This window comes from Streptomyces viridochromogenes, assembly GCF_001270495.1.
GTDB classification, from domain to species: Bacteria; Actinomycetota; Actinomycetes; order Streptomycetales; family Streptomycetaceae; genus Streptomyces; species Streptomyces viridochromogenes_A.
On the sequence record NZ_LGUR01000230.1, the window covers coordinates 229,698 to 286,251 of the forward strand.

Annotated in this window: 56 protein-coding genes and 3 pseudogenes (2 of these 59 only partly in view); 31 read left to right on the forward strand and 28 right to left on the reverse strand. The window is 67.0% G+C overall.

The features are described from left to right. From dapF to miaA, 3 genes are all read right to left on the reverse strand, one after another. A protein-coding gene (gene dapF / locus ADK36_RS34525) for a diaminopimelate epimerase (RefSeq protein WP_048580306.1) crosses the window boundary here: on the reverse strand, positions 1-744 show its 5' portion. The gene continues 150 nt to the left of window position 1, outside the view; only the first 744 of its 894 coding nucleotides appear in the window; it begins with the start codon at positions 742-744; the stop codon falls past the left edge of the window. A 46-nt stretch (positions 745-790) separates the two neighbouring features. After that, complete coding sequence (locus tag ADK36_RS34530) at positions 791-1,321, reverse strand: hypothetical protein (RefSeq protein WP_048580307.1); 531 nt, start codon at positions 1,319-1,321, stop codon at positions 791-793. 108 nt (positions 1,322-1,429) lie between these two features. After that, positions 1,430-2,368, reverse strand: coding sequence for a tRNA (adenosine(37)-N6)-dimethylallyltransferase MiaA (miaA, locus tag ADK36_RS34535; protein WP_048580359.1), 939 nt, complete (start codon positions 2,366-2,368; stop codon positions 1,430-1,432). Between the two features lie 182 nt (positions 2,369-2,550). Between miaA and ADK36_RS34540 the strand changes: the two genes are divergently transcribed. Together ADK36_RS34540 and ADK36_RS34545 are read left to right on the forward strand one after the other, a co-directional pair. Beyond that, complete coding sequence (locus tag ADK36_RS34540) at positions 2,551-2,826, forward strand: hypothetical protein (protein WP_053200269.1); 276 nt, start codon at positions 2,551-2,553, stop codon at positions 2,824-2,826. Positions 2,827-2,850: 24 nt separating this feature from the next. Beyond that, on the forward strand, positions 2,851-3,117 hold the full coding sequence (locus tag ADK36_RS34545; protein WP_048580309.1) for an antitoxin: 267 nt from the start codon (positions 2,851-2,853) through the stop codon (positions 3,115-3,117). A 161-nt stretch (positions 3,118-3,278) separates the two neighbouring features. On the opposite strand, the gene ADK36_RS34550 is transcribed toward ADK36_RS34545, so the two are convergent. The 3 genes from ADK36_RS34550 to ADK36_RS34560 form a co-directional block, all read right to left on the reverse strand. Further along, complete coding sequence (locus tag ADK36_RS34550) at positions 3,279-4,007, reverse strand: class III extradiol dioxygenase subunit B-like domain-containing protein (RefSeq protein WP_078916095.1); 729 nt, start codon at positions 4,005-4,007, stop codon at positions 3,279-3,281. A gap of 63 nt (positions 4,008-4,070) precedes the next feature. After that, complete coding sequence (gene miaB / locus ADK36_RS34555; RefSeq protein WP_048580311.1) at positions 4,071-5,585, reverse strand: tRNA (N6-isopentenyl adenosine(37)-C2)-methylthiotransferase MiaB; 1,515 nt, start codon at positions 5,583-5,585, stop codon at positions 4,071-4,073. Positions 5,586-5,644: 59 nt separating this feature from the next. Beyond that, entirely contained in the window at positions 5,645-6,049 is a 405-nt protein-coding gene (locus ADK36_RS34560; RefSeq protein ID WP_053200271.1) for a MazG nucleotide pyrophosphohydrolase domain-containing protein, read from the reverse strand. A 210-nt stretch (positions 6,050-6,259) separates the two neighbouring features. On the opposite strand from ADK36_RS34560, the gene ADK36_RS34565 reads away from it, so the two are divergent. Next, positions 6,260-7,255, forward strand: coding sequence for a TAXI family TRAP transporter solute-binding subunit (locus tag ADK36_RS34565; RefSeq protein ID WP_053200273.1), 996 nt, complete (start codon positions 6,260-6,262; stop codon positions 7,253-7,255). A gap of 147 nt (positions 7,256-7,402) precedes the next feature. On the opposite strand, the gene ADK36_RS34570 is transcribed toward ADK36_RS34565, so the two are convergent. After that, positions 7,403-8,794 carry a HAMP domain-containing sensor histidine kinase gene (locus tag ADK36_RS34570; RefSeq protein WP_048580314.1) on the reverse strand — a complete coding sequence of 464 codons (1,392 nt, stop codon included), beginning with the start codon at positions 8,792-8,794 and terminating at the stop codon, positions 7,403-7,405. Between the two features lie 9 nt (positions 8,795-8,803). Continuing rightward, a complete protein-coding gene (locus tag ADK36_RS34575) occupies positions 8,804-9,490 on the reverse strand; it encodes a response regulator transcription factor (RefSeq protein WP_048580315.1) in 687 nt (228 codons plus the stop codon). A 287-nt stretch (positions 9,491-9,777) separates the two neighbouring features. On the opposite strand from ADK36_RS34575, the gene ADK36_RS34580 reads away from it, so the two are divergent. The 8 genes from ADK36_RS34580 to ADK36_RS34610 all read left to right on the forward strand — a co-directional run bounded on the left by ADK36_RS34580 (position 9,778) and on the right by ADK36_RS34610 (position 16,464). After that, positions 9,778-10,554 (forward strand): amino acid ABC transporter ATP-binding protein, encoded by a 777-nt coding sequence (locus tag ADK36_RS34580; RefSeq protein ID WP_048580316.1) that lies wholly within the window; start codon positions 9,778-9,780, stop codon positions 10,552-10,554. A gap of 157 nt (positions 10,555-10,711) precedes the next feature. Continuing rightward, on the forward strand, positions 10,712-11,551 hold the full coding sequence (locus ADK36_RS34585) for a glutamate ABC transporter substrate-binding protein (protein ID WP_199830305.1): 840 nt from the start codon (positions 10,712-10,714) through the stop codon (positions 11,549-11,551). Positions 11,552-11,647: 96 nt separating this feature from the next. After that, the gene (locus tag ADK36_RS34590; RefSeq protein WP_048580318.1) at positions 11,648-12,313 is read left to right on the forward strand and encodes an amino acid ABC transporter permease; all 666 of its coding nucleotides are present in this window, start codon (positions 11,648-11,650) and stop codon (positions 12,311-12,313) included. Further along, positions 12,310-13,242 (forward strand): amino acid ABC transporter permease, encoded by a 933-nt coding sequence (locus tag ADK36_RS34595; RefSeq protein ID WP_048580319.1) that lies wholly within the window; start codon positions 12,310-12,312, stop codon positions 13,240-13,242. Before ADK36_RS34590 ends, ADK36_RS34595 begins: the two co-directional genes overlap by 4 nt. 176 nt (positions 13,243-13,418) lie before the next feature. Further along, complete coding sequence (locus ADK36_RS34600) at positions 13,419-15,086, forward strand: FAD-dependent monooxygenase (RefSeq protein ID WP_053200275.1); 1,668 nt, start codon at positions 13,419-13,421, stop codon at positions 15,084-15,086. A gap of 150 nt (positions 15,087-15,236) precedes the next feature. Beyond that, positions 15,237-15,308, forward strand: a complete 72-nt coding sequence (locus ADK36_RS51315; RefSeq protein ID WP_309544753.1) for a putative leader peptide — start codon at positions 15,237-15,239, stop codon at positions 15,306-15,308. 101 nt (positions 15,309-15,409) lie between these two features. Then, positions 15,410-15,979: a cysteine dioxygenase gene (locus ADK36_RS34605; protein WP_053200277.1), complete on the forward strand. Its 570-nt coding sequence runs from the start codon at positions 15,410-15,412 to the stop codon at positions 15,977-15,979. 53 nt (positions 15,980-16,032) lie between these two features. After that, on the forward strand, positions 16,033-16,464 hold the full coding sequence (locus ADK36_RS34610; protein ID WP_053200416.1) for a rhodanese-like domain-containing protein: 432 nt from the start codon (positions 16,033-16,035) through the stop codon (positions 16,462-16,464). A 120-nt stretch (positions 16,465-16,584) separates the two neighbouring features. Here the strand turns inward: ADK36_RS34610 and recX are convergent, their stop codons facing one another. The 5 genes from recX to ADK36_RS34635 form a co-directional block, all read right to left on the reverse strand. Then, entirely contained in the window at positions 16,585-17,493 is a 909-nt protein-coding gene (gene recX / locus ADK36_RS47020) for a recombination regulator RecX (RefSeq protein ID WP_078942862.1), read from the reverse strand. 3 nt (positions 17,494-17,496) lie between these two features. Beyond that, positions 17,497-18,621 (reverse strand): recombinase RecA, encoded by a 1,125-nt coding sequence (gene recA / locus ADK36_RS34620; protein WP_048580323.1) that lies wholly within the window; start codon positions 18,619-18,621, stop codon positions 17,497-17,499. Between the two features lie 476 nt (positions 18,622-19,097). Then, entirely contained in the window at positions 19,098-20,387 is a 1,290-nt protein-coding gene (locus ADK36_RS34625; protein ID WP_078942878.1) for an AI-2E family transporter, read from the reverse strand. Between the two features lie 60 nt (positions 20,388-20,447). Further along, complete coding sequence (locus ADK36_RS34630) at positions 20,448-20,642, reverse strand: DUF3046 domain-containing protein (protein WP_048580324.1); 195 nt, start codon at positions 20,640-20,642, stop codon at positions 20,448-20,450. 63 nt (positions 20,643-20,705) lie between these two features. Continuing rightward, positions 20,706-21,959, reverse strand: coding sequence for a tyrosine-type recombinase/integrase (locus ADK36_RS34635; RefSeq protein WP_078942863.1), 1,254 nt, complete (start codon positions 21,957-21,959; stop codon positions 20,706-20,708). Between the two features lie 271 nt (positions 21,960-22,230). On the opposite strand from ADK36_RS34635, the gene ADK36_RS47025 reads away from it, so the two are divergent. Both ADK36_RS47025 and ADK36_RS49155 read left to right on the forward strand, forming a co-directional pair. Beyond that, complete coding sequence (locus ADK36_RS47025) at positions 22,231-22,515, forward strand: helix-turn-helix transcriptional regulator (RefSeq protein ID WP_199830306.1); 285 nt, start codon at positions 22,231-22,233, stop codon at positions 22,513-22,515. A gap of 1,239 nt (positions 22,516-23,754) precedes the next feature. Further along, entirely contained in the window at positions 23,755-24,003 is a 249-nt protein-coding gene (locus tag ADK36_RS49155) for a hypothetical protein (protein WP_159391228.1), read from the forward strand. Between the two features lie 13 nt (positions 24,004-24,016). Here ADK36_RS49155 and ADK36_RS34640 read toward each other — a convergent pair whose 3' ends face one another. The 3 genes from ADK36_RS34640 to ADK36_RS34650 all read right to left on the reverse strand — a co-directional run bounded on the left by ADK36_RS34640 (position 24,017) and on the right by ADK36_RS34650 (position 28,368). Then, positions 24,017-24,631, reverse strand: coding sequence for a hypothetical protein (locus tag ADK36_RS34640; protein WP_053200280.1), 615 nt, complete (start codon positions 24,629-24,631; stop codon positions 24,017-24,019). Between the two features lie 244 nt (positions 24,632-24,875). Next, positions 24,876-27,641 (reverse strand): P-loop NTPase fold protein, encoded by a 2,766-nt coding sequence (locus ADK36_RS34645; protein ID WP_053200282.1) that lies wholly within the window; start codon positions 27,639-27,641, stop codon positions 24,876-24,878. A 310-nt stretch (positions 27,642-27,951) separates the two neighbouring features. Then, complete coding sequence (locus tag ADK36_RS34650) at positions 27,952-28,368, reverse strand: ATP-binding protein (protein WP_053200284.1); 417 nt, start codon at positions 28,366-28,368, stop codon at positions 27,952-27,954. A 510-nt stretch (positions 28,369-28,878) separates the two neighbouring features. On the opposite strand from ADK36_RS34650, the pseudogene ADK36_RS50645 reads away from it, so the two are divergent. Beyond that, positions 28,879-29,013 (forward strand): annotated as a pseudogene (locus ADK36_RS50645) (MerR family transcriptional regulator); the annotation flags it as partial. 72 nt (positions 29,014-29,085) lie between these two features. Here ADK36_RS50645 and ADK36_RS34655 read toward each other — a convergent pair. From ADK36_RS34655 to ADK36_RS47040, 6 genes and pseudogenes are all read right to left on the reverse strand, one after another. Beyond that, on the reverse strand, positions 29,086-29,922 hold the full coding sequence (locus tag ADK36_RS34655) for an RNA polymerase sigma factor SigF (RefSeq protein ID WP_053200422.1): 837 nt from the start codon (positions 29,920-29,922) through the stop codon (positions 29,086-29,088). An 860-nt stretch (positions 29,923-30,782) separates the two neighbouring features. Continuing rightward, the gene (locus tag ADK36_RS34660; RefSeq protein WP_234329980.1) at positions 30,783-32,246 is read right to left on the reverse strand and encodes an MFS transporter; all 1,464 of its coding nucleotides are present in this window, start codon (positions 32,244-32,246) and stop codon (positions 30,783-30,785) included. Between the two features lie 244 nt (positions 32,247-32,490). Then, positions 32,491-32,778, reverse strand: a complete 288-nt coding sequence (locus ADK36_RS51075) for a transposase family protein (RefSeq protein WP_053200288.1) — start codon at positions 32,776-32,778, stop codon at positions 32,491-32,493. A gap of 55 nt (positions 32,779-32,833) precedes the next feature. Continuing rightward, a pseudogene (locus ADK36_RS51320) lies at positions 32,834-33,118 on the reverse strand (transposase family protein); the annotation flags it as partial. Positions 33,119-33,396: 278 nt separating this feature from the next. Continuing rightward, positions 33,397-33,711, reverse strand: coding sequence for a hypothetical protein (locus ADK36_RS49700; RefSeq protein ID WP_234329981.1), 315 nt, complete (start codon positions 33,709-33,711; stop codon positions 33,397-33,399). A 782-nt stretch (positions 33,712-34,493) separates the two neighbouring features. Next, positions 34,494-35,027, reverse strand: a complete 534-nt coding sequence (locus ADK36_RS47040; protein WP_159391230.1) for an RNA polymerase sigma factor — start codon at positions 35,025-35,027, stop codon at positions 34,494-34,496. Positions 35,028-35,800: 773 nt separating this feature from the next. Here ADK36_RS47040 and ADK36_RS50650 point away from each other — a divergent pair. From ADK36_RS50650 to ADK36_RS34695, 4 genes are all read left to right on the forward strand, one after another. Continuing rightward, positions 35,801-35,929 carry a hypothetical protein gene (locus ADK36_RS50650; RefSeq protein ID WP_425315494.1) on the forward strand — a complete coding sequence of 43 codons (129 nt, stop codon included), beginning with the start codon at positions 35,801-35,803 and terminating at the stop codon, positions 35,927-35,929. Positions 35,930-36,099: 170 nt separating this feature from the next. Further along, positions 36,100-37,365 carry a hypothetical protein gene (locus tag ADK36_RS34685; RefSeq protein WP_053200294.1) on the forward strand — a complete coding sequence of 422 codons (1,266 nt, stop codon included), beginning with the start codon at positions 36,100-36,102 and terminating at the stop codon, positions 37,363-37,365. 660 nt (positions 37,366-38,025) lie between these two features. After that, complete coding sequence (locus ADK36_RS34690) at positions 38,026-38,451, forward strand: DUF6003 family protein (protein WP_053200296.1); 426 nt, start codon at positions 38,026-38,028, stop codon at positions 38,449-38,451. 106 nt (positions 38,452-38,557) lie between these two features. Next, a complete protein-coding gene (locus tag ADK36_RS34695; protein WP_053200298.1) occupies positions 38,558-40,081 on the forward strand; it encodes a bifunctional phosphatase PAP2/diacylglycerol kinase family protein in 1,524 nt (507 codons plus the stop codon). A 150-nt stretch (positions 40,082-40,231) separates the two neighbouring features. Here the strand turns inward: ADK36_RS34695 and ADK36_RS34700 are convergent, their stop codons facing one another. Both ADK36_RS34700 and ADK36_RS34705 read right to left on the reverse strand, forming a co-directional pair. Beyond that, positions 40,232-40,729 carry a hemerythrin domain-containing protein gene (locus ADK36_RS34700; protein ID WP_053200300.1) on the reverse strand — a complete coding sequence of 166 codons (498 nt, stop codon included), beginning with the start codon at positions 40,727-40,729 and terminating at the stop codon, positions 40,232-40,234. Positions 40,730-41,321: 592 nt separating this feature from the next. Further along, positions 41,322-42,617 carry a hypothetical protein gene (locus tag ADK36_RS34705; RefSeq protein ID WP_053200301.1) on the reverse strand — a complete coding sequence of 432 codons (1,296 nt, stop codon included), beginning with the start codon at positions 42,615-42,617 and terminating at the stop codon, positions 41,322-41,324. Positions 42,618-42,949: 332 nt separating this feature from the next. Between ADK36_RS34705 and ADK36_RS50655 the strand changes: the two are divergent. Continuing rightward, positions 42,950-43,261, forward strand: a pseudogene (locus tag ADK36_RS50655) (sigma-70 family RNA polymerase sigma factor); the annotation flags it as partial. Here ADK36_RS50655 and ADK36_RS34710 read toward each other — a convergent pair. The 3 genes from ADK36_RS34710 to ADK36_RS47050 form a co-directional block, all read right to left on the reverse strand. Next, positions 43,197-43,589, reverse strand: coding sequence for a response regulator (locus ADK36_RS34710; protein ID WP_078942867.1), 393 nt, complete (start codon positions 43,587-43,589; stop codon positions 43,197-43,199). The pseudogene ADK36_RS50655 and the gene ADK36_RS34710 overlap by 65 nt on opposite strands. Positions 43,590-43,714: 125 nt before the next feature. After that, on the reverse strand, positions 43,715-44,128 hold the full coding sequence (locus ADK36_RS34715) for a hypothetical protein (protein WP_053200303.1): 414 nt from the start codon (positions 44,126-44,128) through the stop codon (positions 43,715-43,717). A 228-nt stretch (positions 44,129-44,356) separates the two neighbouring features. Continuing rightward, the gene (locus ADK36_RS47050) at positions 44,357-44,821 is read right to left on the reverse strand and encodes a PPOX class F420-dependent oxidoreductase (RefSeq protein ID WP_338060811.1); all 465 of its coding nucleotides are present in this window, start codon (positions 44,819-44,821) and stop codon (positions 44,357-44,359) included. A 513-nt stretch (positions 44,822-45,334) separates the two neighbouring features. Between ADK36_RS47050 and ADK36_RS34720 the strand changes: the two genes are divergently transcribed. The 6 genes from ADK36_RS34720 to ADK36_RS34745 all read left to right on the forward strand — a co-directional run bounded on the left by ADK36_RS34720 (position 45,335) and on the right by ADK36_RS34745 (position 51,829). Beyond that, positions 45,335-46,033 carry a ribonuclease E inhibitor RraB gene (locus ADK36_RS34720; protein ID WP_234329982.1) on the forward strand — a complete coding sequence of 233 codons (699 nt, stop codon included), beginning with the start codon at positions 45,335-45,337 and terminating at the stop codon, positions 46,031-46,033. Positions 46,034-46,036: 3 nt separating this feature from the next. After that, entirely contained in the window at positions 46,037-47,152 is a 1,116-nt protein-coding gene (locus ADK36_RS34725; RefSeq protein WP_053200307.1) for an MAB_1171c family putative transporter, read from the forward strand. 23 nt (positions 47,153-47,175) lie between these two features. Next, a complete protein-coding gene (locus ADK36_RS34730) occupies positions 47,176-48,357 on the forward strand; it encodes an amidohydrolase family protein (RefSeq protein ID WP_053200309.1) in 1,182 nt (393 codons plus the stop codon). 254 nt (positions 48,358-48,611) lie between these two features. Further along, entirely contained in the window at positions 48,612-49,928 is a 1,317-nt protein-coding gene (locus tag ADK36_RS34735; RefSeq protein ID WP_234329983.1) for a hypothetical protein, read from the forward strand. Between the two features lie 64 nt (positions 49,929-49,992). Further along, complete coding sequence (locus ADK36_RS34740) at positions 49,993-51,282, forward strand: NucA/NucB deoxyribonuclease domain-containing protein (RefSeq protein ID WP_053200311.1); 1,290 nt, start codon at positions 49,993-49,995, stop codon at positions 51,280-51,282. A 19-nt stretch (positions 51,283-51,301) separates the two neighbouring features. Continuing rightward, positions 51,302-51,829 (forward strand): hypothetical protein, encoded by a 528-nt coding sequence (locus tag ADK36_RS34745; protein ID WP_053200313.1) that lies wholly within the window; start codon positions 51,302-51,304, stop codon positions 51,827-51,829. A 117-nt stretch (positions 51,830-51,946) separates the two neighbouring features. Here ADK36_RS34745 and ADK36_RS34750 read toward each other — a convergent pair whose 3' ends face one another. After that, the gene (locus tag ADK36_RS34750; RefSeq protein ID WP_053200315.1) at positions 51,947-52,825 is read right to left on the reverse strand and encodes a helix-turn-helix transcriptional regulator; all 879 of its coding nucleotides are present in this window, start codon (positions 52,823-52,825) and stop codon (positions 51,947-51,949) included. A gap of 658 nt (positions 52,826-53,483) precedes the next feature. Between ADK36_RS34750 and ADK36_RS34755 the strand changes: the two genes are divergently transcribed. The 6 genes from ADK36_RS34755 to ADK36_RS47065 form a co-directional block, all read left to right on the forward strand. Beyond that, positions 53,484-53,870 (forward strand): helix-turn-helix domain-containing protein, encoded by a 387-nt coding sequence (locus ADK36_RS34755; RefSeq protein WP_234329984.1) that lies wholly within the window; start codon positions 53,484-53,486, stop codon positions 53,868-53,870. Positions 53,871-53,928: 58 nt separating this feature from the next. Further along, on the forward strand, positions 53,929-54,519 hold the full coding sequence (locus ADK36_RS51645) for a WhiB family transcriptional regulator (protein WP_159391231.1): 591 nt from the start codon (positions 53,929-53,931) through the stop codon (positions 54,517-54,519). A gap of 64 nt (positions 54,520-54,583) precedes the next feature. After that, positions 54,584-54,940, forward strand: coding sequence for a hypothetical protein (locus tag ADK36_RS49160; RefSeq protein WP_159391232.1), 357 nt, complete (start codon positions 54,584-54,586; stop codon positions 54,938-54,940). Further along, a complete protein-coding gene (locus ADK36_RS49165; protein ID WP_159391233.1) occupies positions 54,940-55,806 on the forward strand; it encodes a hypothetical protein in 867 nt (288 codons plus the stop codon). Before ADK36_RS49160 ends, ADK36_RS49165 begins: the two co-directional genes overlap by 1 nt. Before the next feature lie 2 nt (positions 55,807-55,808). Beyond that, on the forward strand, positions 55,809-56,534 hold the full coding sequence (locus tag ADK36_RS34760) for an ATP-binding protein (protein WP_425315495.1): 726 nt from the start codon (positions 55,809-55,811) through the stop codon (positions 56,532-56,534). Then, positions 56,534-56,554, forward strand: partial view of a DUF4326 domain-containing protein gene (locus tag ADK36_RS47065; protein ID WP_078942870.1) — the 5' portion only. The gene runs 336 nt beyond the window's last position; 21 of the gene's 357 nt are visible here — the first part of the coding sequence; it begins with the start codon at positions 56,534-56,536; its stop codon lies off the right edge, out of view. Before ADK36_RS34760 ends, ADK36_RS47065 begins: the two co-directional genes overlap by 1 nt.

Here is a 56,554-nt window from a genome sequence, read left to right on the forward strand (position 1 = left end):
GGTGACCGCCGGATCTGCCCCGTCTCGCCGCGCGGTGGCCACGGCGACGGCGCACGCGCCCGTGCCGCACGACCGGGTCTCGCCGGCCCCGCGCTCGTGCACGCGCAGCGCCACGTGCCGGGGCCCCCGGTCGACCACGAACTCGACGTTGACCCCGTCCGGGTAGGCCGAGGCCGGGCTGAAGGGCGGTGCGGAGGACAGGTCGCCGGCGTGCGCGAGGTCGTCCACGAAGGCGACCGCGTGCGGGTTGCCCATGTTCACGTTCCGCGCGGGCCAGCTGCGCTCACCGACGCCGACCGTGACGTCCCCCTCGGGGAGCAGCGCCTTGCCCATGCCGACCGTGACGTCACCCGCGGCCGAGCCGCTGTCGGATGCCGTCTTGGCGATATGCACGGTCTTCACGCCGCCGCGCGTGGCGACCGCGAGATCGCCCTCGGTGACGTGTCCCGCGCGCTGGAGGTAGCGCGCGAACACGCGCACGCCGTTGCCGCACATCTCCGCGATCGAGCCGTCGCCGTTGCGGTAGTCCATGAACCACTCGGCCTCGGCCGCCATGTCCTTGGCCTCGGGATGCGCCGCGGACCGCACCACGTGCAGCAGTCCGTCACCACCGATGCCCGCGCGGCGGTCGCACAGGGCGGCGACGGCGGCCGGGGGCAGGTCGATGACATTCTCGGGGTCCGGGACGATCACGAAGTCGTTCTCGGTGCCGTGACCCTTGAGGAAGGCGATCCGCGTGCTCATTCCTCGATCGTACGGTGCCCCTACGACGGACCCGTAAAGAGAGCCCTCACCGCAGGCGAGCGACCCGCCACACGGCCAGGACGACAATCGCGGCGACGACCAGGACGTACGCCGTCACTACCCGCCAGTCCGGTCTGCTGCCGGAGCCCCGCTGGGGCAGCCCGGGCCAGGTGTAGCCGACCCGGCGGGCGGCCATCATGCCCCAGCCGGCCGCGCAGGAGCAGATCAGCAGCCCCAGCATGGCGATCACGGCCCCGCTGTCGCCGAAGTCGAAGGCCAGCGGGAACGCGAACATCAGGGAGCCGACCGCGGCCAGGGACACGATGGGTGCGAGCTGCCAGATGCGCAGTCGGCGCTGCGGACGCAGCTCGACCTCGACCTCCGGGCCGCTCGCGTACATCTCCTCGGGCTCGGGTCCGTCGTCAGTGACGCCACCCTCGGTCTCGTCGATCCCGTCGGTCTCGTCGATCCGGTCCGGCCCGTCGGGGCTCAGGCGGTCGCCGTCCCGCTCCGGTTCGTCCCGGTCAGCGGTGACGTTCTCGGTGCCTTGTGCGGTGTCGCGAGGGCCGGCCTCCATCGCCACGCGCCCTCCCAACTCGGACTCCACTTGGTCGATCGAAGCTCGATGATGGCATGGCGCCGGAGGCCGGGATGACGGCCGGAGCGTCCCGATGCCATCACGTGATCAGGCTGTAACCGGTCGTTCGACCAACGCCAGTGCGAGATGCGGAAGTTCTGTGAGATCCGCCGCAGCCCCACTTAGCCAGTGCACGCGCGGGTCGCGCCTGAACCATGAATCCTGCCGGCGCGCGAAGCGCTTGGTGGCACGTACGGTCTCGACCCGCGCTTCTTCGAGGGTGCACTCCCCGGCGAGCGCCGCGAGCACCTGCTGGTAGCCGAGCGCGCGTGAGGCCGTACGCCCCTCACGCAACCCCTGCGCCTCCAGCGCGCGGACCTCGTCCACGAGCCCGGCATCCCACATCCGGTCGACCCGGCGCGCGATGCGCTCGTCCAGCTCCGGACGGGCCACGTCGACGCCGATCTGGACCGTGTCGTAGATCGAGTCATGGCCGGGGAGGTTGGCGGTGAAGGGCTTGCCAGTGATCTCGATCACTTCGAGAGCCCGGACGATACGGCGGCCGTTGCTGGGCAGGATCGCCTGCCCGGCCTCGGGGTCGGCGGCGGCGAGGCGGGCGTGGAGGGCTCCGGAACCGCGCAGCGCGAGCTCCTCCTCCAGCCGGGCCCTGACCTCGGGGTCGGTGCCGGGGAACTCCAGGTTGTCGACGGCCCCACGGACGTACAGCCCCGAGCCGCCGACCAGGATCGGCCAGCGCCCCTCGGCGAGCAGCGCGTCGATCCGCTCCCGCGCGAGCCGCTGGTACTCGGCCACGGACGCCGTGACCGTCACGTCCCAGATGTCCAGGAGGTGGTGCGGGACTTCCGCGCGCTCCTCGGGCGTCAGCTTGGCGGTGCCGATGTCCATCTGTCGGTAGAGCTGCATGGAGTCGGCGTTGACGACCTCGCCGCCGAGTTGCCGGGCCAGGAAGACGCCCAGATCGGACTTTCCGGCCGCGGTGGGTCCGACTACGGCGATGACACGGGGGGCGAGGGGTGCACTACTCACCACCCCAGTCTCGCAAACCTCAAGGGGTGGACTCGAACGAGTTACGTGACGGCACGCGCGCGGGGTCGTTGCCTGTTGCGAGGTTTTCGCCGCCGGTTTCGCCGAGGCGGCGACCCGGGGGCGCAAACGGACGCACCGGACGACGCGGGATTTCGCCCGCACGAGTAACGTATGGAGTGGATATGGGCGTTTTCGCACGAATTTTCCGGAGGTCGAAGGCCACGGAGGAAGCGTCAACCGTCGAGGCCCAGGCCGACACACCAACGGCCGAACCCGCGGCGGAAGAGGCGGCGGAGACGAAGGGGTCGACTGAGACCAAGGCCGAGGCCGAGGACGCGGCTGATTCGTCGGCGGCGGAGTCCGTCGAGGCCGACGCCGACGACGGCGTCGAGATCCCCAAGCAGCAGTCCGCCGACGAGGCGGCCGACAGCGAGGCCGGCGAGGGCGCCCGCACGTAACTGCCCCGCGCGGGAAGGTGAACGATGGGTCTCCTGGATAATTTGAAATCCAAACTCGCCCCGGCCAAGGACAAGGTCTCCGACTTCGCACAGCGGCACGAGGGACAGGTCCAGCACGGGCTCGAAAGGGCCGCGAAGGTCGTCGACGAGAGGACCAAGGGCAAGTACAGCGACAAGATCCACACGGGCACGGGCAAGGCCAAGGGCGCCATGGACCGACTCGCGCACAAGGGTGACGACACGGCGACCGGCAGCACACCACCGCCGGACGCACCCCCGCCGACCACCTGAACGGCACATCGACGGACGGCCGCGGAGCTTGACGGCTCCCGGCCGTCCGCCGTTTGGTCGCCGACCTCGGCTTCCGGCTCCGGCTCCGGCTCCGGCTCCGGCTCCGGCTCCGGCTCCGGCTCCGGCTCCGGCTCCGGCTCCGGCTCCGGCTCCGGCGTGCGCTACGACCAGGTCGCGACCAGGTAACCCACCCCGTACGGGGCGTCGTCGTACAGCAAGGCGCCCGAAAGACCCGCCTTCTCGGCAGCGCCCGCGAGGACCTGCCAGGGAATCCGGCCCGAAGCCTTCAGCTCGTGCGCGAGCTGGGTGTCCAGGGCCCTCAGGGCGGCCACGTCCGCGTTGCCCAGCGCACGCGCGACGGACGCGTCGAACGGTGCCGCCCGCTCGTCGAGATACCCGGGAGCCTTGAGCGTGCGGCAGGCGCTGGCGTCGCCCATCACCAGCAGTGCCACCCGCTCGGCCCGAGCGGCGATGTCCCTTCCGATTTCAATACACCGCTCGGCCTCAAGAGGTTCCCCCACACCGAGTCCCTCGATCGGGGCGTCCGACCAACCGGTCCGCTCCAGCAACCACGCGGCGACGGCAAGCGAGGTCGGAAGCCGGAGCTCCGGCGCCGCCGCGGCGGCCGGGTCGCCGTCGGCCCCGCCCAGCCGTACGTCGATGTCCACACCGAAGCCGCGGAACGAACCCCGAGTCCCCTGCGGATACGTCCGCCGCCCGCCCTCCTCGGCCGGTCCGACGACGACGAGCCGGTCCGGTCGGGCAGCGGCGAGCAGGCCCAGCGCATCCGTACAGGCGACCCGCGCGGTGTCCAGCTCGGGCGCGGCGCCCGCGGCGACCTGGGGCACGAGGAGAGGCGGACAGGGGCAGACTGCGGCAGCGACAAGCATGATCGGCAGCCTACTGCGGGCGCCCCGAGGCGCCCCGGGACGGCATCCCCGGATCACGGCCGGTCAGTCGACGGCGCAGCCTCCGGTGACGGCCGGCAGCGGCTCGGGCACGCCCACCTTGGGCAGGCCGAGCAAGACTCCCGCGGGCTTGGCGGCCTCTGCGGCGTTGCGCTTCTCCCAGGCGTCGCCGGCGCGCGTGCGGCGCACGTTCAGCACGGGCCCCTCGGCAAGGAGGTGGTGCGGAGCGGCATACGTGACCTCGACGGTCACCACGTCGCCGGGGCGGACCTCCTGCTCCGGCTTGGTGAAGTGGACCAGGCGGTTGTCGGGCGCGCGGCCGGACAGGCGGTGCGTGGCGCCGTCCTTGCGGCCCTCGCCCTCGGCGACCATGAGCTCGAAGGTGCGGCCGACCTGCTTCTTGTTCTCCTCCCAGGAGATCTCCTCCTGGAGGGCGACGAGACGCTCGTAGCGCGCCTGGACGACCTTCTTGGGGATCTGGTTCTCCATGGTGGCCGCGGGGGTGCCGGGGCGCTTGGAGTACTGGAAGGTGAATGCCTGAGCGAAGCGCGCCTCGCGGACGACGTGCAGCGTCTGTTCGAAGTCCTCCTCGGTCTCGCCCGGGAAGCCCACGATGATGTCGGTGGTGATCGCGGCGTGCGGGATGGCGGCACGGACCTTCTCGATGATCCCCAGGTAGCGCTCCTGACGGTAGGAGCGGCGCATCGCCTTGAGGACCGTGTCCGAGCCGGACTGGAGCGGCATGTGCAGCTGCGGCATCGCGTTCGGGGTCTCCGCCATCGCCGCGATCACGTCGTCCGTGAAGTCGCGCGGGTGCGGGGACGTGAAGCGGACTCGCTCCAGGCCCTCGATGGTCCCGCAGGCCCGCAGCAGCTTGCTGAACGCCTCGCGGTCGCCGATGTCGGAGCCGTACGCGTTGACGTTCTGGCCGAGCAGCGTGATCTCGCTGACGCCCTCGGCGACCAGGGCCTCGACCTCGGCGAGGATGTCGCCGGGGCGGCGGTCCTTCTCCTTGCCGCGCAGGGCCGGGACGATGCAGAAGGTGCAGGTGTTGTTGCAGCCGACGGAGATCGACACCCAGGCCGCGTAGGCGCTCTCGCGCCGGGTCGGCAGCGTCGACGGGAACGCCTCCAGCGACTCGGCGATCTCGACCTGCGCTTCCTCCTGCACGCGCGCGCGTTCCAGCAGGACGGGCAGCTTGCCGATGTTGTGCGTGCCGAAGACGACGTCAACCCAGGGCGCCCGCTTCACGATGGTGTCGCGGTCCTTCTGGGCCAGACATCCGCCGACCGCGATCTGCATGCCGGGCCGCTTGGTCTTCATCGGCGCGAGGTGGCCGAGGTTGCCGTACAGCTTGTTGTCGGCGTTCTCACGGACCGCGCAGGTGTTGAAGACGACGACGTCCGCGTCGCCGTCGGAGCCCTCGGGCGCGCGTACGTAACCGGCGTCTTCGAGCAGCCCGGACAATCGCTCGGAATCGTGGACGTTCATCTGGCACCCGTAGGTGCGCACCTCGTATGTCTTCACGTCCACTGCCTGGCTCCGGTCGCTGCTGCTCATGCGACAAGGGTATGCGGTCGTGACAGCCCGCTGCCCCGGCCCGAGGGCGACCGCATCGCTCACGCCCCGTCGGCCGCCCACCCCTGCCGGCGCAGCACACCGGACACGTCCGGCGCCTCGTAGTGCTCGCCCTTGAGGACCTTGCCGTCGGCCCGGCGGGCGACTCGGCCGTCGGGGCCCAGCTTGGTCATGTTGGAGCGGTGGATCTCGGTCAGTACGGCGTCGAGGTCGATGCCGTGGACCAAGGCCGTGCCGTACGCGACGTAGACGACGTCCGCCAGCTCGTGCGCGAGCTTGTCGAGCGGGCCGGTGACAGCGACCTCGGCGACCTCCGCCGCCTCCTCGGCCAGCAACTCTCCACGGTGGGCGGCGAGTTCCGGGGAGACCTCTCTCGGCGTACTGCGGGCGTCGAGACCGAGGGCGAGGTGGAATTCACGGACCAGGTCGGCGGGAGAGGAACTCATGCGCCGACTTTATCGGCCGGGTCCGACAGTCACGCCACGGCAGCGACCGGCTCCGACGGCCACCGGCTCCGGCAGCTCTCCTTCTCGCCCTGTCGCCACCTCCTCATCGCCCTCTCGCCCCTTCTTCTCGCCCTCTCACCGCCCCTTGCCCACTCCCCCTGTGACCCCTGCCCTGGTCAGCACCACGTACCGGCTGGCAGGATCGCGGCCATGTCCAAGGCATTCACCCGCATCAGCAGGCGCCGGGCCCTCCAGGGCGCGACCGCCGGGCTCGTGACCCTCGGGTTGCTGCTGTGGTGGCTGCTGCCCCTGGGTGAGGAGCCGCCCAGCGGGACGATCACGTTCAGCACGGGCACGCGCGCGGGGGTCTATCAGGAGTACGGCGTGCTCCTGCGCAAGGAGCTCGCCAAGGACATGCCGCAGCTGAAGGTGCGGCTGACGACGAGCGCCGGGTCGCAGGAGAACGTCGAGCGCGTGGCGAACGGTGAAGCCGACTTCACGATCGCCGCCGCCGACGCGGTGGACACGTTCAGGATCGGCGGGAAGCCCGTCACCGACCGGCTGCGCGGTGTCGCCCGCCTGTACGACGACTATGTGCAGCTCGTCGTACCGCCGGACTCGGACATCCACTCCGTCGCGGACCTGAAGGGCAAGCGGGTGGCCATAGGGCTGCCCAACTCCGGCGTGCGGCTGATCGCCACCCGCGTGCTGGAGGCCGCCGGAATCGACCCGGAGAAGGACATCACGCCCAGGTCGGACGGCATCGACACCGGACCCCAGCGGCTCGGGCGCGAGCTCGACGCGTTCTTCTGGTCGGGCGGGGTGCCGACGGGCGGGCTGGAGGACATCGCCGAGACCTCCGCGTTCCGGTTCGTGCCGATCGACGCGGATCTCGTGGCCAAGGTGCACGCCCAAGGTGACGCGGCCCACTTCTACCGCGCGACCAACATGGCGGAGTCGGCGTACCCCAGCATCCAGGACGGCGAGACCGTGCCGACGATCGCCGTGTCCAACCTGCTGATCACCCGCAAGGACATGGACCCCCGGCTCACCGAATGGCTGACCCGGACGGTGATCAAGAGTCGCGACGGCATCGGCGCCCACGTCCACTCCGCGCAACTCGTCGACCTGCGCACGGCGATCTACACGGATCCGCTCACCCTGCACGACGGTGCCAAGCGCTACTACCGCTCGGTCAAGCCGTAGGGCGGCCAGGCCGCGGGAGAGCCGTCCGCGGAATGGGTCGGCCGCGGAATGGGTCGGCCGCAGGAAGGGCCGGCCGCAGGAAGGGCCGGCCTTACGGCAAGCCGCACGAAAGCCGCAGCGCACGGCAGGGGAGCCCCTGCCGACCCGCTACGGCGTAGGCCCCGACCTCGGCACCGTCACCGTCACCCGCAGCCCGTGCGGCTCATGACGGCCGTACGCGATGGAGCCGCCGCCCGGCGCGAGCAGCGCCCGCGCGATCGACAGGCCCAGACCCGAGCCCTTGATGTTCTGGTGCCGGCCGCTGCGCCAGAAGCGGTCGCCGATGCGGGCGAGTTCCTCATCGGTGAGGCCCGGGCCGTTGTCGGTCACCTCGATCGTCGACGTCCTGCCGTTGGAGGTGACGGTCACCTCGACGTGCTCGTCCTGCGGCGTGAACTTGACCGCGTTGTCGATCACCGCGTCCAGGGAGCTGGACAGCGCCACCGGGTCGACCCAGGCCGTGGTGGGCGGACAGGTCGCCACCAGCCTTACGCCCTTGGCCTCGGCGGTCGGCGCCCAGGCCGCGACGCGCTCGGCGGTCAGCGCGCCCACGTCGGTCAGCCGGAGATCGGCCTCGGTGTGCTCGGCCAGGGCAAGGTCGAGCAGGTCGTCCAGGACCTGCGCCAGGCGCTTGCCCTCGGCCTGCACCGAGGCGATCTCCGCATTGCCCTCGGGAAGTTCGAAGGCGAGCAGCTCGATGCGCAGCAGCAACGCCGCGAGCGGGTTGCGCAGCTGGTGCGAGGCGTCGGCGACGAAGGCGCGCTGCTGCTCCAGCACGTCCTCGACGTTGTCCGCCATCTCGTTGAACGAACGGGCCAGCCGCCTGAGTTCCGGCGGGCCGCTGGCCACCGCGACCCGCGATTTGAGGCGGCCGCTCGCGATCTCGTGCGTGGTGACATCCAGCACCCGCACGGGCCGGAGCACCCAGCCGGTCAGCCTGAGGGCAGCCCCGACGGCCACCAGCATCGCGGCTGTCAGACCCGCCCCGACGATCAGCCAGCCGTGCAGGATCTTCGAGCGCATCTGCCCGGTGGGCGAGTCGGTGACCACGACCGCGACGACGTCACCGTCCCGGATGACCGGCGAGGCGATGACGAGGCGGTTGCGCTGCCAGGGCCACACCTGCTTGGGGTCGTGGCTGCGCCGGCTGAGCAGCGACTCCTTGAAGGCGTCGCGCTCCTCGCCGGTGTCGGGTAGGAGCCAGGTCGTCGGACCGCTGGCCAGAGGAGTGTCATTGGGTAGGAAGACGCCGGCCCGGATGCCGTAGACCTCGTAGTAGCTCTCGAGTTCCCGGCTGAGGATGCGCAGGTCGTCGCGGGATCCGCTCGCGGTGTCGGCGGCGGGCCGCGCGATGGCCGCGAAGTACGCCGTGTCGTCGATCCGGTCGACGACCACCTTCTGCTGCTGGGCCGAGGCCAGGCTGATGGCGAGCGGTACGCCGAGGGCGAGCAGTACGGCCGCCATCAGGACGATGAGCAGCGGGAGGAGACGAGTGCGCACCCTTGCCCGCTACGCGGCCGGGGCGACGAGTCGGTAGCCGACGCCGCGTACGGTCTCGATCAGCGCCGGCATGCGCAGCTTGGCGCGCAGGGACGCCACATGCACCTCAAGGGTGCGCCCGGTCCCCTCCCAACTCGTGCGCCACACCTCGCTGATGATCTGCTCCCTACGGAAGACCACCCCCGGTCGCTGAGCGAGCAGGGCGAGGAGATCGAACTCCTTGCGGGTCAGTTGGATAACCGAACCGTCCACGCTGACCTGGCGGGTCGGCAGTTCGATGTGTACCGCGCCCAGCCGCAGCACACCGTCGCCGCCCACTTCCGCGTCCTCCTGCACGGTGCGCCGGCTGACGGCGTGGATCCGGGCGAGCAGCTCTCCGGTGTCGTACGGCTTCACTACATAGTCGTCGGCCCCTAGGTTGAGGCCGTGGATACGGGAACGGACGTCGGAACGCGCGGTGACCATGATCACCGGCGTGCTGGTGCGCTTGCGGATCTTGCCGCAGACCTCGTAGCCGTCCTGGTCGGGCAGGCCGAGGTCGAGCAGGACGACGCCGAAGCCGTTCCCCTCGGGGACGAGCGCCTGGAGAGCCTCCTCGCCGCTACGCGCGTGCGTGACGTCGAAACCGTGCCGTGCCAGGACCGCGGACAGCGCGGCGGCGACATGGTTGTCGTCCTCGACGAGGAGCAGTCTCATCCCGGCCTCCTTCGGTTCATCGGCCGTACGATTCAGGTAGGTACACAGTGCGTGCACACGCGCGCATGCACCATGGAAGTCACGCTGATGGACGAGGACGCCGTCAAGTGGGTTCCGGTTGCCGACGGCTTCCGTTATCCAGCCGGTACGCGCCCGGCCTCAAGTGCTACGACACGTGTCCGATTGCTATCGGATCGTGATGCTCAGATTCCCCTCAGAACTGATGACGCAGGTCGGATACGGTTATTACTGTCCTCCGAAACCGAGGAGGACGGAGCCTGAGAGCGATGACCGAAGTATCGGTGGCCAAGGAAGATGTGGCCGCGACCGGCGAGCTGGTCGTCCTGAAGAACGTGAACAAGCACTTCGGCGCGTTGCACGTGCTCCAGGACATCGATCTGACGATCGCCCGCGGCGAGGTCGTCGTGGTCATCGGACCCTCTGGGTCCGGGAAGTCCACCCTGTGCCGCACCATCAACCGCCTGGAGACGATCGACTCCGGCACGATCGCGATCGACGGCAAGCCCCTGCCCGCCGAGGGCAAGGCGCTGGCCAAGCTGCGGGCCGACGTCGGAATGGTCTTCCAGTCCTTCAACCTTTTCGCGCACAAGACCGTGCTCGAGAACGTGATGCTGGGCCAGATCAAGGTCCGCAAGACCGACAAGAAGAAGGCCGAGGAGAAGGCCCGCTCCCTGCTCGACCGGGTGGGTGTGGGCAGCCAGGCGGAGAAGTATCCCGCCCAGCTCTCCGGCGGCCAGCAGCAGCGTGTGGCCATCGCCCGTGCGCTGGCCATGGACCCCAAGGTCATGCTCTTCGACGAGCCCACGTCGGCGCTCGACCCGGAGATGATCAACGAGGTCCTGGAGGTCATGCAGCAGCTCGCCCGCGACGGCATGACCATGATCGTCGTCACCCACGAGATGGGCTTCGCTCGTTCGGCCGCCAACCGGGTGGTGTTCATGGCGGACGGCAAGATCGTCGAAGAAGCTGTGCCGGACCAGTTCTTCAGCAACCCGCGCAGCGACCGCGCGAAGGACTTCCTGTCCAAGATCCTGCATCACTGACGAGGTGCGGTCCACGTGCCTCTGATGGGGTACGAGCCTCACCACTGACGAGGTGCGCACCATGCACCACCGACGGACTGCTTCACGCACCCGACGACCTGCGTCACCCGCCGTTCCTGACGGCACGCATCTCTTCTTCACACAAAGGATGTTCACCATGAAGCTCCGCAAGGCCTCCGCCGCGGCCGCCGCTGCAATCGTCCTCTCCATCACCGCCACTGCGTGTGGTGGTGACGGCAACGGCGACAGCAACTCGGGCTCCGGTGGCGGCGACAAGATCAAGATCGGCATTAAGTACGACCAGCCGGGTCTGGGCCTGAAGGAGCCGGGCGGCTTCTCCGGCTTCGACGTGGACGTGGCAACGTACGTGGCGAAGGAGCTCGGCTACGAGCCCGACCAGATCGAGTGGATCGAGACCAAGAGTGCCGACCGTGAGAACGCCCTCGCCCGCGGCGACGTGAAGTTCATCGCGGCGACGTACTCGATCACCGACGAGCGCAAGCAGAAGGTCGACTTCGCCGGGCCGTACCTGCTGGCCCACCAGGACCTGCTGGTCAAGGCGGACTCGGACATCTCCGAGGCCACGGACCTCAACGGCAAGAACCTGTGCTCGGTGACCGGCTCCACCTCGGCGCAGAACGTCAAAAAGGACTTCGCCCCCGAGGCCAACCTGAAGCAGGTCGGCGGATACTCCGAGTGCCTCGCCGGCGTCCAGAGCGGCGCCGTGGACGCCCTGACCACGGACGACTCGATCCTCGCCGGCTACGCCGCGCAGGAGCAGTACAAGGGCAAGTTCAAGCTCGCCGGCCTCAAGCTGAGCAACGAGAACTACGGCATCGGTGTGAAGAAGGGCGACACCGCGACCGTCAACAAGATCAACGCCGCCCTGGAGAAGATGGTCCAGGACAAGTCCTGGGACAAGGCGGTCCAGGACAACTTCGGTCCGGCCAACTACAAGAACGAACCCGCGCCGAAGATCGGCGTCATCGTCAAGTAGCGCAACGGTCCACCGGCGTGCCGCCGCCCACCGCGATCAAGGTGGCGGCACGCCGCGCTGTCCACGTACGCCACCCACCCGGAAGCGCGGGAGATCGTGTTCGACTTTCTTGAAGGTTACGACGTCCTAGGGGCGTTCTGGACGACGGTGCAACTCACCGTCATCTCTGCGGTCGGCTCCCTGATCTGGGGCACCTTGCTGGCCGCGATGCGGGTCAGCCCGGTCCCGCTCATGCGTGGGTTTGGCACGGCCTATGTGAACATCGTCCGAAACATTCCCCTGACCGTCATCATCGTCTTCACTTCGCTGGGCCTCGCCGACATCTTCGGCGTGACGATGGGCTCCGGGGACTTCGATGTCCGGGGATTCCGGCTGGCGGTGCTCGGTTTCGTCGCCTACACGGCGGCCTTCGTCTGCGAGGCGATTCGTTCCGGCATCAACACCGTGCCCGTCGGACAGGCCGAGGCGGCCCGCGCCATCGGACTGAGCTTCAGTCAGACTCTCCGGCTCATCGTCCTGCCCCAGGCCTTCCGTTCGGTCATCGGCCCGCTGGCCAACGTGCTGATCGCCCTGACCAAGAACACCACCGTGGCAGCCGCGATCGGCGTGGCCGAGGCCGCCACCTTGATGAAGACGATGATCGAGAACGAGGCCCAGACGCTGCTCATCGGCGTAGTCTTCGCCCTCGGGTTCGTGGTACTGACCCTGCCCACCGGCCTCTTCCTCGGTTGGCTGAGCAAGCGACTGGCGGTGAAGCGATGACGTCCGTTCTCTACGATGCCCCGGGCCCCCGTGCCAAGCGGCGCAATGTGCTCATCTCGGTGATCTTTCTCGCCGTGCTCGCCCTGCTCGTGTGGTTCGTCTGGGACGCCATGAACGAAAAGGGTCAGCTGGAGTGGGCCCTGTGGAAGCCGTTCACCCAGTCGGAAGCCTGGACGACATATCTACTGCCCGGTCTCGCCAACACACTGAAGGCCGCGGCACTGGCCATGGTGATCGCCCTTCCGCTGGGCGCCGTCTTCGGTATCGCGCGCCTCTCCGACCACCGCTGGGTGCGGCTGCCGGCCGCCTGGGTGGTCGAGTTCTTCCGGGCGATCCCCGTCCTGCTGCTGATCCTGTTCGCCAACGAGGCCTACGACCGCTGGGCGAACGTCACCACTGAACAGCGGCAGCTCTACGCGGTCGTCACTGGCCTGGTGCTCTACAACGCGTCCGTTCTCGCCGAGGTCGTCCGTGCGGGCATCCTCGCCCTGCCCAAGGGGCAGTCGGAGGCCGCCAAGGCGATCGGTTTGCGCAAGGGCCAGACCATGAGGAGCATCCTGCTGCCGCAGGCCGTCACCGCCATGCTGCCGGCGATCGTCAGCCAGCTCGTGGTCATCGTGAAGGACACGGCTCTGGGTGGCGTGATGATCGGGTTCACCGAGCTGCTCAACTCGCGCGCGACACTGGCGGCCTTCTACGCCAACGTCATCCCCAGCTTCATCGTGGTGGCGCTCATCTACATCGTGCTCAACTTCATCCTCACCAGCTTCGCGAGCTGGCTGGAGAAGCGGCTGCGGCGCAGCAAGAAGAGCACGGGTGCGGTGCTCAGCGCCGAGGACATGGAGGAGCTGAACCCCGCGGCGGTGGGCGGATCCTTCGGGACCGGTGGCGAAGGCGGCGGCCTCCCGGGCTCCAGGACCTATACCTGACGAACAGTCAAATAGCATGAACGACCGGAGGGCAGTGGCATGATCGCCACTGCCCTCCGTCACTTGACGCAAGCACCGGCAATGGGTTGCATACGTTCTGTGATCGTGCACCCTGCTCCAACTTTCTGTTCACTTGCGTCCCTCGGGACACCGCTGCGGGCAGGGGGCGCCGCGCCGTGGACCCGGTGATCATCGTCGGAGCGGGGCCCGTCGGGCTCACGCTCGCCCTGGCGCTGGCCCGTCAGGAGGTGCCGTCCGTCGTCCTCGACGAGGGACCCGGCAAGGACGAACCCCGCCTCGCGCGCACCGTCGTCCTGCGCGAGGACACCACCGCTCTCATGGAACGCCTCACGGGTGCGCCGCTCGCCGAGGCCGGCGCCCACTGGGCCGGATGGCGGGCAATGCGGCGCAAGCAGGTGATGCGCGAGGTCACGTTCGACGACGCCGCGGAGGAGTCGGAGGGGCGCGAGGGCGCCTCGAACCCCGCCCCCCTGCACATCGCCCAGCACGTACTGACCGGCGCCCTGCGCGCGGCCCTCGCCGACGAACGGCTCGTGAAGGTCGCCGTGGACAGCCGCCTGGACGCCATCGAACAGGAGGCCTCGGGCGTCACCGCGCACACCCGCGGGCCCAAGGGCACCTGGTGGCGGGGCAGTTACGTGGTCGGCTGCGACGGCCCCCGCTCCACCGTGCGCAAACTCCAGGACATCCGCTTTCCCGGCCGTACGGCGGTAGAGCGACACGCCGTGGCCGCGCTGCGCACGGAACTTCCGTGGGACGGTCAGGCGTTGCTTCATCGGATGCCGCCGTGGCGGACGTCCGGACCTTCGGGCGGGGAGGTCACCGGACGGCCGCTCCCGGACGGGGTGTGGCGCCTGGACTGGCTGCTGCCGCCGGGCAAGGACCTGGTCACGCCCGAGCTGCTGGTGGCTCGCATCCGGGAGACGCTCGCCGGCTGGACCGGCGGGGAGACACCGCCGTACGAACTCCTCGACACCGGAGTTCACACGGTCCACCACCGCCTGGCTCGCCGCTGGCGCGTGGGCCGCGTCTTTCTCGCCGGGGACGCGGCGCACTGCCTCGGCACGCTCGGCACGCACGGGCTCGACGAGGGGCTGCGGGACGCCGACAACCTCGCCTGGAAGCTGGCTTCGGCCTGGCACCACGGGCCGTACGAGGCGCTGCTCGACAGCTACCAGGCGGAGCGGCGTGCCATCGTCGCCGCCCGGTTGCGCGCCGCCGACCAGGCGCTGCCGCTGCTGCGCGGCGGCGGAGGGCTGCGCGCGTACGTCCCCGGCTCCGCCCGGGGCCATGACGCGCTGCTGATGGACGGCCATCTGGGGCAGGGAGCGATCGGTGCACCGGGGACGTACGCCGACTCACCGCTCGCGCCCGGGGACCTGGAGGGCGAGGTCCCGGTGGACACACCGCGGGGTGCGCCGATCATGGACGTACGCGTCACCGCGGAGGACGGCTCCTTCGTGCAGCTGCGGGACCGGCTCGGGCGTGGCGCGCTGCTGGTCCTGCTGATCGCTCCGGGCACGGGTGTGTGGGAGCGCAAGCACTGGGCGACCGCCGGCATCATGCCGCGGCTGGCGGCCGCGGTGACGGCGCTGCCGTATCCGGCCGAACTGCTGGTCGCGGAGAGCTACCCCGGGGCGTCCGCGCATTCCGTCCTGCTGGTGCGGCCCGACGGTCACCTGGTGACGGCGTTGAGCGGGGTGCGTCCGGCCGATCTGTACGCGGCGGCCGAGGCTGCGCTGGGTGGACCGGCCCAGTCCGCCCGGTCCGCCAAGGGGGCCGAGGAGACCGAGGAGGCGGGGGCTGCGGCCGGTTCGCGCTGATGCCCGTCGTAAGACAACATCTCCTCGCCCTGAAGCGAACGGATTCTCACCCCGAAGCGGCACTGACTGTCACTGTGCGGTCCGCATAGTGACAGTGAGTTGACCGGCCCGCACCGGCATGGTCTACTCCGGATCGTGACCGACACCTGTGTGCGCCTGTGGCGGAGGGTCCATATGGACCTCGTCCGCTATGCGGGCTGCGTGTGTCGCCCGTCCTGCTGAACTCGCCTCTCTTTCTTCCCGCGCGCGCCGCTCCCGGCCTCCTGATTCCTGTCGCCGGTGCCGTCGCGCGCACAAAGCGAACTCTCTTCAGGACGGTGTCCGTGTCTGTCTCTCCTGCCGCCGTTGCCGCTTCCAACCCGGTTGCTACGCCTCCCGCGCCGAATCCCACGGCGACCTCCACCCCTACGCAGGCGGACCTTCTCGACTTCGTACGGCGTACGGCCGCCGACGTCGACCTGATCGCCTCGCTCCCGCTCGACCCCGAGGGCCGTACCTGGGTACGGCTCGAAGGCCCCGGCGGCAGCGAGGCCTGGCTGATCGGCTGGCCGCCCGGGACGGGCACCGGCTGGCACGACCACGCCGACTCGGTCGGGGCCTTCGTCACTGCGGCCGGTGAACTCAAGGAGAACGCGCTCGCCGTCCGGCTGCCCGCCGACGGCTGGAAGACGTTGGAACTGACGGACGGCGTGGACCGGGAACGGCGGTTGCCGGCCGGAAAGGGCCGCTCCTTCGGCCGTCACCATGTGCACGAGGTCCTCAACGAGTCCTCCCACCAGCATGCGATCTCCGTTCACGCCTACTACCCGCCACTGCCGCGGATCCGCCGATTCAGCCGCAGCGGGCCGATCCTGCGCCTGGAGCAGGTGGAGCGCCCGGAGGACTGGCAGTGAGCAGCGTGAGTGAGCGGCCGGTCGGCGGCGGTGAGCCGAAGGCGCGGGCGGGCGTGGACGTGGGCAACGTGGATGAACAGCCGGTCGGCATCGACGAGTTGCTGGAGCGGGTGCGCGCGGGCTACACGCGGATCGAGCCGCAGGAGGCGTACGAGGCCGCCCGGTCCGGCGAGGCTCTGCTGGTCGACATCCGGTATGCGGCCCTGCGCGAGCGGGACGGTCTGATTCCGGGTGCCCTGGTGGTCGAGCGCAACGAACTGGAGTGGCGGCTCGATCCACAGGGCAGCCATCGCGCCCCCGAGGCAACGAGTCACGACCTGCGGGTCGTGGTGATCTGCAACGAGGGGTACGCGTCGAGCCTGGCGGCCGAGTCGCTACGGCGACTGGGACTGCACCGGGCCACCGACCTGGTCGGGGGATTTCAGGCATGGCGGACAGAGGGACTTCCGGTGGCGTCGGGGCCAGCCCCCAACAACGCCGCCTGATCAATACCCGGCCCCGAACGCGATGGGCGCCCCCGCGCGTCCACCGTGTCCGGGGCCGGAGTCCCACAGTCACCGGCCTTCGCCCATTTCCAGGCCGTCTACGGTTCCGCGGCCGTCGGGTCAGTACCCCTCGTCCTCAAGGAACGCCGTGTCCTCACCCTCTTCCTCCAGTGCCTGCCGGACCACCCGCAGGGCCATGCCCTCGGGGTAGCCCTTGCGGGCGAGCATGCCCGCGAGGCGGCGCAGGCGTTTGTCGCGGTCGAGGCCGCGTGTGGAGCGCAGCTTGCGGTCGACGAGTTCGCGTGCGGTCGTCTCTTCCTGCTCGGAGTCGAGCTGGGAGACAGCCGCGTCGATCAGTGTGGAGTCGACGCCCTTGGTCCGCAGTTCCCGGGCGAGCGCGCGTCGGGCAAGCCCCCGGCCATGGTGCCGGGACTCCACCCAGGCGTCCGCGAACGCGCTGTCGTTGATAAGGCCGACCTCCTCGAACCGCGACAGCACCTCCTCGGCGGCATCGTCCGGGATCTCCCGCTTGCGCAGGGCGTCCGCCAGTTGCTTCCGCGTGCGCGGGGTCCCGGTGAGCAGGCGCAGACAGATCGCCCTCGCCTGCTCCACCGGGTCCCCTGGGGACGCCCCCTTCTCGGCCCTCGACGAGGCAGGGACGCCTCCGTCCTCACCGGACGGCTCTGTGCGACCGCGCCGACGACGCCCGCGTGAGCCGTCCGAGCCCCGGGCCTCGCCACGACCGCGGCGCGAGCCGCCGCCGGGCGCACCGGAGCCGTGCACCGACCCGCCTTCTGCCCACGCTTCGCCGTCTGCCGCGCCATGGCCCGACTCATCGCCGTACCCGCCGAAGGATTTGCTCCTGCCGTACGGCGCCGTGCCGTCGTTCCCCCGGTCCGCGTCATGGGCCGCGTCTCCGGCATGGGCGTAACTGCCCATCCCGGAGGAGCCCTCGTCGCCGCTTCGTCCCCGCCTACGCGGAGCGTCCGGGTAAGCGGCGTACTCGGCCCAGTCCGTTCGCCGTGTCAAGGGTCAGCTCTTGGCAGTCGCAGCCTTGGTCTTGGCTGCCTTGGCCGCCGGAGCGGGCACCGTCTTCGTGGCGTCGTCCGGAGTGGCGGAGACCGCGGCGTCCGCGCCCGGCTCGGCAGCCGGCTCCACCGGCCGCACGCCGACGCCCAGCTTCTCCTTGATCTTCTTCTCGATCTCGTTGGCCAGGTCGGGGTTGTCCTTCAGGAAGTTGCGCGCGTTCTCCTTGCCCTGGCCGAGCTGGTCGCCCTCGTACGTGTACCAGGCGCCGGCCTTGCGGACGAAGCCGTGCTCCACGCCCATGTCGATCAGGCCGCCCTCGCGGCTGATGCCGTGGCCGTAGAGGATGTCGAACTCGGCCTGCTTGAACGGCGGCGCGACCTTGTTCTTGACCACCTTGCAGCGGGTGCGGTTGCCGACCGCGTCGGTGCCGTCCTTCAGAGTCTCGATGCGACGGATGTCGATGCGGACCGAGGCGTAGAACTTCAGCGCCCGGCCACCGGTCGTGGTCTCCGGGGAGCCGAACATCACGCCGATCTTCTCGCGGAGCTGGTTGATGAAGATCGCGGTGGTCTTGGACTGGTTGAGCGCACTGGTGATCTTCCGCAGGGCCTGGCTCATCAGACGGGCCTGCAGACCGACGTGGCTGTCGCCCATCTCGCCCTCGATCTCCGCACGCGGGACGAGCGCGGCGACGGAGTCGATGACGATGAGGTCGAGGGCGCCGGAGCGGACCAGCATGTCCACGATCTCCAGGGCCTGCTCGCCGTTGTCCGGCTGGGAGAGGATCAGGTTGTCGATGTCGACGCCGAGCTTCTGCGCGTACTCGGGGTCGAGGGCGTGCTCCGCGTCCACGAAGGCCACCTGTCCGCCGGCCTTCTGAGCGTTGGCCACCGCGTGCAGGGTCAGCGTGGTCTTACCGGAGGATTCCGGTCCGTAGATCTCGACGACACGGCCGCGCGGCAGACCGCCCACGCCGAGGGCCACGTCGAGCGCGGTCGACCCGGTCGGGATGACCTCGATGGGCTCCTTCGACCGCTCGCCCATGCGCATGACCGCGCCCTTGCCGAATTGCCGTTCAATCTGTGCGAGTGCGGCATCCAGGGCCTTCTCGCGGTCGGTTCCTGCCATGGGTTCCACCCGGTTTGCTTGAGTCGATCGCTTCACGTCAAAGACGCTAACGCCTGCCACTGACAATGCGCCCCGACGCCCGTCCGGCCTGTGGATAACTCGGGGACTTCTCCATCGAAACCGTGGCGAAATGCCCGCCGAGCGCCTCGCCGGCGCCTCCATAAGAATGGATGTTCGATTTTTGTGTCAAGCACACCACGCGTCACCTACGAGACTACGTTCGCGGCCTGAGGCGCCCCGGATTCCCGGGGCAGCCACCCCGGGCAGACCGCCCGCGCCGACGCCGGCCCTCGGTTTCGCCGCCGTTTGCACCGGCCGCTCCCGGCCGGACCGCACACTCCCCAGGCAGGCCGCACACTCCCAGCAGGACCGCACACTCCCAGGGCAGACCAGCGCGCCCAGGGCAGGCCGGCACTCCAGGTCAGGCCGGCACTCCCAGGAGGTCCAGCACTCGCCCAGGAGATACGCACGCTCTCTCAGCCGGAGTCCTCCGTGGAACTCTCCCCGGAGTTCCCCGCCTCCGACCGCGGCTCAGCCACTCCCTGCCTCCGCGGGGCCCACAGCGCACGCGCGCGAGCGACCATGCCCCACCCCGTTCCCCGTCGCCGGTGCCCGTGGACCCGGGGGTCGTCAGTGACGTCGTAACGCTTCACGTACGCCCCCAGGAACGCCTGGAGCGTGGCGATCGCCGGGATGGCGATCAGGGCGCCCACCGCGCCGAGGAGGGCGGTACCCGCGACGACGGAACCGAAGGCGACCGCGGGGTGGATGTCGACGGTCTTCGAGGTCAGCTTGGGCTGTAGGACATAGTTCTCGAACTGCTGGTAGACCACGACGAAGATCAGCACCCACAGCGCGTACCAGGGATCGACCGTGAACGCGATCAGCATGGGCAGGGCGCCCGCGAGATACGTGCCGATGGTGGGGATGAACTGCGAGACCAGGCCGACCCACACGGCGAGCACGGGCGCGTAGGGCACGTCCAGGCTCTCCAGCAGGATGTAGTGGGCTATGCCGGAGATGAGCGCCATCAGGCCGCGCGAGTACAGGTAGCCGCCGGTCTTGTTGACGGCGATCTCCCACGCGCGCAGTACCTCCGCCTGCTTGGAGGGCGGCAGCACGGAGCACAGCGCGCGGCGCAGTCGCGGTCCGTCCGCGGCGAAGTAGAACGAGAACAGGGTGATCGTCAGCAGCTGGAAGAGACCGCCGAGGACCTGGGCGGACACGTCCAGGACACCGGTGGCGCTGTTCTGCACGTAGTTGCGCAGCCAGTCGGAACGGAGCAGGCCCTCCTGGACGTCCACTCGGCGCAGCTCGGTGTGGAAGTGGGCGTTGATCCAGTTGATGACGGAGTCGAGGTAGTTCGGGAAGTCCTCGACGATCTTGATGATCTGGCCCGCGAGCATGGACCCCAGCAGCGTCACGAACCCGGCGGACACGGCGATCACTGCGAGGAAGACGATGCCGGTGGCCAGGCCCCGGCGCATGCCGCGCGAGGCCATCCAGCTCACCGCCGGCTCGATGGCCAGCGCCAGGAAGAACGCGATGAGGACGTTGATCAGCAGCCCGGTGAGCTGGTGAAAGGCCCAACTGCCCAGCTGGAACGCGCCGACGAGCGCCAGCGCGAGCACCATGGCGCGCGGGAGCCAACGAGGCATGCGGGCGTCCGGCCCGGCGGCGCCCTCGCCCGGCGGCGGGGTGGGCGGCGTCGTGCCGAACGGCGATCCGTGCCGGGCGGGCTGCCCGGTCTCGTCAGTGCGTGCCACGGAGCAAGTGTCGCCCACGCCACCGACAACCGGCTGCCGTCCTGCGATCTTCGTGACCGGTCAGCGCTTCTCTCCCGGAACGTTCATGACGGCGCAGACCACACGCCACACGTCCTTGGCCTCCCAGCCGGAGTTCAGCGCCTCGTGCACCGTGCGCCCGCCGAGCTCCGCCATCACATGGTCGCGCGCGAAGGTGTCGGCGTATCCCGAACCGAAATGGTCCGCCATCCGCTTCCAGAAGACCGTCAACCGCATGCGTTCCGCTCCAAGCCCACCTTGACCTGCATGTTTCCCACCCCTCACGCCCCCGCATGACCGTCAGGGGGTTTCCAGGGAGTTCGCCTCCCCACTGAACCAAGCATCCATGGCGGCGCGACCTCGCCTGCCTGCGTCGGGCATGAAGTGCGTGTATGTACGCAGAGTAAAGCCAGGATCGGCGTGCCCGAGCCAGCGAGCGAGGGAGACGACCGACTCACCGGCTTCGAGCTGAACGCTGGCGTAGGTGTGGCGCAGGGCATGGAAGCCGAGCTCGCGTGACGGCTCCCACTTGCTCCCGTCGGAATTGGGGTCCACTTTGCCGATGAGTCCCGCGGAGGCGAGCGCGGGCTTCCAGAGGCGCCTGTTCCATGTGTCGCGGTTCCATGCACGCCGCTGCCGGGTGGCCAGGAAAAGTGGGTAAGTGCGCGGAGCCCAGTCGACGCGCTGCCGATCGTTCTTAGGTTCGTGGGGGCTCTCCCACGGGAGTTCCACCGCAACCGGCTGCCAGCGCTTCGCGTGCTGCTTGATAGCGGTCAGGACGCCGGGTGCCACATCGACTTCCCGCGTCTTGCCGCCCTTGGGGAGCGCAAAGAAGAGGTGGCCTTCGATCATGCAGACCTGCCGCCGGACATGCACAACCCCGTTCTCCATGTCGAGGTCCTCCGGGGACAGCCCGAATGCCTCGCCCTGGCGCAGGCCGAGCCCCACCCCCAAGTCAACTGCGAGACGGTATTGCTCGGGGAGTCCAGCACGTACCCGCATCGCCTGCTCGCGCGACCATGCCCGCGCCTTCTGCGCAGGCTTGGCCGGTGGCCGGGCGGTGCGACTCCCCTTCATCGGATGCTTCACCAGCCTGCCGTCCTCGACGGCGGCCTGGAGGATCGTGGAGAGATGTCCCCAGGTTGTGCGGATCGTCCCAGGCGAGAGGGTCTCCTCCAGCTGGGCAACCCATTCCCGGAGGGCTGGCGCAGTGATGGCGTTCAGGGGCAGCGGCCCGAGCGTCGGGAGAACGTGTCCCCATATTCGTCGCCGCGCCGCATCTCGGGTGGTGGCGGCGTACCGCTGGTGCGGCCACCATTGTTCCTCCACATACGAGCGCAGCAGGATCGTTCCTTCACGCGGATCGACGAACTCCTGCCGCGTCATGTCGGTCTGAGCATGGGCGAGCCACTGCTTGGCGTCGGTGAGCTTGGTGAAACTGCGGGCACGGACACCGGGGATGCCGGCGACCTTATAGCGCTTGCCCTTGCCGTAGAGCTTGGTCTTCTTCCTGGTTCGCTTGCTGACCCAGCGGTCTTCTATATGTCCTGGCACGTACTCGACACTTCCTAACAGGCTAGACCGACATTGACTTCATGTGACTTCAGCCACATCAACCACTGGCGAGTAAGGATGCAGCGGGACATATCCGGGGCCGAGAGGGATAGAAAGCAACTGCAGCTCCACCGACCCGTGGTGACCAGGCCTCCTCACCCGGAGATTCTGCCACGCGTACACCGACACAGCCCACTATGTTGTTTTCGAAGGCAGTCACTTCAACGAGCTCCTTCAAATGGATATGAAGACACCTCTGGAGGGCCTTGGAATGAGCGACTCGACGCCTGCGATGGAACACACGACAATGTGGCAATTGTTGGCACCTCCGCAGCTCGCCGAGCTGCTCGCAGTGTCGGACAAGACACTGCGCAACTGGCGGAATGATGGCAAAGGCCCGACTTACATCAAGCTCGACGGCGGGGCCGTCCGCTATCCGATGCGAGACGTGTACGCCTGGCTCGATGAGCAGCGCAATGCCTCTGTCCGCTCACATGCACACCGCGCTCATGAAATGCGCCCGATGGAGCCGAAGAGATTTCTTGATGCCGCCTGATCCACCCACTCCATTCCTCACACGAAAGGAGTTATGATGAATGCTGTGACCATACAAATGCCACTGATGCATAATGTCGCCCACCAAGGCACGAGGGGTCTTGAGGGCCTGAGTTCGTAGCGCCGCCCGTCGCACAGAAGGGCCCAGAGGGCGCGGTGACGGGTGAGAGCGAGAAAGACCTGGATATGACGCCTGCTCACAGCGCGTTTACATTCGTAGAACCGTCGTGATTCCTTGCAGGACCGGATGCTGAACGGTGCAAGGTCTTGAAGACGCATTGGAGGCGGCGCTTGCATCACCAGCGATGCACCAGGTTGCCGCTGAACTTCCCGAAGTCACGAGACACCGGCGCCACACCGCCAAGCCGACGCGGCGGTCAGGGATATCAAAGACGGCCTTTCCGCCGCCGGTGGCAGCCAGGAACGCCGCGCCGAAGATGGCTCCCAGGTCGGACACTCCGCCCCCTCAAAGACGCCACCCGTGGTGACCTCTCCGGCATCCGTCGAGCGCATATGTGCAGTTCAGAGACGTTCCGAACACCCACTAGGGCGACGACGGTATTGAACTCAGGAGCAGCGGATTCGCCCTGTTTGCCCCCTATTCCCGAATCGGCACCGTTCATGAGACGTTCCGCTGGTCACAGGAGTGCTAAGTGGAGCGGGTGGGACTCGAACTCATCCAGGTGACGCTTCTCACCCGCAGCTTTCTCGGCGAAGCCGACTTATCGACCCGTTTCCATCCCGCTGCGCCCCGCTCGATCCTCCTCTGGTGGATGTGGTGCAGCGTTCGCTGCACCACATCCACTGCTGGCCAAGCCGAGTGGGCAGCCCCGACACGGTCTACGGCTCACCTCCGCCAGGACGGAGGGGACGCTCCTACTTCAGCGGGCATGGAACCGCACGGCCCAATCACCCCGCTACCGACACGGAGCAGATATTCATCACTATCAGTAACGACGGTGACCTGCCAGCTCCCGCAAGCAGACGTGCGCGGGGCCTAGGGAACGAGCCCGGGAGGCGAGGCCAAACGGCCCTCGCTCCCAAGCTACGCAGGCTTTGCCGTCCCCTCGGCTGGCGCGGCCCGCTCAGCGAGCGTCGGGCGGGCCGTCCCCCGGTGACGGCGGACCTGCCGGTGAAGCGCAAAGCACGTACACACGTCCAGGGCCACGGCTTTGCCAAGGCTGCACGAGGGTGACGGCCTGTCGACGGCCCGTGACAGGCAGCCTTGAGGTGGCATGGCATGTCCGCGCAGATCGAGGGCAAGCGGGCAATTACCAGAGCTTGGTCACGCGGGTCGGTGGTGGAACGTGGAGGTGCCGCTATGGGCGCAAAGGTATTGGAACGGTTTCCTGCGGGGTCTCCGCGCGGATCCTGGCCGGCGGAGGAGTACGCTGCGGCGCGCCGCGCCGAGGGTAAGCCCGCGACGGTCGTGATGGACCTGAAGTCGGACGCGTTCCTCGTGGTGATCCGGGCCCGCAACGAGGACTGACCGGGACGCCCCTTCAATTCTGTGCGGTTGCGCGGACATCCCTGAACGGAGTCCCCCATGGCCTCAGCATCTGTGTCCACATCGTGTGGCTTACGTTAGCGAGAGTGTCGGGCGACAGTCGGCAGCGGCCACCGCCCCTTTCAGTCTGGAACGACGTGCTGTCGAGGCTGATCCAGGACGCGCGGACGCTGCCACCGCCCTGGACGCGCAGCCGCACCAGGCCCTTGGGGTCGATGTCGAGCTGGAGACTGCGGCGTGGCGCGTCAGAGGCAACATCGACCGTGCGCGGTGCTTCCGGCCAGTACCCCTCGGGAAGCAGCGCGACCAGCTGCTTGTCGACGGCCCGGCCGCTCGCCCGTCCGATCCGGCCGCAGAACTCGGTCGTGCCCCAGGGGGTGGCCCGGAATTGCGGCGGCTGCTCCTCGTCCGGGACGGTCATGTCGTCGGTCAGCGGAAGGTCGCGCCACTCCGGATACGGCGCGCGGCAGGCGCGTTCAAGCGTGACGACGCGCTTCTCCAGCTTGGCGCCGATGTCGGGTCGGGCCAGCGCCGACCGCTCCAACTCCTCGACGTCGATCGCCGGTAGGAAGACCGCGGCAGCCGGGCCCGGGGCGGGTTTGTCGGCCACGGAGACGCGGGCCAGACCCTCGAAGACGGATTCGGCGTAGGCCCCCGAGTACAGGACAACCTGCGGCGGCTCCCTTCCCGGTGGGTGAGGGCGTAACCGCTCAAGGCTCCCGGGTCCACCCGCTGTCCGTCGATCTCGATCGCGGCCTTCGCGCCGCGGGGGTGATCCGCACGCTGTGCAGGTTCTCGTCGCTGTCGTGATCCATTCAGCCGACGCTAAGGCCGCTGTCGGACAACCGTCTCCGTCACGGCATTGAGGACCGCGGGTGACGAGGACAGCCTGTGCTCCGAGGAGGAGGCAGCGGCACGGCGGTCGCCGCAACCATGTGGTCCCGCGTCAGGTCCCATGCGAGCCGGATCCCGTCGATCAGGGATCGCGCGCTGTATGGGGACACGGCCAGTTCGAGTCGTGCCTCAGCCAGCAGTTCCGGGTCTCCGTCCGGCCCACAGGCTGCTGCCTGGGTTCGCCGCCTGTTGAACCCTTCACGCCCGAAGATGCCCAGCAAGGTGTACGAGAAGTAGGCGTAAGCAGCGGCTTCGTCTATGAGGACCCGGGCCTCGCCAGGGATACTTGAGGCGTCGGGCTGGGTGTGGGCCCTGGCGGTGTAGATGGCGAAGTACTCCAGTGCCTGCAGGAGCTGTTCCTCTCGATGAGGACACGGGCAGGCCGTTCGCAAGTGGCCCACCAGGCTCCGGAAGGATCCGAGGATCAGGCTGTTCTCCGATGACCATTGCTGTTTGGCCAGCAACGTACGGAAGCCCGCAAGCGTCTCGGAAAGTTCCTCCACGATCATGACCCTGGAGATGTCGGTGAGTTCAAGGTGGGCCGTGGCCTGCTGTATCTCCATGAGCCGTCGTCCATAGCGGATCAGGTCACGCGGAAGGCCGCCGGACAGAGAGTGAGCGAGAAAGATATACGGGTCGGAGATGCCGGGGGCGCGCTTCTTCAGAATGGCTCCTGACTCCGCCAGGACACAGGGTTGGACGTGCACCACGTCGTCCAAAGAGCTGTCCGTGGCATCCCGGTGCGGCAGACCTCGTCGTACGAATGCCGCTCCGACGTCTTCTGCGACGGAGATCAGGTAATGCACGTGTGGAACACCGAGGATGGCCTTGACCTCGCGAAGGAACGCGAGTGCCTGCTCGTCACTGCCAAGGCGGTCCACTTCGTCAATCGCGATGACGACGCGCTCTCCACGGTGGTGAAGGTAGTCCGCGATCCGAGTGAGGAGCTCACGGAAGTCTCCGACCAGTTCGGGATAGTTCGGCGGAATGGTCGACAGCGAGGTCGTGTGCGATGTCCCCAGGCTCAAGAACTGCGCAGCGCCGGTGTTCACCGCGGCGGAGGAGCTCTGCACGGTCTGCAGCCGGTAGAGGTGATTGCGGCATTCCGTAACCAGCTTCGGTTCCGGCCGCATGATCGACCAGGAGCGGTACCTGAGCTTGCCCAGCATGATGCCAAGCAGCCAGATGGAGACGCGTATCAGGTTCTGGGAATCTGTGACCAGGACCCTGCCCGGTGCTGCAGAAAGCAGGATTGCGAGTGCCGTCAAGGGGATCAGCCTGACGGGCGCACCGAAAACGTGCCTTCTGCGAAGGACCCACCGCCCTACTCTCAGAGGGCCTTTCCAGTTCGCCCCGAACTGATACAGGCAGAACATCCAGACCATAGCCAGCACCATGATCCACCCGCCGGCATCCTCCTGGGAGACGAGGAGGCCTGCTTGATACCTGATGTCGGGGTCGAAGGCGAGGGACGCGATCGGTCCCCATTGCAATGCGATGACCAGCAGGCCGAACAGCACGCGTCGCGTCTTGCGCATGACGCGTGTGGTGACCGCGGACTGCCGGAGCATCCAGAGCAGGATTCCTGAACCGACCAGCGCGAGCGCCGGTCCCGTTGCTCTTCCGTCCCAGATGTCCATGACGTGAACGCGAACGTCATTTGTCAGTTCGGCGATCTGCTGCTGGACATCACTGCCATGCTCAGCCTGCAAGGTCCGAATGGAAGCGAACAGCCCAAGGCCGATGAGTCCAGCAGCAGGTAGTGCATAACTGAGCCAGTGGGTCAGGCGTCTGAGCAGCATCACCGCCCGGCGCAGAATTCGGTGCCCGTGCGGAAGGCGCAGGAACTCGGGGACGTCGTATCCCTCTCTACTGATGTACTCCTCGCAGACCTTCACGAAGAGTGACGTCAGGAAGTCGTGCGGAGCGTATGTGGCCGGCGCGTGCGCGAAGACGCAGAAGTCATCGTCTCCTGCGCAGTTCTCCAAGAGAGTTGTCTTCCCGGAACCGCGTGAGCCGCTGACCGCTATGGTCCCGCCGTCGATCTGCTCGATCTTGCGCTTGAGCTGTTGAGTCGCCGAGTTTTTCACCAGATGCTCCGGGCCGCCCCGTGTGCGGAGCCCGTCGTAGCTGTCCGGCAGCAGCAACGAGTCATGGTCCTCACCCAGCAGTTCCTCAATCACCCGTACCATGACCGGGCCTGTTCCTTCGCTCGTGAGCTGACTCGCCCATAGCCGACCGAAGACCCAGACGACAGGCCACATCACCAGGAACTGAAGGCCGTGGAAGGACATTCGTGCCCAACGCCGAAGCTGGCCACGGGAACTTGAGTCACGGAGCGCCAGGACGAGTGTTCCTACACACCACACGAGCAGGAGCAGAAGTGTGTACAGAAAAGGCGCGCCCCCGAACCACAAGATCAGGGTGAGGAGGGCCGCGCCATAGAACGAGAAAGTACGCCAATCCCATTCCCAGTCATCCAAGAGATCAAAGAATCGCTCTCCCCCATGCACCATCTTGTCGTAGACGACTCGGTACGCGTAATACGCGTCTCGGCATGACCGCAGGGCGGCATTGACGTTGTTCGTCCTGTTCATTGCGTCGAGGACGGCAGAGAGCGTCACTTCGGGGCGCGCCTCAAGGCGCCGCAGTATCCGCGGTTCGGCAAGACATGCGTGGATGGATTCCCGGTAGATCTCCGCTTCTTCCGGAGTGTCCCACGACATCCGCCTACTACTCCCCCGCAACCAAGCCCGGGCCCTCCCGAGCAACACAGCTTTCGCCCATCTCACCACGCGAGTTGTTCCGTCCCACAGCTCAATTCAGGACTCAGTGACGAAATGAGCGGCCCGCCAGGTTCGATCGGTCAGGTCGCTGGTGGGGATGGGAGCAGCTCTAGGGGGGTGTCTTTCCGATCATCCGATCGTTGGACTGGCATGAGGGATGTGGAGATATCTGACGCCACGTGGGCGGTGATCGAGCCGTTGCTGCCGCCGGTGAGCCGCGCCCGGGGCAGGTGACCAACTGCAGGGCACGTCACCGCGGGAGGCGGACGCGGACCGTCTTGCCCCTCCCGGGGCCAGGGGTGATGGTCACCTTGCTGGTGAGGCGGCGAACCATGGGCCATCCGAACCCGCCGGCGCCACCGTTGAGGTCCGGGGCACGTTCCCGCGGGGGTGCGGAGTTGAGGTCACTAACGGCGACGTTCACCGCATCGGCGGTGGCCACGAGTTCGAGGATGTATCGGCCGCCGCCGTGACGCAGGGCGTTGGTGGCGAGCTCGGAGACCACGAGTGCAAGGGTCTCGGCCGTTCCGGGGGCCGGAGCCGGGTACAGGCTATCGGCGAAGGCGCGGGCGACATCACGCGTGCGAGCGATACCGGCGGGGCTGTCGCCCTCAACCACCACGGGAGCCCATGGGCGGTCCGTGCGGGTCGGCTCCGTGTCCGTCATTCGCCACCACCCCGCCCTGGGTCGGTTCTGCCGCCAGGCTCAGCATGTGCCCACAGGGCATGGATTCAACCCGCGTGACACTCTTCTGGGTGTACTTCCAATAGGAATCCACAGATCAGCCCTGAAGAAAATCTGTGACGGCAACAGTAGACATGACTCGTCGCAGGGTTACGCTCTTTCCGTTGTACCCAGGAAGTCGATGAGGGCACGGCAGAGATGAACTGCCGCGCATGCAGGTCAGCAGGACGTGGCCCCCCTGGTCGCGAGCAGTCGAGCAGTACCCGCGTTATCCCAGCAGTACGGCCGAGTAACTGAAGGTAAAGGAGCAGACGCCATCAGGATCGCCCGGGCGAGGAAGAAGTCCGCCCGGGTACCGCAGGCCCCGGATTGGAAGGTGGTCCCCGGTCACGCATCCGCGATCCCTGCAGCCCCGCCCTCCCAGGCGGAACCTGCGGACACAGAAGGCCGGCGCAGTTTGCCGGTAGATCGTGTTGAAAGCTCGGGGCCCGGGTGCCGTACGGCACCCGGGCCCCCCGACGTGTCCCCCGAAAGAAGAGGTCTATGCCCCCTGCCAGTTCCCGTCCCGTCGACAATCTCGACGATGACGACTACCCCGCCTACACCATGGGCCGGGCCGCCGAGATGGGTCCACTTAGTGACGACGGCGCCCTGTTCGGCATGGCAAACAGCCGTTGGCGGATCCCCACTTTCGTCACCTCAGCCCGTAGCAAGCATGCTCGACCGCAGGCGGGCCAGGAGCCGAGTAATCAAACGGGAGACGTGCATTTGGGAGACGCTGAGGCGTCGGCCGATCTCCGCCTGGGTGAGCTCTTCGACGAACCGCAGGTGGAGGATGACGCGATCACGCTCGGAGAGATCGGCGAGGAGAGGCGCGAGCGCATGGAAGTCCTCGACGAGTTCGAGGGCGGGGTCCTCCTCCCCGATGAACTCCGTGAGCGTCGCATCGTGCTCGTCCGACTCGCTGCTGATGGCTGCGTCGAGCGATGCGGAGGTGTAGCCGTTGGATGCGATCCGCGCCTCGATGACCTCCTCCTCGGTGAGGTTCATCAGAGCCGCCAGCTCGGACACCTTGGGGGCACGCCCGAGCCGTGTGCCGAGTTCCTCTGTGGCCTTGGCGAGTTCGATGCGCGCCTCTTGGAGACGGCGAGGCACATGCACAGCCCAAGAGGTGTCGCGGAAGAACCGCTTGATCTCACCGACGATGTACGGCACCGCGAAGCTGGTGAACTGCACTTCGCGGGAGATCTCGAACCGGTCGATGGCCTTGATCAGCCCGATGGTGCCGACCTGGACGATGTCCTCCATGTCCTGACCACTGCCGCGGAACCGGCCTGCGGCGAAGCGCACCAGGGACATGTTCATCTCAATGAGGGTGTTACGCGCGTGCTGGTGTTCCTGGGTGCCCTCTTCAAGCACCGCGAGCTGATCGAAGAACAGCTGCGACAGCTCGCGAGCATCCTTGGGTGCGATCTTCTGCGGTTCGGCGATCTGCGGCAGCTCGACTCCGGCATCCGTCGCGTCGTCGGTGCGCATCGTCGTGGTCACAGGTCCTCCCACCGTCCCGGCCTCTCCTGTCCCCCGACAGGCCGCCTATAGGGCGCAGTTACCCGGCCCCGAAGGGTTCATGCCCTTGACGACTCCAACGCAGCCGCCGTCGCTCCACCACGCCTACGGGCCCACCCGCTGGCTCCCAAGTGGATGGTCGAGCCGCGTGGTGACCGCGGCACCGCTGGAGGCCGAAGTCAACGTCGCCCGTACCGAGTTGGCCGACATGCTGGACGAGAGGGTGCGTGAAAACGTCACCGAGTACGCGAGGCCACTGGACCGCCCCAGTTCGGGCCCGTCGATGGTGGGACCACGAGTGCCGTTCTGCCTCCGGCCCCTGGCCAGCGCACCCTGGGGACAATCAACAACGCACAGCCCTGGAACGCAGGCTACTCGCGCTGCTCGGCTCTGCCGAATAGTCCCACCGCTGGGGCCCGGCGTGCCGCGCACGGTTGCAGCCGAGACGGCCTGTTGCCGGGCCATGACGTGGCCTCCGTGTCGGCGCGCAGTATGTAGGCAATTTCCTTGAGGGCTACCGAAGGGCATGCCCGGTCCAGACCGTACTGTCCAGACCAAGTGGCACGCTCGGTCACACAATGAGCCTCCGCCAACTTGAAGTCGCAGGTCAAAGGGCTGGTGTGACGGTCTTCCGAGGGGCTCGCGCTGGTCGTGGACGGGAGACTGTGAAGTAGATCGTCTGCCAAAACTGTGTCGCATTCCCTTTCCGCTGATCACCGCGCCATGACGGGTCTGGGGGCGGTGTTGCCGTCAGGAAACGAGGCGGCAGTACGGAAGCGGTGGTTGGTACCGGGGAAGCGTGGTGGACTCGGTGTGGGGCTTCGTCGGCCTTACCCTGGGACGCCGTCGTTGACCTCGTCGCGGGCCGCGGCCGCCGCGTTCTTCCGCTGGCTGGAGTTCCTGGTGCTGCGGAGGCCGAAGGCGGAGACCGCCGCTCCCAGTAGCACCATGACCACCGGGACTACGAGGGCGGTGCGGTAGGCGTCCAGCACCGCGTCCGGTGAGCCATCGGTGCCGGCCGCGGCGATCCCGTACACCGCGGTCACCGCGGAGATCCCGACCGCTGAGCCGAACTGGGTGAACGTGTATAGCAGCCCGCCGGCCAGGCCCTGCTCCTCCTTGGCCACGCTGTCGGTCGCCGCGATGGTGAGCGGACCGTAGGCGAGGGCGAAGGCGGTGCCCGCGATGATCAGGCTCGGGAGCATCGACGCGTACGACCAGTCCATCCCGACCGGGAGGAAGAGCCCGTAGGCCACGATCGCCAGCAGGAAGCCTCCGAAGATCACCCGGCTGCTGCCGTAGCGGTTCACCAGGCGCGGGGTGAGGGTGGGCGCCAGCACGGCGTCGCAGCCCATGACGATCAGCGCGATCGCGGCCTGCAGGGAGGACCAGCCGCGCAGCTCCTGCAGGTAGAGCGTGACGATGAACTGGAAGCCGAAGAACGCGCCCAGAAAGAGCAGTGCGCCGAGGTCGGCCCGCACCATCGCGGCCTTGCGGAAGATCCCCAGCCGGACGAGCGGTGCCTTGGCGCGCCGCTCGATCACGATGAACGCCGCCACCAGCACCAACCCGGCAACGAGCGCGCCGAGGGTCAGCCCGAGCCCTTCGCCGCGGTGCTCGAGCCGAACGATGCCGTAGGCGAGCAGCAGCATCGCGGCGGCGGCGCTGGCCGCGCCGACCAGGTCATAGCCGCGCTGTGCGGGCTCGGGGCGGGCCTCGGCCGGCAGCAGCCTGAGCGCCGCGAGCAGGATGGCCCCGGCCAAGAACACCGGGGCGAAGAACACCCAGCGCCAGCCCAGTTCGGTCAGCAACCCGCCGATGACAAGGCCCAGCGAGAAGCCGCCGGCGCCGACGCCGGCGAAGACGAGCAGAGCCTTGTCGCGCTGCGGCCCCTCCGGATACGAGGTCGTGATGATCGACATGGCGGCGGGGGTCATGAAGGCCGCCGCCACGCCGGTGACGAACCGGGCCACGATCAGCATCCAACCGTCGGTCGCGAAGCCGCCCAGCATGGAGAAGACCAGGAAGACGCCCAGCCAGGTGAGGAACATCCGCCGCCTGCCCAGCAGATCGGCGGCGCGGCCGCCGAGCAGGGTGAAACCGGCGTAGCCGAGGACGTAGCCACTCATCACCCACGCCGCGGTGCCGGTGGTCAGGCCAAGGTCGGCGCGGATGGTGGGGACGGCAACGGCCAGCATGGCCACGTCGCTGCCCTCGAGGAAGATTGTGCCGCACAGGACGAGCAACAGGGCCCAGGATCGTCCGCTGTTGCGGGCCGTCGGGATGATGGACACGGATCCGCTCTTCACCTGTTGAGTCGCTTGGTCATTTCCGGTTCATCGGCGACGGACGCTGTCCGTCGCGGAACCTGCACGAGCCCAGCCCCGTCGCCCGTGCCCGCACGTTGAACCATCCATCCCGGAGCCTCCACGGTCGCCATGGCCGCGACCGTACCGAGCAACAAGCAACGGAGGCCACACCTTTTGTCTGTACCCGGAGGTGCGCGTGGGTGGTCAGTGCAGAGGTCAAAGAACAAGCTCAGCGGTTGACTTCGAGGTTCGTCAGGACGAGCAGGGCGCGCAGGAGGTGGGTGGCGCGGACGGGGTTCGCGCGGAGCTTGGTGAGGGTCCGCCAGTTCTTGAGGTGGGCGAAGCCATGCTCAACCGGTACGCGTCCGGTGGCGAGGACGCGGTTGACGACCCTTTGACCGGTGGTGAGTTTGTGGGCGCGGGTCGCTGTGAAGCCGGTAACGATCACAGGGTCGCGTACGTCGTTGTCCAGGCCACGGAAGCCGAGGTCCGCGAGGGCCCCCGAGGCCGGCGGCACGCAGGTGAGTCAGGACGTGGTCGTGGCGGGCGGCGGTGATGTCGTGGGTGCGGCCGGGCCGGGCGGCGGATATCCAGATCAGGCGGCCTCTCTCGTCGGTCAGGGCGAGGAAGTGCAGGCCATGGCGGCGATGTTTGCCGGAGTAGTTCCGGCGGTCGGCTCTTCCGGTGCGGCGCTGAGTAGGGATGAGCGTGCCGTCGATCAGGACCACCTCACCGCCCTGTTTGGCGACCTTCCTCAGGGCGCGATCCAGGCGAGGGGCCTGTGCGGCGAGCAGCCCGATCAGCTCGTCGCGCCAGCGGCGGACGGTGGACTCGGAGACGTTGTTGCCGCCAGCCATGTCGGCTAAGCGCTGGTCGTGGCGCAGCACGGCCAGGACGATCACCGCGATCTTCCCGGGCGGCAGGATCCGCCACCGGGACCGTATCGCCTTCAGGTGACGGCGCAGCACGTCGGCGAGGTGGTTGACGGTGCTCGTGGACAGTGACAGACGGCATTGGTAGACAAGCGGGTAGGTGTCCTCGGCGCGTGCTTCGGTTCTCGTCACACAGTTTCAACGGCCGCCGGGGCCACCCCGGTTACGCCCGTGCCGCACCGCTGCAGGTGGCGGCGCCCAGGTCACAGTCGGGTGGTGAACCGGCCGTCGGGAAGCTTGCGCAGCCAGCCGCGATCAACGAGTCTGACCAGCTTCCCGCGCAGCGGTTCCAGCTTGGCCCGCACGCTGACGTCCACGCCCACCACTTCACCGACCTGCCGGGCCATGACCGGTCCGGCGGCCTGCCGCACGGCGGCGAGGATGCGCTGGTAGTCCGACGGGAGCGTGCTCTCCTCCACGTCCGGCGCGCGATGCGGGATCAGCGTGACCGCCCGACCACCCACCTGGCCGGGTACCGGCGCGGCAGAAGCGCGCTCGTCGGCGAGCTGCTCGCTCAAGGACGCGTTCGGCGACGGCGAGTTCGTCGCGCTCGGCCCTTACTTCCGCCAGCTCCTTGGCCAGCCGCTCTTCGAGTTCATCGAGTTCCGCGCGCCGCGCGGTGATCCGTTCCAGCAACTCGGGATCCATGCACCGGATCGTAGAAGGCCTTGTCTGGCAACCCTCGACCGACAACGGCACGTCCTGCTGGCCAGTCCCCGCATCCCGGCCGGGGGGAGATCCCACTCCGGGCCGAACACGAACGCTCGATGCGGATCTTCAAAGCGATCGGCAAGGCAGCCGTAAGGCCGGATGACATGGCCCTCAGCCAAGACCAGCGGGACCAGGCCGAGCGACAGATTCGCGCGGCCGTCGACCGGCTGCTGGCCGGGCAGATCCCAGCCGGCGGGCCTGCGACGTCAAGACCCTCGCCCGGAGGGCAGGATCTCCCGCGCGTCCCTGTATCGGACCTGGGGCCACCTCAAGGACGATTTCGAGCAGCGCAGGGCTGTGGGCCGCGGGCGAACAGCCCGACCCGCGCGAAGCGCAGCTCACCCGGCCGCGGGAACAGAATCAGAGGCTCACCAACAAACTCGCCCGCACCCACACCGAGTTCAAGCAGTTCAAGGAACGTCACCAGCTGGCCCTGTCCGCCCTGACCGCCAAGGACGACGAGGTCCAGAGGCTCCGCCGCGAACTGAGTACGTTCAGCCGTAGTTGTCCAGCTCCCGTTCCAGATCACGGCAGGGGGACGACGCCTTGGCGTCATCCCCCTGCCCCGGCGCGGAGCTGCCGGACCGTGCTACTGCTCGGAGCGCCGCAGATCCAACATTTCTGCCAGCGACGTCTTTGCATGTCGCAGATGAGACCTCACGGTCGCCGGGCTGAGGCCCATATGATCCGCCACTTCTCCTGCACTCAAATCCAACACATACTTCAAGATCAACACGTTACGTTGCTGGACGGGCAAGCGGTTGATACTCTCCAGCAATTCGATGGATTCCATCTTCTGTTCGAAGATTCCCGGGGCGGTGGTTTCCGACCGATCCACTGCCGGAGCGATGCGTTCCCTGTTACGCGTCCGTTGCTTCTCTTTGGAGAGTTTCCGTTGGGCAACCGAGTATGCCCAGGCTTTGTGATGCTGCACGTCAGCCCATTCAGCATGAAGGGCGATCATGGTCTCCTGGGCCACATCCTTCGCTAGCTGCGACTCAGCCCCGACAGTAACGAGAAAGGAAACGAGTTTCGGGAAAAAGCCGCGAAAGAACGCTTCGAACTCGACCCCAAGACCTTCCTGGGGCCGAGTCGAAGCCGCACTTTCCCTCTTCAGGTTCAAGACCCCGCTGAGTCGCCGCCGCCCGTAGGGGGCGAAACGTCCCCTCCGCCCGCCGAGCCGCCCCCACCTCCGAGCCACTTCTTCAAACGTTCGACGCCCTGACTGGCACCGTCGAGAGCCCGGAGGCTCCGCGCCCTCAGAAACGATCGAGTGGCACTGCTGGCGGACCACGCAAGACAGCCAGCCAGTCCGGCAAGGGAAACCACAAGCCCCCATTGCCGACAGGTTGAAAGCACCTCGGGGAGATCAACCATCGTGTCCGACAAGTAGAAGAAGACTGCCGCCGCCATGAACCACAGAGTGGAGAACGACACACCACTGCCAGAAGAGGCAGGTTTCAGATTTTCTGCTGCCAAAGGAGGCTCCTCGCCTTCACTGTCCCAAAAACTGACAGGACCCTCCGCCGCCCCCACTCGGGCATTGATTGAAAGCAGCAGAGCGCCTGGACCTTACGGTCACAGCGAGTGAACCACCGATCACGGCGGCAGGCAAGAAAGCCGGGACCGTACAAATAGTCTCGACTTAATCGAAATATTCCGAACATAGGGGTTTGCACCCCTTCGTATGCGGGACCCGCCGCCTTCAGCTCTTTGCCCGAGTGGGGACGGCGGGTCCCGGTGGGACAGGAAAGCGGCCACGCCTCTTCACCCGTCAGTATGTAGTGGCCCTCAGTAGGCCAGAACGTGCAAGAGAGTCTCAAGATTTTTTCTGATCCGTCCGTCGACGAATCCTCGCCCCGTGCAGAGCAACCCATCACTCCCACCAACCACCCCATGCATGCCTGGGCCCTGCACGCCTACCTGCGCTTACGCAACGCCTACCCCCGCCACCGCCACCGTGACGTTCTGGCCGCGCATCGCAAGGAACGCGCCCGCATCCGAGGTGAGAAGGGCATCCGCTGAGGCGGACGCCCTCTCAAAACCGCAGCTCGCTCCGGTTGGAGAACCGATGCATCACAGCACCCTTGAGTTGTGGGACAGGACCCCTGACCGGGAGGGGTCACGCTGGCCCCGTGCGACGGTTCACTCACAGACGGATTGCCGATGATGTGCATGGAAAAGGGGGTCACCAGATGGCGGTGTCCAGGCTGCTGACCGACTCCACCACAAGGGCCAGGCTGGGCCCTGAGCTTCTGGCCGAGCTTCGCGCCAACCTCTGGGCGGTGGACTGTCAGACGTGCGGTCGCGGGTTCGGGAGATGGGAGAGGCCGGCGCTGACCGTGCAGGCGACGGCCGACACAGCGGACGCATCGCTGCATCATCGCGGCTGCCGGTCACCGCAATGGCTCGAATCTCCGACCAGCGACAGACGCGTCTTCACCGACTTCCCGCATGCCACGTGGCGGGCGAAGCTCGTCCTACTGACGGGCAGCACGCTGGTGTTCCTGGTCAACCCGTCCTACGAGGTCGCGCAGCTGCGAAGAGACAGTGGGCGTTGGCGCCTGGCCACGCTGGACCGGTTCGCCGCCTACGGGATGGGTACCGACCTGTTCGACGGGGTGATCGCTCAGCCGTCGCTGTCGGTCGTGGTTGACGAGGACCGGATGTCCGTTCACATCACTGACAAGGGGGCGGTCGTTCACAGTTGGCACGTCTCGCCGCTTTCGCCAGGCATTCGGGAAGCGGTGGATGCAAAGGAGTGGCTCACGGTCGGTTTGACCACGTCGCTGGATCTGCACCGGCGCATGCCGAGAAATCCGATGGCGAAGCTGATCAAGGCACGGCGGATGCGGCTCGGCGCGGCGAGGACCGTCTACACCCAGCAGGCGCAGCTGCTGAGCGAAACGGACTTCGGGAAGACGCGGCTCAAGCTGCTCGGCGTGAGCTGTGAAGTGATCTGGAGACAGCTGGGGATCAAGGTCGACGACGACCTGCTGATCGCCGCACTGGCGTGCAGCGCCGGAAACAGCGAGATGATCACGCGACTCCGTGACCGCGACAAGCTGGTATCGGCGCTGCTGGTCATCATGCTCTATGCGGCCGCATCACGGACGGCGTCCGAACAGCCAGCGCACGGCGGTGGGGTTCACGTTATGGCCGCCGATGCGGCCGGAGTGGCCCAATGGTTCGATATAGCCACGGCCACGGCCGAACTCACCGGCCAGACTGTGATCAGGCTGGCCGCCGAGCCAACAGTCGAGCAGCGCAGGACGGAGTACCTGGCCGACATAGTTGTCGGCACGCCCGAGCAGTTCCGTGCCGCCTACGCGTTCTACCGGGACGACGACGGGGATTGGGGCCTGCACGAAACCCGCGGCAACCTGGCCATGACCGTCCTCGAGGTACAGCATCGGGTCGGTGAGCTGATTCGCCGCTACCCCAGAGTCGCCGTCATCTAAAGCTGTGTGCGGACAGACACGCTGGGTCCCTGATCGATCAGCCTGCGCAGGCGGAGAGGCTCTACCACCGCGCTTCCAGCAATCGGATCGGACCTCACCGCACATCCAGCCACGACTACCAATACGGCGAACCCATGTGCCCACAGCACCAGACGGCACACGCTCTTCCGTAAGCATCACGCAACCGCGGTCACAACCGAGTGGGACGCTCGGTCACAGATACGCGCCGGTCACGTCCGTCTGCCCCTGTGCGGCTGTGGGTTTCCAACCTCGCCCTGCTCACCGCTACCCAAATTCAGCACCGAGCTCGCCCAACTCCAGGCCGGTGAGCATTGACCCGTGCACGCGGAGACCGACGAGGGTCCGTCCAGCGTGGCGTCGGGACAGCTCCAGCGGCGCACACACTCCCCGAAGCCGAGGACCACACTCATTGGGGACCCGGCTTACCCTTCTGGGGTTTCGAGCGGGAATGATGCGGTTGCGGGACGCGGAAAGGGACCTTGCTCCCCCGCACCGGGGCCGTGTGGACGGCCGCCAGGCTGCCGAACGTCAACCTGCCGCACTATGCGGCGCGTTGACGAGGCTCATCGGGCCAGGAAACCGGCCGAGGGCGCTAGCATCTGGGCCAGCTTTGCCTACCGAGAGAGTGGTCCCCTCACGATGGCCGACGACGCTCTGCTGTTTGTACTACCGGATGATCAGCCACGGCTGGGAGCCGCCCTGGCCGCGGTGGGTGAGCTGAAGTGCGTGGAGACACCCGCGGTCCGCGGTTGGCTGCACGCGCACGGGATCCCCGCTTCCTCCGAGCGAGTCAGGATTGTCCCGGCGGGATCCGAGGTGTTGGTTCCCGACGATGCGGAGCGCCTGCCGGTTCCCCTGAGCGAGGAGGAGACGGTGCGGGTGGAGCAGGCGTGCGCGCCCAGGTCCGTCACGGACGTGGAGACCGAGTTGCTCGGCTTCCGGGACACGACCCAGGACTGGGAGGCCCTGGTGCACCGTGCGGTCACTGAAGGGATTCCCGCGCCGCGCATCGTGCAGCTCACCGGCCTGGATCCGCAGGCCGTTGCGCGGGCTCTGGCTGACTGAACTGCCGCCTGCGGTATGGCTGCTGTCAGCGACAGGCGCTGGAGGTTCCGCTTCCGTGGCCGGACGGCGCTGCGGTCAACAGCGCCTGGCAGGGTAAGCGGAGTCCATGAACGCTCTCGCGAGGCGCCGCATCCGCCAACTCCTAGGCTCCGCAGACCTGTCCGTGTTCCACCAGGTGGCGTCCCGCTCCTGGCCCGTCGCGGAACCCGTGCTCCCGCGGTTGAGCCGCAGCGCGAACCACGGACTGCTGTGGTGCGCCACCGCGGTCGGCATCTGGGCCTTAGGCGGAGCACGCGGCAGACGCGCCGCAGTACGCGGCATGGCCTCGCTCGCATTGGCGTCGGCCACCGTCAACACGCTGGGCAAGGGCGCGATACGGCGCTCCCGGCCCCTGCTCACCTCGGTACCGGTGGTCCGGCATCTCCCCCGTCGGCCGGTCACGAGTTCCTTCCCGTCCGGGCATGCCGCCTCGGCGGCGGCTTTCGCCACCGGGGTTGCTCTGGAGGCGCGGGGCTGGGGCGCGTTTCTGGCGCCGGTCGCGGCCTCGGTAGCCTTCTCCCGTGTCTACACGGGGGTGCACTATCCCAGCGACGTGCTGGTCGGTGCGGCGCTGGGCGTGGGCGCCGCATGCGCGGTGCGCGGCCTGGTGCCGTCCCGCGCCCAGATGCCGCCGCCGGCCCGGTCCTGCGCTGAGGCGCCCGCACTGCCGGACGGCGACGGCCTGATCCTGGTGGTTAACCCCTCCTCCGGCGTCCAGCCCCAGCTGGTGGATCCTGTCCGTCAGGTGAAGAGCGCACTGCCGCGCGCCGAGGTGGTGCTGTACGAAGAGGAGGACGGCCCATTTGCCAAGGTCCTGGCCAAGGCGGCTCAGGAAGCCGCCCAGCGCGGTGGGGTGCTGGGGGTGTGCGGAGGTGACGGCACGGTGAACGCCGCCGTGAGGCCCGCTCTGCAGCACCGGGTGCCGCTGATGGTGCTGCCGGGCGGCACGTTCAACCACTTCGCGGCCGACCTCGGCGTCGACACTGTCGCCGACGCGGTGGCCGCCGTCACAGAGGGCAGCGCGGTCCGGGCGGACGTCGGCCGTATCCAGCCCCTGACCGTCATCGGCGAGGACGGTACGACCCGGACCGAGCCGGCGTACTTCCTCAACACCTTCAGCCTGGGCGCATACCCCGACCTGGTCCGCATCCGGGAACAGTGGTCCCCGCGGATCGGCGGTCCAGCCGCCACACTGCTCGGCGTGGCCCGGATCGTTCGCACCGGCCGTCCGTTGCGGGCGAGGGTGAACGGACAAAGCCGCTCGATGTGGCTGCTGTTCGCGGGCAACGGCGCCTACCGCAGCATCGGCATCGCCCCGGCCCGCCGACACGACCTGGCCGACGGCCTGCTCGACATCCGCATCGCGCGCGCCGGCCGCCTCGCGCGCACCCGTCTGCTGGTCGCGGCCCTCGCCGGGCAACTCGCCAGGACCCGGCTGTACGCCGCTGCTCGGCCGCGCCGGATGCGGATCTCCGGCCTTCCCTCGGGTACGCAGATGGCCTACGACGGTGAGATCGCCCCCGCCCCCACGGCGTTCCTCGTCGACAAGCTCCCCGAGGCACTCACCGTGTACCGGCCGACCGTTGGCTGAACAACGCCCTGGCGCCGGGCCGCTCGGTGGCCCATGTGAAGCACCGGATACCGAGCCGAGCCTTGGCACCTTGGGGTCGTGCACGGCCCAGGCCCGCCTGGGCCAGCCGAAGCTGGACGAGAATGCTGCGCAGCAGCGCGTCGTCAGGTCTCACGCCGGTGCGCCGGCGTGAACCATGCGGCGCACGTTGTCGACTGCGCCGCATCCCGCCCTCAACAACTCGCCGCGTGCCGTGGCGAAGCCGGCCGTGAGTTCCTCCCGGCAACGCTGGGTGAGCCTTTCGCAGGCCCTGTTGAGGAGGCTTCGTTCCTCCTCGTCGATATGGCGAGAGGTGACTGCGGCCAGTTGCTTCAGCCTCCAGTCCCACTCGGCGGAACCGATCTCGGGCACCTCCAGGAGAGCAAGAAGGACCCTGGCGACTTCCTGGTGCTCCTCCTGAGCGTGGTCGACGGTGTCGGTGTCCTCGCACTGCGCGAGCAACGAATAGACCGTGCTCTCCTCTGCTTCGCCGTGCGCGATCACCAGGTGGGCGAACTCCTGCAGCGCAGCCTGGCGGTCGCCCTCAACTCTGCGCATCATGCGGAGCAGGTCTTCCAACGTGCGGTGATCATCGAGGATCAGCTCGACGACATCCTGGGACGGGGTCATGATAGACGCCTCCTGCCTGGAGTTGGTTGGACCGCTGTTACCCCATCCCTCGGCGTACCAACGCCTGCACCCCCCGTATGGGTCAAGCCCACCGGTCAGGGCTAGTTCGGCGCAGTTTTCCTCCGGCCCCTGCCGTACCGCGTCTCCCGAAGGGAGCAGTCCGGACTCAGGAGAGGCAGCGCCGCCGGGTCGCCATTCGGCAGCTTGTATGAGGAGGTAAGCCGCCGGAACGTCACCCCGGTCAGCGGGCACCAGCCAGCCCACGACGCGCTCCCAGCATGGGGGCGCCCTGGCTACACAGACCTGATCCTGGAAAGGTCGAGGACCTGCACGCCCTCAATCCCCTCCTCGCCGCCCTCTCAGGGGGCGGTTCGTAAGTCTGAGCGTCTTCAATTATCCCTCGACGGAGTGCGGCTTCGTCATTTGCGTCAAGGCCACGCTCGCACCATTCGGGGTCGGCCAGTCCGGCCATGGGTTCGGGACACGGCATCCGACTGGGCTCGGCAGGTGCTTCTCACCGCAATCAGCTCCTTGACCACGTCACGGTGGTGCGTAGCCGCCAGGAACCATGTGCTCACGAGCCCCGTCCGGGTCATTGACCTTCCGACTCCGGCTTCAGCAGTTGCGCCATGGCCTTCAGCACGGTTCCGCTGGGAGCGTGAGCAAGCCCATACCGCTCCTTCATCTGCCGCACTTCGGTCGGGGTCGGCTCGTTCTTCTGGGCGCCCTCCGGCCCAATCAGGGCCTTGAGTTCCGGTCCGTAGGCGGATTCGCCCGGAGGTTCGGTCAGAACCCACCAGAGCGTGGCGTAGTACGGAGCCCTGGTGTTCTCCAAGAGGGCGTTGCTGTGGGTGATGCGTGACTGGAAGCGGATGGTGTGGACGCCCTTGGCGACCCACGGCGGTGCCACGTGTTCGGAGCAGCACTTGTACTTCTTGGTCCAGGAGCTGCGACCGGAGCGGACGAAGTCGTCGATGATCTTCACCCGGTCCCTTCGTACGTAGGTGACGTTCGCGGTGGCCCCCAACGCCTCGAAATCCGCTCCGGCCGGGAACTGGACGATCTTCTCGGTTAGAACCTCCGCGCCGGGCTCCAGCACGTGCACCGGCCCCGACCTGCTGATGAACTGGCCCTGTGCGAGGAGTTCGTAGCCCTTCTGCTTGACGTTCGTATACCGCATGAAGTCCCGCTGCCCACTGCCGAAGTCATGGAACCAATCCGACGGCTTTCTCGGGGTCGGGACGAACGATGCCCTTCGCCCGCTCACTTGGTAGAGGGACCCAAGGACGTACACGCCTACCTGTCCCGTGTTGCGGGTGCGCAGGCGCACCGGCACGCTGACACCCCCGGCGGCCACAGTCGCTTTGCCGAACTCAACCGAGTTCGTGAGCATGGCCTTCGAGGTGTACGGCTGGTAGATCTGCGTGTACGTGAAGTTAGCGACGGCGAGGACGCCCGTGATGATCACACCCACCGCGATGCCCTCGGCATGGGGGATGCGGCTCCACACCTTCAGGCGGTGGAGCTCCCACAGAGCCCAGAGCGACCACGGAAGCAGCAGCGCCCAGACCCAGAGGTAGTGCGTGTAGCTCCAGCCGTCCAGTTGAAGGATGAGCAGAACCACGTTCACCAGCAGGGAGACCAGAACACCCACGAGGACGACCACGGCGGAAATGTTCGCCGGGTCTGACTTCCGGAGGATGTTCAGAGCGACGGCGGCCGCAACTTCCAGTAGTGCTCCCGCGAGGAAAATGACACCGTTGAGCCTTCCCGCATACGTCAGGGCGTTCGACACGTCCGCCAGCCCGAACACGCCCAGTTCGATCGCGGTCGCACAGAGGCCCGCAGCCAGCAGAAGCCACCGGGCTTTGACTTCCCACCATCCCATGCACACAGAGTGATGGATGCGGCACGGGGCTGCGTCCGTCGCCCCGTGCCATTCGGGTGATTCGCGAAGCGGATCCATAACCCAACGGGGCCGTTACATGCGAATTCCCGCTGCGCTATTGCCCCTCCCCGCTGGCTCTTTGACCAGTTGGCGTCGGTAGCGGCGATGGTCTACGAGTTCCCTCAGACGTTTATGGCTGAAGCGTGCGGTCTCTTGCGCCCGGGCGACACAGCGCCACGCGCATCGCAGATTCGGGGCCAGCCCCGCTCACATATGGGTTGAGCAACGCGGGGCTCTCCGTGCCAGGATGCACGCCTCCAGCGGCGAAGACAGAGACGCTCAAAGACTCACGAACCGCCCTCTCAGAGCGTCAGCGCCAGATCCTCGTCCTCCGCTTTGCCACCGACATGACGCAAAGCGCCATCGGCAAGGAACTCGGGATCTCCCAGATGCACGTCTCGCGCATCCTGAACCGGACCCTGAACGAGCTACGGCAGAAAGTCGCCACGCCACGACAGGGCCCCGCAGACAGACCCGGTGCGCCGCCAACCGATGGCTCACACAACGCGTCCACGCCCGTCAGCGTGTGGGGAGACGCACGACGCTCACGAAGAACTCGTCGATCTGCCGGACGGCGGCGATGAACTGGTCCAGGTCGACCGGCTTGGTGACGTAGGCGTTGGCGTGCAACTTGTAGCTGCGCAGGATGTCCTCCTCGGCCGAGGAGGTGGTCAGGATGACCACGGGAATGTGGGACAGGTCGGAATCGGTCTTGATGCGTTCCAGAACCTGCCGTCCGTCGTACTTGGGCAGGTTGAGGTCGAGGAGAATCAGGTCGGTCCGGCCCTGGTAGAGGATCGCGTTCACGATCTCCCGTATCGCAAGAGCGCCCTGGTGGCCGCTGACCGAGCGGTGCCGGTCCTTCCACGCGGTGATCACCGGTTCGATCAACGACCACTGTTCGTCCGACAAGTCGCTCGGATACGGTTTCGTCCATTCACCTCATCGCATCAACAGATCAGCGGCCTCGGACCGGCGGATTCCGCCCGCACCCACACCGTCAGGTGAGAGCCTTTCAAACACTCAGGAACCGCCCTCTAAGAGGGTGATTCGCCCCGTTCAGGTGTCTCAAGACGGTTGAAGCCGGCGAGGCGGGGCGAGATAGCGAAAGGGAAGGATTCGCCGTCGGGGGTCTTGAGGGCCGCCACGACGTCGTGGTCCGGTTCACCGAATATCTCGAAGTGCTGCACGGTGCAGTGCTCCATCACCTCGCGGATGTACGGGTCCGACAGCCGCCAGTGGGCGCGGATGGCATCGGAGTCGCGGTAGAGCTGGAAGCTGTGTGCCAGCATCCGCTCCTCGTCGATGAAGACCTCCACCATGAGCTGGGGGCCGTGCTCTTGAGCGAATGCCACTGCCTGCGCGATGGCGTGCCGGAAGCCGTCGAGGTGACCGTCGGTGATGCGCATGGTGTTGCGGAAGAGAATGGTGCTGCTGTTTGTGACCTTCATGCGCCAAGCGTTGTACCTAAACCAGGGTTGAGGTCAAGGGAACAGCTCAGCCGGGGATACCGGCGACGGTGCTGAGGTTGTTGATGAAGCCCTGGCGGGCCGCTTCGCGCGCTTCTTCGACGCGAAGGGCCGAACAGCGCCTCTCACTCAAGCCCGACGATGAACCGGACATCAACTCGCGAACCGCCCTCTTACACCCGAGCACCCGTGTTCGGCGTACGGGCTGCGCTACGCCGCAGCGCTTGAAGCACCCCGTGGGCGCGGAGCGTGGGTCAGCCCCATCGCCCGTTCTATAGAGATCTGGATGACAACCCGCTCAGGGTCCGGGGCCGGCGTACGCCCGTATCGCTCTCCATAGCGGGCAACGGCCTCCTCGACCGCTGCGGCATCGGTGCAGACCTCTGCCACGCCTTCGAGTGTGGCCCACCGGCCTCCGTCCACCTGGCACACCGCCACTCGGGCTTCACGGCCACCCGCAAGGACGTTGGCAACTTTTCGACTGGATTTGCGGGTGATAACTCGGGCCACTCCGGCTGTGGCGTCGATCGTCACACCAACGGGTACGACATGCGGTCGACCATCGGGACGCAGCGTGGTCAATGTGCACAGGTGGTACTCAGACCAGAACTCCAAGTAGCCGTCGGATTGGCTCAACAACACGTTCGACATGGCGAAAAGAATAATGGCGAGCATTGCCCGATCTATCCGGAAGTGACCATGGCCACATCTACTCCGATCGGGCAGTTAGAGCGATTCGCGGGCTTATGCCGCAAGCCACCAAGGGAGAAAGAGTCTCAGATCCATAACAGACCCTCCGCTGGCCACCGAGCCTTGAAGTGTTCACATCAGGACGCAAAGTCGCAGCTCAGAGCATGATCGCGACTGCGTTCGGCCGGATTTAGTGCATTTTGGGGGATCAAGACACCCGGCGAGCGATCCAGATCGATCATGCTTTTTAGGCCATGTCCGTCACGTACTGTCCGAAGAGGTTCCCGAAAGCTCCGATGAGGCAGCTCGCTAGGTGTCGTTGCACGTTCGCAGCAGTTACATCATGTGGCGAAGTTGGTCTGAAGGCTCGGCAGCCGGGCCCCGTTGAAGGGGCCTGGTGGGGCACGCGGACACGCGCCGCCTGCGGTCGCCTCCGGCGTTGGGAACCGGACGTCATCGACACGGGCGTGGTGTCGCCCGGCTCGGGGGAGCCATCGGTTGGAGGGATCCTCAATGTGGTTGAGGAAGAGTGGTCGCGGCGCGGCTGAGTTCAAACTGTCTGCTCAGGGCGAAGGGCGCCGTCGACGCATCGGGCGCTGGCGCACAGCTGCGAACCGGGCGGTGGAGAGGGATCTGCACCGCCTGATTCGGCGTGAGCTGCAAGACCTCGGGGTGACTCCCCCGCTCGATGTCGACGAGCTCTGCCAGGCACTCAGCCGACGGCGCGGGCGCCCCCTGTACCTGCGTGAAGCTCCGCTGCCGAAGCCTGGCCCCTCGGGTATGTGGGTCGAGTACGACGACTACGACGTGATCCTGTACCAGCAGGAAACAACCCGCCTGCATCAAGATCACATCAAGCTTCACGAGATAGGCCACATCCTCGTAGCGGAGAACGAGGAGGCCGCGAAGAAGGCCGCGGGCGAGACGACAGAGGAAGCCCCTGAGGTCGACCCAGACGAGGAAACGGCCGTCCTCGTGGAGGGCTGGGCCACCATGCTGCCGGTCTTCGATCCCGAGACGATCAAGCGTGTCGCGCGGCGGTGCTCGTACGACGACGGCGAGGAGTGCTCTGTAGAGCTGGTCGCCACCATCATCCTGGAGTGGTCTTCTCTGCTGGACAGCTCCACTCCGCTGTCGGACGACCCGTCTCTGCGTCGTGTGGAGTCGGCTCTCAGTGACCGGCGAGGATGGCTGTAGCTCGTGGAACTGCTACTCCTGGGGCTCGTGGCTGCTCTCGTCTGGAAGCTCTACCAGCTGAAGCGATCCCCTCATGACGCACCTCTGCGTTCCGTCACCCTCTGCTTGTTCTGCGCTGCGTTGTCGTACCCCGTGGCCATGCCCGGCGGCGCGTCCGGCGTCGACACGGTCGCCGGCCACGGGACGGCGAAGCTGATCCAGAACCTGTTGTTGCTCCTCGCGGTGTACTTCTTGATGTGCTTCTACCTCCACTCTGCCGCCGACGAGGAAGCGGGCCGTCGCCGCGCCCGCAAGGAAGCCGTCGTCGTCGGAGTCGTCGCCGTGGCTATCACCGTGGCTGCGGCATCAGTGCCTCACGAGGTCTTCACTGGCAGCTTCAGCACGGCCGACATGACGATTCCGCAGATCGCCTTCTTCTACGGTGGCGCTGGTCTCTATCTCATGTATGCCCTCGGCATGGCGTGCCGGTGGACTCGCCGCTATGCCAGCATGTCCCGGCGCCCGCACTCCACCGGGCTCTGGATGGCGGCCGTTGGCCTCGGGGCGATGGCGGTGGCCTGCGCGATCCGCGCCGTCTTCGTGGCTGTTCGCTGGGCCGACGGAGAGGTACCTGAGCCGCTTATGGCCGCCGTCGCCTTCCTCCTGGTGGCGTCCGTCCTGCTGTTCGCGGCGGGAGTCACGTACTCCGGAGCGCGGGCCCGGATTTCCTCCCTTCGGCTCTGGCTCCAGCACCGACGTGACCACCGTCGCCTTGCCCCTTTGTGGGAGCTGTTGGCAGAGGCGCACCCCGATAACGTGCTGAGGCCGGCGTCCCCGGCGGCGCTGGACCGGTGGCGCGCCCGCGGGGTGCACCGGCGCTACCACCGCCGCATCGTGGAGTGCCGCGACGGGCTGGTGGACATCAGCCCGTACCTGCTGGATGAGGGTGACGACAGCGCGGTCCTCAGCATCGACTCGGCAGAGCTTGCTGCCCGGCTCCGTCGGGCCGCCGCACGGGTCGAAAAAGGCGTCCCCGCACCCCGCCGAGCGGTCCCCCTCGCGATGGCCCTGGGAAGCGACCGCGAGTCGGATGTGAAACAACTTATTGCAGTGTCCGACGCACTGCGCAAAGCCGCATGACCACCCATGATCTAGGAGTCACGATGCTGATTGCCGGTGGACGAGTGCTTGTCGACTCGGGGACCTACCTGGAGGACGGCGCCGTTCTCATCGAGGGCGACTCGATCGCTGCTGTCGGGCCGCGCAAGGAGATCGAGGAGCAGTTCGGCGCCGACGTACCTCGGTTCGCGTTCGACGGAACTGTTCTGCCGGGGCTGATCGACGCGCATGTCCACCTGGCCTTCGATGGCGGGCCTGATCCGGTGGCCACCCTCCAGGACTCGACAGATGAGGTCCTGTTCGAGGACATGCGACGCCGTGCGGAACAGCTCCTGCACAGTGGTGTCACCACGGCCCGCGACCTCGGTGACCGGGGTGGACTGGCACTTCGTCTGGCTGCGGAGATCAACGGTCGCCATACGCCGGGACCCAGGATCGTGGCCGCAGGCACACCCGCGACCACCACGGGCGGGCATTGTCACTTCCTCGGCGGCGAGGTTTCCGGTGAAGCCGAGATCCGCGACCTCGTACGGCGCAACCTCGCAGCGGGAGCCGGGGTCATCAAGGCCATGGTCACCGGCGGTGGCCTGACGAAGGACGGCCCCAAGAGCCACCAGTCCCAGTTCACAGCAGAGGAACTGACTGCCCTGGTGGACGAGGCCCACGAGGCAGGTGTTCCCGTCGCGGCCCATGCACACGGTGCCGACGGCATCACTGCGGCCGTGGAGGCGGGTGTGGACACCATCGAGCACTGCACGTGGATGACGAGCGATGGCCTCGATTTCCGGCCGAACGTGGTTCGGCAGATCATCGCTCAGGGAATCTCCGTCTGCCCGGCGGTAAGCCCTCACTGGCAGATGCTCCCGCGCTTCTTCGGCGAGGAGCGCGCCGCCGCGATGTTCGACCTGGTGCGGCGGATGGCCGACGCTGGTGTACGCCTGGTCGCAGGAACCGACGCGGGCGTGCAGCGCGCGAGCTTCGACGGCTTGGTTCCGGCCCTATCGTTCTACTCCCACCTGGGCCTGCCGAACGCTTCCATCATCGACATGGCGACGTCCGAAGCGGCTACGGCCCTGGGGCTGGGGTCCATCACGGGGCGGGTCGCTCCCGGCTACCGCGCGGATCTCCTCCTGGTTGACGGTGACCCGCTCGCTGATCTCGGCTCTCTGAAGGACATCCGGGCCGTGTTCGCCTCCGGCCTGCGTTACGAGCCGAACGCGCAGTAGAAGCGGCGCGCTGGTGCCCTGACGTTTCGTCACAGACCTTGGAACTGGTGCCATGAGAGGGCTGTTGACGCGTCGCGGCAGAAGGTATCGGCTTCCAGTGTGCTTGCTATGTCAGCGTGACACGGATCACGCATCGAGATTGAGTCAACTCATCTTAATGGCAGACAAGTTACGAAAGCTGTGTCTGTAGGTTCCCCTGTGACCACTCTTGATCGTCCCTAGGGGGAACCTTGTCGCGTTCGCGCGCGAGATTCTTGGCCTCGGCATGCACCGGGGTCACCGCACTCACCGCATTTACCGTTCTCGGCACCGCCCCGTCGGCGAGTGCCGCCGCGCCCAAGGAAGCCTGCACCGGCCTCTACAACGCCCGCATCACCTTCTGGGCGATGACGTGCAGCCAACCGGGCGAGCCGATGATCGGCGGCTTCGCCACCTGGCGCAACATACCGATCACCTTCGATCAGGTCGACACCGGGTCGGCGACCGTGCAGGCGGCCAACTACATGCGCGTCAGCCCGAACACGTCGAGCGGCCCGCTTGCGCCGAACATCGAGATCGGCCTGTACGCGGAGAAGACGGGGAAGACCACCCACACCTACGGCCCGCGCTGGTCGGAGCTGACCACCAGCGGCGGCCGCACCACGGCCATCAAGGCTGGGGTCAACCCGACCAAGCCGGACAAGCGCAACCACACCTACATGACCGTCCGCCAGGACAGCGGCAACCAGTGGGACGTGCTCTACGACTTCAACAAGGTCGGCTCCACCACCAAACAGCTCAAAGTTCTGGGCGGCAACACCAACCGCATCGACATCGGCCTTGAGGTGATGGGACCGAAGTACATCAACATCCCCTCGGTCGCGAACCGCATGCAGTTCATGACCGGGAACAAGGCGTGGCAGCAGGTGGCGACGGCCAATGTGGCCAAGTCCGTCACGCTCCCCGTGTGCAGCACGACCCACAAGCCGCCGAACTGCTTCACCACCAAGCTCACCGACAACACCAAGTTCACCCAGTGGACGGTGAGCAAGCCGCGCCGCCAGGCCGCCGCCGCGGCGTCCCCGGCTGCCGCGCCCGCTGCCCGGTCGGACGGCCCGGACGGCCCCGTTGCCAGCCTGCCCGCCACGTTCAACGGCGTGGACCAGCAGGCTCTGCAAGCCTGCCTGGAGAACGATCCCGACAGTTGCCTGGCCACCGTGCCCGGCCTGTCGGAGTGCGTCGTGACCCTGCGGGTCTGCAACGCCGCCGCTCTGCCGTCCGGCGGGGTATCGGAAGACGCCCCAGCCGGCGCGGACGTATCGGCCGCCGATATCCGGGCCCGGGCCGCAGCCGCCTTCGACGTCCCCGGTGACGCCCTCGCCGTCGAGCCGCCCGCTTCACCCGCCGGCTTGAAGACTCGCTCGAACGCAGCCAACGCCCATGGCGACGCCGCCTGGACGGTGACCTCCACCAGCTCCACCCCCGGACTACAGCGCACCGACCGTCGCTTCGAAGGGTTCACCGCCCGCTACTCCGCACAGACCGGCGCACTGCTGGAGGCGTGCTGGGGCGACCTGTGCGATGCCTCGTGACCACCGCCATCACGACATGCCGCAGATGCCCCGTCGCTTCCTCACGCATGCAAGGAATCCACTGGTGAACATACGCACCGCACTCATACGTTTCGCCCGCATCACCGCCACTACGGCGGCCCTGACCCTGCTCACCGCGGCCACCACCACCGCCACCCACGCCGCCTCGACAACGAACGACCCGGCCACCGAGGGCACGGTGTTCGTCGACGCCGCATCCCTCCCAGCCGACGAACTGCGCGGCCTCGACCAGCCCATCCCGTACGCCGAATACGCCCGATCCCCTGGATCGAAGTCGGTGACGCGGCAGGCGGTGGCCGACCCGGCTCCCGGCGACCAACAGGATCTGCGCCAGCAATGCGCCAACCACGCGGCGCAGGCCAAGGCCGCCACGGGGTGGCTCAAGTCCCGCTTCGAAAGCTGCCAGAAGCTCCCCTTCGACCTGGTCCTGCGGGACGTCAGGGGCACCACCACGCTCGGCCGTCTCTGGTTCGACCAGTGGGTCCTCGGCTTCGCCTACGACGGCAGCCGCCGCGTCGACTATGTCTCCAGCATCGAGAACATACGCGTCCAGCCGATACCCACGGAGGATGCCACCAAGTGGCGGATCGGCCAGCACTTCCACCACAGCGTCAACGCATCCACCAGTGATCCGGACCCCCAGGTGACCGCGCCGCAGACCGTGAACCGTGACGAACTGCTTGGCGTATGGGACACCCAGCCCCACTGGAACCTCACCTACACCTCCCCGGACAAGGGCGCCCTGTTCGACCAGGGCAACCAGCAGCGCGTCTTCTTGACCGTCGCGATGGACGTCAGCGCCAGTTCCCCCAACTCCGCCCCCTTCACGGGGGGAAGCAACGTCTACAACTCGAGCGTCCGCTACGACTACGCCGGACCGGTCGCGGGCAAGCACAAGGGCACCGTCTTCAGCAAGGCCCGTGTGGAACTCGTGATGAGCCAGAGGGACCCGGCGGTCAACGAAAGCGCCGTGCACATCTACGACGCTTTGAACCGCCCCGAGCGCACCTTCCCCTCCTGGCCCGGTAAGAGCGTTCCGGGATCGAAGGAACCCCTGCGCCGAGTCGTCGCTCCGAAGAAGATCGAAGACAATCGCAAGAAGTCCATCAAGGAATGCAAGAAGGTCTGGGGCGACTACGCCGGCAGCGGCCTGGAGTGCGACGAGTACCCCTTCGCCTCGACCAAGGAAGGGTCCACCAAGGGCGACAACCGCTTCTCCGTCCGGCTGATCGACGGTAAGGACAACCGCAAGGGCGGAGAGCGCCTCAACGAGATGTACACCCTCAACCGAGTCCTGGACGGCGACCCCTTCTACGTGAAGATCACCAACTAGCAGGAAGACACCACTGACCATGGCACTTCTCGCCGAACACAACGTCACCGCCACCCCCGGTCGCCGCGTGCTGGAGGTCTACGACGCGGACGCCTACCTCGGCGACGAAACAGCCATGGACGCCGCAGAGGTACAGGTGGTAGCCGGCAACGGCTACCACCTGTACCTCTGCAGTCTGCAGCCGGACATGAAGGTCCAGATGACGATCCGCATCTGGGACACACCACCGGCCCCGCCCGGCGATGCCGAAGGCCAGACTGACGTCAGCCTCGAATCCGAAACAGGCATCCTGGTCGTCGGCCAACTCGACCGGGGACCCGCCGACGAGATCACTCTGCCCCGCCCCGGCGTCTACGAAGGCCACGCCTGGTGGCAGCACCGCCAGGCAGCCGCCGACTACTACAACACCACCCTTGACCAGCTCACTGACGACTCCCCCGAAGACCAGCTCACCGAAGCCTGGAACAACTGCCCCGTCACCGAACGCTACGTCCTCGACCTGGCCTACACCCGGGAACCCGAACCCATCGCTGACGAAGATCAATAAGAGGGTGGGGCCGCATTCAGAGTGCCGGCTCCAAACCGCCCGTTCCGGCCCGGTGACGACCGAAGATCACCTACGCCAGCAAGACCTCCAGCCTGTCAGGCGCGCGGAAGTGTGAGGCTAGCTGTTGCTGTCGGGATCGGTCTTCTTGTCCAGCTCGGTCGCGAGGTCGTTCAGGATCGAGAGGACGTCGGCCGGCAGGCCCTCGGAACCGATCCCGCGGGCTCGGACTCGGCCCACCCTCCCCCGCTTGGCTGCCGACATCAGGCGAAGCCCTTCGTAGACCTGACGGGCGACAGCGTCGTCCGGCTCGAAGTACATACGAGCGACACCGAAGAACTGGGCGAGACCTTCCAGGACAACCGGCGCGGGGGCTTCGTCGGTTCCCGTTCGAAGAGCCTCGACTTTCGCGGCCGTAGTGACCTGCGAGCCCGCGTAGGCGTTCACCGCCTCCGCGATCTCTTCATCCCCCGGGGCGGTCCCCGCCGCGTACGAGCGTTCCAGGAGGAGAGTGATCTTCTCGGCGAGTGTCCGCGGAGGCTCCTCAGCCTCCGCAGCCGCAGCAGACTCGTCCTCTCCGCCTTCTCCGAATGACCGCTCCTGCGCGCGCCTCAGCTCGTCCTCGGTCACGCCGTAAGCCTCCGCCAGGGCAGGGATATACCTGTCCTTGAGGCGTCGGACCCCTTGTTCCGCTCCGGCCACCGGGCCGTCGCTCTTGGTGCCGATGATCGCTTTCGTCTCGTACCGGTAAAGGCCGGCATCGCACCGGAGGTCGGTGAGATCGGGCAAGCCGTCGCGAGGGAACAGCTCGTCCAACGGCTGATTGAGCACCTTGGCGAGGGCAGGCAGCTTCTCTTGATCCGGCACGCTTGCGCCCGACTCCCACCCCGCGACCGTAGAGTCCGCCGCGCCGAGGGCGGATCCCACGGCGGCCTGAGGGACCTCGGCGGCTCGACGTACCGCGCGCACACGGACCCTATCGAAGCGTCGAGCTGGCATCAGACCTCGTTTTTGGATGAACCGGAGAAACCCCGGACCGTTGACTTTCCGAAGGAACCACGATAGCTTCAGTTTAGCGAAAAACGAGAGGGTTCGCACCCCTCTCTGCCTTCACCTACCTGTTGACTCCCCCCGGGGACCGGCCAGGTGGAGAGGAGAAGCCGCGCGCGACTCGCGCGTGTTCCTTCCCCTCAAAACGCCATCGGCGTCCGAGAGTTCGCACCTCTCGGACGCCAGACAGCTCGTGATCCGCTGCCCTTGCGGGCCGCAAGATCACTCGCACAGCCGCTCCGTGTCCTTTCGCACGGCACGACGGAGCGGCGTACCACATAGAGGAGTGTCGCATGTCCCCTACTGCGGACTGCAACCCGAAGCCAGAGATCGCTTCCGAACCGGCTGAACGGCTAGCTGCACAGCTGACGTCCATGCTGCCCGGTGCCGCCGTCGTACAGGTTCGCCTCCAGGGCCCTCGGACAGTGTGGCCACACCTAGGGCTAACCGCCGTGAACGAACGTGGACACACCCTTCGGGTACCCCGAGCGAAGGCGCTCACCATCGCGCGGTGGATCATCCGCTCGTTCCCGCAGGCCGGTTGGGCAGCCTCGGGCGGCCACGCCTTCGATCTGCGAACGGCTCAGCTGCGCGGGCTGGAAGCGTGATGTCGGCCGTGGCACCGGCGAACACAGGCCCGACCTCCATCGGGCCCATCGAATTGCAGGGGCTCGCCGCCATGGTGAACCTGCTGGCTCAGGCCGGCGGCCTCGATGCACTGCTGAGCAACAGGCCGTCAGAGCCTCGCGATAGGCGTCTGCACATCGGATACAGCGAAGCGGCTGAACGACTGAACATCCCGGAGAAGTGGCTGCGTGAGCGCATCTCAACGCTGCCCCATCGAAAGTTCGGAAAGTTCGTGCAGTTCACGGAGGAAGACCTCCGCGCTATTTCCGACATGCATTTCGTAAACCCGGGCGCAGTGTCCGAAAAGGACGGCGAGTCGGCGTTGATGTCGCTTCAGCCCTCTAAGCGCTCACGCAAGCGCTTCTGATCTTCTCTTGCGCTCGTGCGCGTACACCGCGCGGCGCCGTGAACACCGTGAGATGCAAATGAGCATTGACATATACAGTCTCATCGAGGCTGCACATCAGGGGAATTGGTCGCCTCTCATAGAAGAGTCGAAGAAGGCCCCCGGAAAGCACTGGGCGGAAGACGCTAGGTGTTCTAACCAAGAAATCGACATCTTCGTTCCCCTCGGGGACGGCCCTCGCGAAGATCCCGACCTTGTGAAGCACAGACTGGGCACGGACCTCAACCGGCCGCGCAATCTCTGCGCATCGTGCCCGCTGGCTGTGGCTGCCCGGTGCCTGGTCGAATCACTGAGGGATGACGACGAGTACGGCATTCGAGCTGGCCTGCTGGCTTCGGAGCGTTCCGCACTGCGCGCCGCATGGCAGCAGCGGGCTAACGAAGACGCCGTCCAAGGTGCTCTCCAGGGCTCTACTGCGGTGTTGAGCAAGTTTGAGCGGGACGCGGTGATTTCTCGTTTCGCGACAGACCCGTCATTGGAACCTGCCGCTGTCGCCCGGGGACTCGGAGTTACGCGCGAGTATCTGTTGAAACTCGCGCGACGCCACCGGAAGAAGTCCCAATCCAGGCTGGCCGAATCCTTGCCTGCTGGCCGAGCCGACGCAGCCTGACACGCCTCTGCGAGGAAACGATCCTTGCCGCAAGGCAAGCCTTGCGATTACGGGAGTTCTCCCCATGTCTCAGAACAACCCTGCCGCTTCGGCGTGCGCAAATCTCAGTGCGGCGATCCGCGAAGTAGCTCCCACGGCAGTCCTTGCCCGCGTGTATCCAGAGCGCCGGTCTGTTACCCACCTCTTCGAATCGGACTTCTACCGCATGCTTATCGACCGGCGAACCGAAGAAAGAGTGGCACACATGATCAGGCGGAATTTCGGTGATTCCGCCGATTGGCGCCGCGCCCATGACTTCTACCTCCCCACCGGAACGTTGTACCTCACTCCCGAACCGCATCAGATCGGGTACATTCCCGAAGATGATCACTCTTTTGGCCTTGCTCTCGTCCGTCGCATAGCGATGGATGGGACTTGCTGATGAGCGACATAGCGACCGAACTGGTTTGGTCAAAGTCCAAGTCATGCAGGGGCTCGCGTCTGGTCATGCTCGCGCTCGCCCGCGAGGCCGACGATAAGGGCAGGGCCGCCCTGACCCTGGAGGAGATATCCGCCCTCACCCAACTCACCGCTCGCTCGATAACGAAGTGCCTCGGGGAGTTGACGACGCTCGGCGAAATCAGCCGCGAGCGCGGCGGGGGCGCCTCGAACCCCAACAGCTACTCAATACTCCTGTTTAACGAGGGCACTGAGACCCCGGCTGGTTCAGAGACAGAACTTCCATCTCCGCCCCTCGAGGCATCCCAAGGGGGAACGAGGTTCCACGAAGTTCCTTCCCACAACTCCCCCTCGATGACGGAAAGTGGGAAGTCTCTGAACCGAGACTGGGAAGTCCCTTCCTCGCGCGCGCGTGGTGGTAATACTCCCTACGGGAGTATTACCACCACCAAAAAGCAAGCTAGCTTGCCTGGGGCGAGCCGAAACCACCACCAAGCAGCTCATCAGGAGTCGGTCAAGGTTCCTGAAGGCGCCAAGGATCTGGTAACAGCCATCACTAATGCCGGAATGCTCGTCGGCTGGCGGCTGACCGAATCGGAATGGGATCGGGTAACAGCTCTCGCGGCCCGCTGGGGGAATGAACGGCTGGTCGGCATGATCGCGCGGCGATGGAACGCCGACCGACCCCCACAGTCGGCCCGCTACCTGCTTCGCATCTGGGCAGACCTCCCATCGCACGCCTCCGCAGCCGCATCCCCAGGCAGCGTCGTGCCACTGCGTCGCCAGCCCGGAGGATGGGCCCCCTTTCAGAACACAGCCGAACCCAGCGCTTACCAGAACGGATTTTGATCATGGCAGAGCCGGAAGGCGCAGGTAGCGCCCGGTCAATGCGCCGCCTGGAAGAAATACTGACTGCAAAAGGAATTCAGGTCGTGCCCGACAGCCCCGCCGACGAATCACCGGAGGAAAACCCGGGAGACCGCGAATGGCACCGTCGGGCTCGCGCCGAGTACGCGCTGAACCGGTGGCGGACCTCGACCCCTCCCCGGTTCAGCGATGCTGAAGCGACGATGCCGGAGGTCACCGCGTGGGCTGATCGCGCTCTCGCGGACAACGCTGGCGCTGGCGCTCTCCTCCTCACCGGCCTCACGGGGACGGGCAAGACCCACCAAGCCTACGGAGCCCTGCGGCGGATCGCGGCCGGCGGGCCGGACCGGTTCGAGCTGATCGCCGTCAACTCAGCAGACATGTACGGCAACCTGCGCCCCTCACAGGTCATGGGTGCGGCGGAACGGGAGCTGCGGAAGCTCAGCGAGGTGCAGTACCTGCTGCTCGATGACCTCGGTACGGCCAAAACCTCGGAGTGGACCGAGGAGGTGACGTATCGGCTCATCAACTACAGGTACAACCACTGCTTGCCGACGATCATCACGTCCAATTTGCCAGCCCGCGACGACAACGGGCCGGACCTGACCGACTTCGTCGGGGCTCGGGTGGCGAGCCGCCTGGCCGAGATGGTGACCAGCCTCGTGCCGATGGTCGGCGCCGACCGGCGGCGTGGCGGGAGGGCAGCCTGATGCCCGTCCGTCTTCGCGGA

Coding starts and splice junctions, on each gene's coding strand:
- ADK36_RS51645 (WP_159391231.1), top strand. CDS start 53,929: ATGAGCATTGACATATACAGTCTCATCGAGGCTGCACATCAGGGGAAT.
- ADK36_RS49155 (WP_159391228.1), top strand. CDS start 23,755: ATGTCCGCGCAGATCGAGGGCAAGCGGGCAATTACCAGAGCTTGGTCA.
- ADK36_RS34565 (WP_053200273.1), top strand. CDS start 6,260: ATGTCCAAGGCATTCACCCGCATCAGCAGGCGCCGGGCCCTCCAGGGC.
- ADK36_RS34540 (WP_053200269.1), top strand. CDS start 2,551: ATGGGCGTTTTCGCACGAATTTTCCGGAGGTCGAAGGCCACGGAGGAA.
- ADK36_RS34560 (WP_053200271.1), bottom strand. CDS start 6,049: ATGAGTTCCTCTCCCGCCGACCTGGTCCGTGAATTCCACCTCGCCCTC.
- ADK36_RS34685 (WP_053200294.1), top strand. CDS start 36,100: ATGGCGGTGTCCAGGCTGCTGACCGACTCCACCACAAGGGCCAGGCTG.
- ADK36_RS34690 (WP_053200296.1), top strand. CDS start 38,026: ATGGCCGACGACGCTCTGCTGTTTGTACTACCGGATGATCAGCCACGG.
- ADK36_RS34760 (WP_425315495.1), top strand. CDS start 55,809: ATGGCAGAGCCGGAAGGCGCAGGTAGCGCCCGGTCAATGCGCCGCCTG.
- ADK36_RS47025 (WP_199830306.1), top strand. CDS start 22,231: ATGAGCGACTCGACGCCTGCGATGGAACACACGACAATGTGGCAATTG.
- ADK36_RS50650 (WP_425315494.1), top strand. CDS start 35,801: ATGCATGCCTGGGCCCTGCACGCCTACCTGCGCTTACGCAACGCCTAC.
- ADK36_RS34750 (WP_053200315.1), bottom strand. CDS start 52,825: ATGCCAGCTCGACGCTTCGATAGGGTCCGTGTGCGCGCGGTACGTCGA.
- ADK36_RS49160 (WP_159391232.1), top strand. CDS start 54,584: ATGTCTCAGAACAACCCTGCCGCTTCGGCGTGCGCAAATCTCAGTGCG.
- ADK36_RS34530 (WP_048580307.1), bottom strand. CDS start 1,321: ATGGAGGCCGGCCCTCGCGACACCGCACAAGGCACCGAGAACGTCACC.
- ADK36_RS34705 (WP_053200301.1), bottom strand. CDS start 42,617: ATGGGATGGTGGGAAGTCAAAGCCCGGTGGCTTCTGCTGGCTGCGGGC.
- ADK36_RS34575 (WP_048580315.1), bottom strand. CDS start 9,490: ATGAGACTGCTCCTCGTCGAGGACGACAACCATGTCGCCGCCGCGCTG.
- ADK36_RS47050 (WP_338060811.1), bottom strand. CDS start 44,821: ATGCTCGCCATTATTCTTTTCGCCATGTCGAACGTGTTGTTGAGCCAA.
- ADK36_RS34715 (WP_053200303.1), bottom strand. CDS start 44,128: ATGAAGGTCACAAACAGCAGCACCATTCTCTTCCGCAACACCATGCGC.
- recA (WP_048580323.1), bottom strand. CDS start 18,621: ATGGCAGGAACCGACCGCGAGAAGGCCCTGGATGCCGCACTCGCACAG.
- ADK36_RS34550 (WP_078916095.1), bottom strand. CDS start 4,007: ATGCTTGTCGCTGCCGCAGTCTGCCCCTGTCCGCCTCTCCTCGTGCCC.
- ADK36_RS34580 (WP_048580316.1), top strand. CDS start 9,778: ATGACCGAAGTATCGGTGGCCAAGGAAGATGTGGCCGCGACCGGCGAG.
- ADK36_RS34595 (WP_048580319.1), top strand. CDS start 12,310: ATGACGTCCGTTCTCTACGATGCCCCGGGCCCCCGTGCCAAGCGGCGC.
- ADK36_RS34745 (WP_053200313.1), top strand. CDS start 51,302: ATGGCACTTCTCGCCGAACACAACGTCACCGCCACCCCCGGTCGCCGC.
- ADK36_RS34645 (WP_053200282.1), bottom strand. CDS start 27,641: ATGTCGTGGGACACTCCGGAAGAAGCGGAGATCTACCGGGAATCCATC.
- miaB (WP_048580311.1), bottom strand. CDS start 5,585: ATGAGCAGCAGCGACCGGAGCCAGGCAGTGGACGTGAAGACATACGAG.
- ADK36_RS34585 (WP_199830305.1), top strand. CDS start 10,712: ATGAAGCTCCGCAAGGCCTCCGCCGCGGCCGCCGCTGCAATCGTCCTC.
- ADK36_RS34695 (WP_053200298.1), top strand. CDS start 38,558: ATGAACGCTCTCGCGAGGCGCCGCATCCGCCAACTCCTAGGCTCCGCA.
- ADK36_RS34700 (WP_053200300.1), bottom strand. CDS start 40,729: ATGACCCCGTCCCAGGATGTCGTCGAGCTGATCCTCGATGATCACCGC.
- ADK36_RS49165 (WP_159391233.1), top strand. CDS start 54,940: ATGAGCGACATAGCGACCGAACTGGTTTGGTCAAAGTCCAAGTCATGC.
- ADK36_RS34755 (WP_234329984.1), top strand. CDS start 53,484: ATGTCGGCCGTGGCACCGGCGAACACAGGCCCGACCTCCATCGGGCCC.
- ADK36_RS34730 (WP_053200309.1), top strand. CDS start 47,176: ATGCTGATTGCCGGTGGACGAGTGCTTGTCGACTCGGGGACCTACCTG.
- ADK36_RS34630 (WP_048580324.1), bottom strand. CDS start 20,642: ATGCGGTTGACGGTCTTCTGGAAGCGGATGGCGGACCATTTCGGTTCG.
- ADK36_RS34545 (WP_048580309.1), top strand. CDS start 2,851: ATGGGTCTCCTGGATAATTTGAAATCCAAACTCGCCCCGGCCAAGGAC.
- ADK36_RS34650 (WP_053200284.1), bottom strand. CDS start 28,368: ATGACGGACACGGAGCCGACCCGCACGGACCGCCCATGGGCTCCCGTG.
- ADK36_RS34655 (WP_053200422.1), bottom strand. CDS start 29,922: ATGCGCACCGACGACGCGACGGATGCCGGAGTCGAGCTGCCGCAGATC.